Source organism: Gordonia soli NBRC 108243 (assembly GCF_000334455.1).
GTDB classification, from domain to species: Bacteria; Actinomycetota; Actinomycetes; order Mycobacteriales; family Mycobacteriaceae; genus Gordonia; species Gordonia soli.
Genome location: NZ_BANX01000011.1, coordinates 227,619 through 285,289 on the forward strand (window position 1 = coordinate 227,619; position 57,671 = coordinate 285,289).

Annotated in this window: 57 protein-coding genes (2 of these 57 cut by a window edge); 24 read left to right on the forward strand and 33 right to left on the reverse strand. The window is 68.2% G+C overall.

Annotated elements, in window-relative coordinates; genetic code table 11:
* Positions 1–160, forward strand: the end of a protein-coding gene (locus tag GS4_RS08700; RefSeq protein WP_007619639.1) for a YajQ family cyclic di-GMP-binding protein. It extends 335 nt beyond the left edge of the window; the window shows 160 of its 495 coding nt (coding positions 336–495); its start codon lies beyond the left edge, outside the window; the stop codon is at positions 158–160.
* A 65-nt stretch (positions 161–225) separates the two neighbouring features.
* Here GS4_RS08700 and htpX read toward each other — a convergent pair whose 3' ends face one another.
* Both htpX and GS4_RS08710 read right to left on the reverse strand, forming a co-directional pair.
* On the reverse strand, positions 226–1,083 hold the full coding sequence (htpX, locus tag GS4_RS08705; RefSeq protein ID WP_007619641.1) for a zinc metalloprotease HtpX: 858 nt from the start codon (positions 1,081–1,083) through the stop codon (positions 226–228).
* 160 nt (positions 1,084–1,243) lie between these two features.
* The gene (locus GS4_RS08710) at positions 1,244–2,263 is read right to left on the reverse strand and encodes a polyprenyl synthetase family protein (RefSeq protein ID WP_007619643.1); all 1,020 of its coding nucleotides are present in this window, start codon (positions 2,261–2,263) and stop codon (positions 1,244–1,246) included.
* A gap of 107 nt (positions 2,264–2,370) precedes the next feature.
* Here GS4_RS08710 and GS4_RS08715 point away from each other — a divergent pair, with 107 nt between their 5' ends.
* A complete protein-coding gene (locus GS4_RS08715; protein WP_007619644.1) occupies positions 2,371–3,861 on the forward strand; it encodes a geranylgeranyl reductase family protein in 1,491 nt (496 codons plus the stop codon).
* Between the two features lie 64 nt (positions 3,862–3,925).
* Positions 3,926–4,918 carry an oxygenase MpaB family protein gene (locus GS4_RS08720; RefSeq protein ID WP_007619646.1) on the forward strand — a complete coding sequence of 331 codons (993 nt, stop codon included), beginning with the start codon at positions 3,926–3,928 and terminating at the stop codon, positions 4,916–4,918.
* A 37-nt stretch (positions 4,919–4,955) separates the two neighbouring features.
* Here GS4_RS08720 and GS4_RS08725 read toward each other — a convergent pair whose 3' ends face one another.
* The 4 genes from GS4_RS08725 to GS4_RS08745 all read right to left on the reverse strand — a co-directional run bounded on the left by GS4_RS08725 (position 4,956) and on the right by GS4_RS08745 (position 8,565).
* Complete coding sequence (locus GS4_RS08725; RefSeq protein WP_007619648.1) at positions 4,956–5,603, reverse strand: hypothetical protein; 648 nt, start codon at positions 5,601–5,603, stop codon at positions 4,956–4,958.
* Positions 5,604–5,948: 345 nt separating this feature from the next.
* A complete protein-coding gene (locus tag GS4_RS08735) occupies positions 5,949–6,677 on the reverse strand; it encodes a demethylmenaquinone methyltransferase (RefSeq protein WP_051989684.1) in 729 nt (242 codons plus the stop codon).
* A 134-nt stretch (positions 6,678–6,811) separates the two neighbouring features.
* Positions 6,812–7,996 (reverse strand): glycosyltransferase family 4 protein, encoded by a 1,185-nt coding sequence (locus GS4_RS08740; RefSeq protein ID WP_007619652.1) that lies wholly within the window; start codon positions 7,994–7,996, stop codon positions 6,812–6,814.
* A gap of 89 nt (positions 7,997–8,085) precedes the next feature.
* The gene (locus GS4_RS08745; RefSeq protein WP_007619654.1) at positions 8,086–8,565 is read right to left on the reverse strand and encodes a DoxX family protein; all 480 of its coding nucleotides are present in this window, start codon (positions 8,563–8,565) and stop codon (positions 8,086–8,088) included.
* Positions 8,566–8,673: 108 nt separating this feature from the next.
* Here GS4_RS08745 and GS4_RS08750 point away from each other — a divergent pair, with 108 nt between their 5' ends.
* On the forward strand, positions 8,674–9,291 hold the full coding sequence (locus tag GS4_RS08750) for a Type 1 glutamine amidotransferase-like domain-containing protein (RefSeq protein ID WP_007619657.1): 618 nt from the start codon (positions 8,674–8,676) through the stop codon (positions 9,289–9,291).
* Here the strand turns inward: GS4_RS08750 and GS4_RS08755 are convergent.
* Positions 9,240–9,761: a DUF3592 domain-containing protein gene (locus tag GS4_RS08755; RefSeq protein ID WP_040509935.1), complete on the reverse strand. Its 522-nt coding sequence runs from the start codon at positions 9,759–9,761 to the stop codon at positions 9,240–9,242. The genes GS4_RS08750 and GS4_RS08755 overlap by 52 nt on opposite strands.
* Positions 9,762–9,992: 231 nt before the next feature.
* On the opposite strand from GS4_RS08755, the gene GS4_RS08760 reads away from it, so the two are divergent.
* The 3 genes from GS4_RS08760 to GS4_RS08770 are packed head-to-tail and all read left to right on the forward strand — an operon-like array spanning position 9,993 to position 12,780.
* A complete protein-coding gene (locus GS4_RS08760; protein ID WP_007619661.1) occupies positions 9,993–10,895 on the forward strand; it encodes a glutathione S-transferase C-terminal domain-containing protein in 903 nt (300 codons plus the stop codon).
* Positions 10,892–12,058 (forward strand): LLM class flavin-dependent oxidoreductase, encoded by a 1,167-nt coding sequence (locus GS4_RS08765; protein ID WP_007619662.1) that lies wholly within the window; start codon positions 10,892–10,894, stop codon positions 12,056–12,058. The genes GS4_RS08760 and GS4_RS08765 overlap by 4 nt, the downstream gene beginning before the upstream one ends.
* Entirely contained in the window at positions 12,055–12,780 is a 726-nt protein-coding gene (locus tag GS4_RS08770) for a GNAT family N-acetyltransferase (protein WP_007619664.1), read from the forward strand. The genes GS4_RS08765 and GS4_RS08770 overlap by 4 nt, the downstream gene beginning before the upstream one ends.
* A gap of 140 nt (positions 12,781–12,920) precedes the next feature.
* Here the strand turns inward: GS4_RS08770 and menD are convergent, their stop codons facing one another.
* Entirely contained in the window at positions 12,921–14,582 is a 1,662-nt protein-coding gene (gene menD, locus GS4_RS08775; protein WP_007619667.1) for a 2-succinyl-5-enolpyruvyl-6-hydroxy-3-cyclohexene-1-carboxylic-acid synthase, read from the reverse strand.
* 121 nt (positions 14,583–14,703) lie between these two features.
* Here menD and GS4_RS08780 point away from each other — a divergent pair, with 121 nt between their 5' ends.
* From GS4_RS08780 to GS4_RS08790, 3 genes are all read left to right on the forward strand, one after another.
* Entirely contained in the window at positions 14,704–15,324 is a 621-nt protein-coding gene (locus GS4_RS08780; RefSeq protein ID WP_007619669.1) for a class I SAM-dependent methyltransferase, read from the forward strand.
* 46 nt (positions 15,325–15,370) lie between these two features.
* Positions 15,371–16,450, forward strand: coding sequence for an AbrB family transcriptional regulator (locus tag GS4_RS08785; RefSeq protein WP_007619671.1), 1,080 nt, complete (start codon positions 15,371–15,373; stop codon positions 16,448–16,450).
* A 98-nt stretch (positions 16,451–16,548) separates the two neighbouring features.
* On the forward strand, positions 16,549–17,901 hold the full coding sequence (locus GS4_RS08790) for a saccharopine dehydrogenase family protein (protein WP_007619673.1): 1,353 nt from the start codon (positions 16,549–16,551) through the stop codon (positions 17,899–17,901).
* A 412-nt stretch (positions 17,902–18,313) separates the two neighbouring features.
* Here the strand turns inward: GS4_RS08790 and GS4_RS08795 are convergent, their stop codons facing one another.
* Positions 18,314–18,970, reverse strand: a complete 657-nt coding sequence (locus tag GS4_RS08795; RefSeq protein ID WP_007619679.1) for a PaaI family thioesterase — start codon at positions 18,968–18,970, stop codon at positions 18,314–18,316.
* A 98-nt stretch (positions 18,971–19,068) separates the two neighbouring features.
* On the opposite strand from GS4_RS08795, the gene GS4_RS08800 reads away from it, so the two are divergent.
* Positions 19,069–20,019: a 1,4-dihydroxy-2-naphthoyl-CoA synthase gene (locus tag GS4_RS08800; RefSeq protein ID WP_085947028.1), complete on the forward strand. Its 951-nt coding sequence runs from the start codon at positions 19,069–19,071 to the stop codon at positions 20,017–20,019.
* 358 nt (positions 20,020–20,377) lie between these two features.
* Here GS4_RS08800 and GS4_RS08805 read toward each other — a convergent pair whose 3' ends face one another.
* Both GS4_RS08805 and GS4_RS08810 read right to left on the reverse strand, forming a co-directional pair.
* Positions 20,378–20,932 (reverse strand): YdcF family protein, encoded by a 555-nt coding sequence (locus tag GS4_RS08805; RefSeq protein WP_007619683.1) that lies wholly within the window; start codon positions 20,930–20,932, stop codon positions 20,378–20,380.
* A gap of 180 nt (positions 20,933–21,112) precedes the next feature.
* Entirely contained in the window at positions 21,113–22,174 is a 1,062-nt protein-coding gene (locus GS4_RS08810; protein ID WP_040509936.1) for an LLM class F420-dependent oxidoreductase, read from the reverse strand.
* 205 nt (positions 22,175–22,379) lie between these two features.
* On the opposite strand from GS4_RS08810, the gene GS4_RS08815 reads away from it, so the two are divergent.
* The 4 genes from GS4_RS08815 (at position 22,380) to GS4_RS08830 (ending at position 24,703) form a co-directional block, all read left to right on the forward strand.
* Positions 22,380–23,603, forward strand: coding sequence for an inorganic phosphate transporter (locus GS4_RS08815; RefSeq protein WP_007619687.1), 1,224 nt, complete (start codon positions 22,380–22,382; stop codon positions 23,601–23,603).
* A gap of 26 nt (positions 23,604–23,629) precedes the next feature.
* Positions 23,630–23,914 (forward strand): hypothetical protein, encoded by a 285-nt coding sequence (locus GS4_RS08820; RefSeq protein ID WP_007619689.1) that lies wholly within the window; start codon positions 23,630–23,632, stop codon positions 23,912–23,914.
* 9 nt (positions 23,915–23,923) lie between these two features.
* The gene (locus tag GS4_RS08825; RefSeq protein WP_007619691.1) at positions 23,924–24,274 is read left to right on the forward strand and encodes a DUF3349 domain-containing protein; all 351 of its coding nucleotides are present in this window, start codon (positions 23,924–23,926) and stop codon (positions 24,272–24,274) included.
* A gap of 108 nt (positions 24,275–24,382) precedes the next feature.
* The gene (locus tag GS4_RS08830) at positions 24,383–24,703 is read left to right on the forward strand and encodes a DUF3349 domain-containing protein (RefSeq protein WP_007619693.1); all 321 of its coding nucleotides are present in this window, start codon (positions 24,383–24,385) and stop codon (positions 24,701–24,703) included.
* Positions 24,704–24,744: 41 nt separating this feature from the next.
* Here the strand turns inward: GS4_RS08830 and GS4_RS08835 are convergent, their stop codons facing one another.
* Complete coding sequence (locus GS4_RS08835) at positions 24,745–26,730, reverse strand: ABC transporter ATP-binding protein (RefSeq protein ID WP_007619695.1); 1,986 nt, start codon at positions 26,728–26,730, stop codon at positions 24,745–24,747.
* A complete protein-coding gene (locus GS4_RS08840) occupies positions 26,723–28,531 on the reverse strand; it encodes an ABC transporter ATP-binding protein (RefSeq protein WP_007619700.1) in 1,809 nt (602 codons plus the stop codon). Before GS4_RS08840 ends, GS4_RS08835 begins: the two co-directional genes overlap by 8 nt.
* A gap of 565 nt (positions 28,532–29,096) precedes the next feature.
* On the opposite strand from GS4_RS08840, the gene GS4_RS08845 reads away from it, so the two are divergent.
* The 3 genes from GS4_RS08845 (at position 29,097) to GS4_RS08855 (ending at position 32,453) form a co-directional block, all read left to right on the forward strand.
* The gene (locus GS4_RS08845) at positions 29,097–29,717 is read left to right on the forward strand and encodes a hypothetical protein (protein WP_007619701.1); all 621 of its coding nucleotides are present in this window, start codon (positions 29,097–29,099) and stop codon (positions 29,715–29,717) included.
* A 220-nt stretch (positions 29,718–29,937) separates the two neighbouring features.
* The gene (gene menE / locus GS4_RS08850; RefSeq protein ID WP_007619702.1) at positions 29,938–31,068 is read left to right on the forward strand and encodes an o-succinylbenzoate--CoA ligase; all 1,131 of its coding nucleotides are present in this window, start codon (positions 29,938–29,940) and stop codon (positions 31,066–31,068) included.
* 515 nt (positions 31,069–31,583) lie between these two features.
* Positions 31,584–32,453 (forward strand): 1,4-dihydroxy-2-naphthoate polyprenyltransferase, encoded by an 870-nt coding sequence (locus GS4_RS08855; RefSeq protein ID WP_007619703.1) that lies wholly within the window; start codon positions 31,584–31,586, stop codon positions 32,451–32,453.
* Positions 32,454–32,537: 84 nt separating this feature from the next.
* On the opposite strand, the gene GS4_RS08860 is transcribed toward GS4_RS08855, so the two are convergent.
* The 9 genes from GS4_RS08860 to GS4_RS08895 form a co-directional block, all read right to left on the reverse strand.
* Positions 32,538–33,098 carry a DUF3558 family protein gene (locus GS4_RS08860; RefSeq protein ID WP_007619704.1) on the reverse strand — a complete coding sequence of 187 codons (561 nt, stop codon included), beginning with the start codon at positions 33,096–33,098 and terminating at the stop codon, positions 32,538–32,540.
* Between the two features lie 128 nt (positions 33,099–33,226).
* Positions 33,227–33,388, reverse strand: coding sequence for a hypothetical protein (locus GS4_RS25585; protein ID WP_007619705.1), 162 nt, complete (start codon positions 33,386–33,388; stop codon positions 33,227–33,229).
* A gap of 175 nt (positions 33,389–33,563) precedes the next feature.
* The gene (locus GS4_RS24775; protein ID WP_007619706.1) at positions 33,564–34,544 is read right to left on the reverse strand and encodes a collagen-like triple helix repeat-containing protein; all 981 of its coding nucleotides are present in this window, start codon (positions 34,542–34,544) and stop codon (positions 33,564–33,566) included.
* A 1-nt stretch (position 34,545) separates the two neighbouring features.
* Positions 34,546–34,803, reverse strand: coding sequence for a hypothetical protein (locus GS4_RS08870; protein WP_007619707.1), 258 nt, complete (start codon positions 34,801–34,803; stop codon positions 34,546–34,548).
* A 267-nt stretch (positions 34,804–35,070) separates the two neighbouring features.
* Complete coding sequence (locus GS4_RS08875) at positions 35,071–36,090, reverse strand: ABC transporter substrate-binding protein (RefSeq protein ID WP_007619708.1); 1,020 nt, start codon at positions 36,088–36,090, stop codon at positions 35,071–35,073.
* 22 nt (positions 36,091–36,112) lie between these two features.
* The gene (locus GS4_RS08880) at positions 36,113–36,922 is read right to left on the reverse strand and encodes an amino acid ABC transporter ATP-binding protein (RefSeq protein WP_007619709.1); all 810 of its coding nucleotides are present in this window, start codon (positions 36,920–36,922) and stop codon (positions 36,113–36,115) included.
* Complete coding sequence (locus tag GS4_RS08885; protein WP_439644617.1) at positions 36,919–37,947, reverse strand: amino acid ABC transporter permease; 1,029 nt, start codon at positions 37,945–37,947, stop codon at positions 36,919–36,921. Before GS4_RS08885 ends, GS4_RS08880 begins: the two co-directional genes overlap by 4 nt.
* Positions 37,948–38,142: 195 nt before the next feature.
* Positions 38,143–40,722, reverse strand: coding sequence for an ABC transporter permease (locus tag GS4_RS08890; protein ID WP_007619711.1), 2,580 nt, complete (start codon positions 40,720–40,722; stop codon positions 38,143–38,145).
* A complete protein-coding gene (locus GS4_RS08895; protein WP_051989687.1) occupies positions 40,722–41,351 on the reverse strand; it encodes an ABC transporter ATP-binding protein in 630 nt (209 codons plus the stop codon). The genes GS4_RS08890 and GS4_RS08895 overlap by 1 nt, the downstream gene beginning before the upstream one ends.
* 211 nt (positions 41,352–41,562) lie before the next feature.
* Between GS4_RS08895 and GS4_RS08900 the strand changes: the two genes are divergently transcribed.
* Entirely contained in the window at positions 41,563–41,838 is a 276-nt protein-coding gene (locus tag GS4_RS08900; protein WP_007619713.1) for a hypothetical protein, read from the forward strand.
* A gap of 31 nt (positions 41,839–41,869) precedes the next feature.
* On the opposite strand, the gene cds1 is transcribed toward GS4_RS08900, so the two are convergent.
* Entirely contained in the window at positions 41,870–42,994 is a 1,125-nt protein-coding gene (cds1, locus tag GS4_RS08905; protein WP_040509943.1) for an L-cysteine desulfhydrase Cds1, read from the reverse strand.
* Positions 42,995–43,012: 18 nt separating this feature from the next.
* Entirely contained in the window at positions 43,013–43,372 is a 360-nt protein-coding gene (locus GS4_RS08910; protein ID WP_007619715.1) for a DUF4229 domain-containing protein, read from the reverse strand.
* Between the two features lie 131 nt (positions 43,373–43,503).
* Here GS4_RS08910 and GS4_RS08915 point away from each other — a divergent pair, with 131 nt between their 5' ends.
* The 3 genes from GS4_RS08915 to GS4_RS08925 all read left to right on the forward strand — a co-directional run bounded on the left by GS4_RS08915 (position 43,504) and on the right by GS4_RS08925 (position 44,861).
* On the forward strand, positions 43,504–43,725 hold the full coding sequence (locus GS4_RS08915; protein ID WP_007619716.1) for a BldC family transcriptional regulator: 222 nt from the start codon (positions 43,504–43,506) through the stop codon (positions 43,723–43,725).
* Positions 43,726–43,888: 163 nt separating this feature from the next.
* A complete protein-coding gene (locus tag GS4_RS08920) occupies positions 43,889–44,095 on the forward strand; it encodes a hypothetical protein (RefSeq protein WP_007619717.1) in 207 nt (68 codons plus the stop codon).
* Between the two features lie 319 nt (positions 44,096–44,414).
* Positions 44,415–44,861, forward strand: coding sequence for a helix-turn-helix domain-containing protein (locus tag GS4_RS08925; protein ID WP_040510042.1), 447 nt, complete (start codon positions 44,415–44,417; stop codon positions 44,859–44,861).
* Positions 44,862–44,938: 77 nt separating this feature from the next.
* Here the strand turns inward: GS4_RS08925 and ccsB are convergent, their stop codons facing one another.
* From ccsB to GS4_RS08970, 9 genes are all read right to left on the reverse strand, one after another.
* Positions 44,939–45,958: a c-type cytochrome biogenesis protein CcsB gene (gene ccsB / locus GS4_RS08930; RefSeq protein ID WP_007619721.1), complete on the reverse strand. Its 1,020-nt coding sequence runs from the start codon at positions 45,956–45,958 to the stop codon at positions 44,939–44,941.
* Between the two features lie 57 nt (positions 45,959–46,015).
* Entirely contained in the window at positions 46,016–47,731 is a 1,716-nt protein-coding gene (gene resB / locus GS4_RS08935; RefSeq protein WP_007619723.1) for a cytochrome c biogenesis protein ResB, read from the reverse strand.
* Entirely contained in the window at positions 47,728–48,540 is an 813-nt protein-coding gene (locus tag GS4_RS08940) for a cytochrome c biogenesis CcdA family protein (protein ID WP_007619725.1), read from the reverse strand. Before GS4_RS08940 ends, resB begins: the two co-directional genes overlap by 4 nt.
* Positions 48,537–49,139, reverse strand: coding sequence for a TlpA family protein disulfide reductase (locus tag GS4_RS08945; RefSeq protein WP_007619726.1), 603 nt, complete (start codon positions 49,137–49,139; stop codon positions 48,537–48,539). Before GS4_RS08945 ends, GS4_RS08940 begins: the two co-directional genes overlap by 4 nt.
* 18 nt (positions 49,140–49,157) lie before the next feature.
* Positions 49,158–49,787 carry a histidine phosphatase family protein gene (locus GS4_RS08950; protein ID WP_007619730.1) on the reverse strand — a complete coding sequence of 210 codons (630 nt, stop codon included), beginning with the start codon at positions 49,785–49,787 and terminating at the stop codon, positions 49,158–49,160.
* Positions 49,784–51,118 (reverse strand): glutamate-1-semialdehyde 2,1-aminomutase, encoded by a 1,335-nt coding sequence (gene hemL, locus GS4_RS08955; protein WP_007619732.1) that lies wholly within the window; start codon positions 51,116–51,118, stop codon positions 49,784–49,786. Before hemL ends, GS4_RS08950 begins: the two co-directional genes overlap by 4 nt.
* Positions 51,119–51,253: 135 nt before the next feature.
* Positions 51,254–51,892 (reverse strand): DUF559 domain-containing protein, encoded by a 639-nt coding sequence (locus tag GS4_RS08960; protein WP_007619733.1) that lies wholly within the window; start codon positions 51,890–51,892, stop codon positions 51,254–51,256.
* A gap of 159 nt (positions 51,893–52,051) precedes the next feature.
* Positions 52,052–52,960: an SGNH/GDSL hydrolase family protein gene (locus tag GS4_RS08965; protein WP_007619734.1), complete on the reverse strand. Its 909-nt coding sequence runs from the start codon at positions 52,958–52,960 to the stop codon at positions 52,052–52,054.
* Between the two features lie 14 nt (positions 52,961–52,974).
* Positions 52,975–54,492 (reverse strand): PucR family transcriptional regulator, encoded by a 1,518-nt coding sequence (locus GS4_RS08970; RefSeq protein ID WP_007619735.1) that lies wholly within the window; start codon positions 54,490–54,492, stop codon positions 52,975–52,977.
* Positions 54,493–54,692: 200 nt separating this feature from the next.
* Here GS4_RS08970 and GS4_RS08975 point away from each other — a divergent pair, with 200 nt between their 5' ends.
* Together GS4_RS08975 and GS4_RS08980 are read left to right on the forward strand one after the other, a co-directional pair.
* Positions 54,693–56,087 (forward strand): gamma-aminobutyraldehyde dehydrogenase, encoded by a 1,395-nt coding sequence (locus GS4_RS08975; protein WP_007619736.1) that lies wholly within the window; start codon positions 54,693–54,695, stop codon positions 56,085–56,087.
* 4 nt (positions 56,088–56,091) lie between these two features.
* Positions 56,092–57,671: the 5' portion of a primary-amine oxidase gene (locus GS4_RS08980; protein WP_007619737.1), read on the forward strand. It continues 523 nt past the right edge of the window; only the first 1,580 of its 2,103 coding nucleotides appear in the window; it begins with the start codon at positions 56,092–56,094; its stop codon lies off the right edge, out of view.

Below are 57,671 nucleotides of genomic sequence, written 5' to 3' on the forward strand. Positions count from 1 at the left end.
GAAGATCCGTGACGAAGGCCCCAAGGGCATCAAGGCGCAGATCCAGGGCGACGAACTCCGCGTCACCAGCAAGTCGCGCGACGACCTCCAGACGGTCATCCTGCTGCTGAAGAACGCCACCGATCTCGACATCGCGCTGCAGTTCGTCAACTACCGCTGAGCGGACTGGTTGCGCCGGGGCCGCTCTCGCTCATGCGTCCGCGGGAAGGTCCTTTCCCCGGCCGGCTAGTGCCCGCGGCGGGCCATCTCCTGCAGACGTGCGATGCGGTCCGCGGTCGGCGGGTGGGTCGAGAACATCTTGCCGATGCGCTCACCGGCCCGGAACGGGCTCTCGATCATCAGATGCGACTGGGCCGCGATGTCGGGCTGCGGGGGCAGCGGGGCGGCCGCCACACCACCGGAGATCTTTGCGAGCGCCGAGGCCAGGGCGAGCGGATCACCGGTCAGCTCGGCACCCGACTGATCGGCCTGGTACTCCCGTGAGCGCGACACCGCCATCTTGACCAGCGTCGCCGCGATCGGCCCCAGGAGTGCGATCAGGATGAGCGCGAACGGATTCGGCGAGTTCTCCCGACTTCCGAAGGCGCCGAAGAACATCGCGAAGTTCGCCAAGCCGGAGATGATCGCGGCCATCGCGCCGGCGATCGAGCTGATCAGGATGTCGCGGTTGTACACATGCGACAGCTCGTGCCCGAGAACGGCGCGCAACTCACGTTCGTCCAGCAGCTGCAGGATTCCTGCGGTGCAGCAGACCGCGGCGTTCTTGGGATTGCGACCGGTCGCGAACGCGTTGGGCGACTCGGTAGGGCTGATGTACAGCGCGGGCATCGGCTGCCGCGCGGTGGTCGCCAGCTCGCGCACGATGCGGTACAGCACCGGGGCCTCGACCTCGGTCACCGGCTGCGCGTGCATCGCCCGCAGCGACATCTTGGCGGAGTTGAAATAGACGTAGGCGTTCACGGCGATCGCCACCAGCACCGACCCCGCCAGGATCACCGGGCTGCGGAACGCCGCACCGATGCCGACGATGATCGCCGACATCAAACCCAGCAGAGCAGCGGTCTTGAGACCGTTCACGTGCACCAATCCTCGTGTCCGTCGTGCATTGTCCGATGTGGTCGGGTCGGCGGCGACGCACGACCTCCACATGATGCAAACGACGGCACCGGCAAAAGAGTTTCCGAAGCGGACCGCAGTTCGACGCTCGCGACCCCGGCGACCGCCGCCACCATGGCGACGGCGGCTACCCGGTGCGGTCGATCGTGTAGTCGACGAGCGACGAGAGCGCGGTGTGCGCCGGCCCCTCGGGCAGTTGCGCCAACTCGGCCGCAGCCGCATCGGCGTACCCCCGCAGACGATCGTGCGCGGCCGTCATCCCGGCCGACCCGTTGAGCACCTCGATGGCCTCGGCGACCACGGCGTCGTCGGTGACCGGGATGGCGAGCCCGGTGTCGGGGTCGATGAGCAGGGTTCGCAGCCGGTCGGCGGTCTCGTCGCCCGCGGCGAGCGCGTACAGCACCGGCAGCGTGTGCACACCCTCCCGGAGGTCGGTGCCCGGTGTCTTGCCGGAATCGCCGGTGGCCGAAGAGATGTCGATGATGTCGTCGGACACCTGGAAGGCCGTGCCGATGATGTCACCGAGTCGGGAGAGTCGCTCGACGTCGTCGGCCTCGGCGCCCGATGCCATCGCGCCGAAGCGTCCGGCAGCGGCGATCAGCGAGCCGGTCTTCTCCCACACCACCTTGAGGTAGTGGTCCACCGGATCGGTTCCCGGTGCGGCGCCGACGGTCTCCCGCATCTGGCCGGTTACCAGCTCGGCGAAGGTCTCGGCGATGATCCGCACGGCCTCGGGGCCCAGTGTCGACACGAGTCGTGAGGCGCGGGCGAACAGGAAGTCACCGGACAGGATGGCGACGCTGTTGCTCCAGCGGGCGTTGGCGCTCGACGCCCCCCGACGCAGCGGAGCCTCGTCCATCACGTCGTCGTGGTACAGCGTCGCGAGGTGGATCATCTCCACGACCGTGGCCGAGGTGATGACATCGGAATCGTTCGGGCGGGGGCCGAACTGCGCTGCCAGGATCGCGAACATCGGGCGAAAGCGCTTGCCGCCGGCCTTGGCCAGGTGGGTGGCCGCCTCGGTCATGATGTCGTCGCCCGAGGAGAGCTCGGCCAACAACAGGTCCTCGACCGCGGCCAACTGCGTGCGCACCTCATCGGCGAACTCGTCGGAGGCCAGGTCCAGCCCGGCGAATGTCGACTTCACGCGCTCTGCCGCCCCATCTCGTCCTACCTCGGCCGCGGCGACCTCTCGACGATCGCCGCCTCTGCCTGCTGAGCGTAACCGTAGGCACCGCCCGACATACTGGTCGGGTGAGCGGCGTCTCCCCAGTCCCCGATCCGGCCCGCGGGCCCGACGACGATGGCACCCCGGACCATGGCACTTCCGACCGTGACACCTCGGCTGATGTCACCCAGACCGAGGGCACCAACTTTGATGACATCCGGGCCGATGAGACCGGGGCCGATGACGCCTCGGGCACCGGGCGCTCGGTTCAGGGCACCGCCAGGACTGCAGCTGGTCCCGTCGCATCCGACTCGGCCGGTGCGAACTCGCCCGTCCCGCTCCGGGCCGACGTACTCGTCGTGGGCGCCGGCCCGGGCGGTGCTGCCGCCGCCGCCCATGCGGTGGCGGCCGGACGCGACGTCGTCCTCCTGGACGCGGCTACCTTTCCACGCGACAAGACCTGCGGCGACGGCCTGACACCGCGCGCGGTCGCCGAGTTGAGCACCCTCGGTATGGCCGACCACCTAGCCGACCGTCCGCGCATCGACGGTCTGGCACTCCATGGTTGGGGCGCCCGTCAGGAGATCCGGTGGCCCTCGTCGGGCCGGTTCCCCGACCACGGCAGCGCAGTCGCCCGGACGGAATTCGACGACGCGGTGCGCGACTTCGCGGTTCGACGCGGTGCGCATATGGTGCAGGGCGCGAAGGCGGTCGATGTCGAGATGTCGGGCGATCGGATCGCGTCGGTGATCGTCGAGCACGACGGTCGCAGGCATCCGATCGCGGTGGATCAGGTGATCGTCGCGGATGGCGTGCGCTCACCGCTCGGCAAGCGACTCGGGCGCGAATGGCATCGCGACACCGCGTACGGCGTGGCGGCGCGCGCCTACGTCCGCTCCGGCCGCGCCGACGACCACTGGATGGGCTCGCATCTCGAACTCCGGGGTCCCGACGGCGACCTCCTGCCCGGTTACGGTTGGGTGTTCCCGCTGGGCGCGGCGGGCGGCCACCAGCTCAACGTCGGCGTCGGTGCGCTCGCCACCTCCCGCCGACCCGCCCAGATGGCATTGCGGCCGATACTCGAGCACTACACCGAATCGGTGCGTGCGGAGTGGGCGATCGACGGTCCGCCGACGTCGATCACATCGGCCCTGTTGCCGATGGGCGGTGCCGTCACCGGTGTCGCGGGGCGCAACTGGATGCTGATCGGCGACGCCGCCGCATGTGTGAACCCGCTGAACGGCGAAGGCATCGACTACGCGCTGGAGACCGGCCGGCTGGCCGCGGAGCTGCTGGGCGAGCGACACGGCGACCACACCCACATCTGGCGCGACCTGCTCGTCGACCACTACGGCCTGGCGTTTTCCGCCGCCCGACGACTGGCAGGGGTCTTGACCGTCCCGTCCGCGGTCCCCCTGCTCGGCCGACCGGGCATCCGCTCGGGCCGGCTGATGTCGCTGGTGGTGCGCGTGATGGGCAACCTCGTCACCCCCGAGGACTCCGACCTCGTCGCGCGAGCATGGCGCACAGCCGGGCGGGTCTCCACCCAGGTCGACCATCGCCCACCGTTCCGCTGACGCATATTTGATAAAATCTGCCCGACGGGGTGGCGTGGACCACACCCGGGATCGGGAGGAGACCATGTCCGTCGTCACCACCGCCGCGGATCGAGCACGCCGCGCGCTCTCCGGCCGCATCGCAGAGCGGCACCGTCTCGGCAGTGAGATCGCCGATCTCGACCCTGCCGAGTCGCAGCAGATCGCCCAACTCCTCGGGACCCGCGAGTTTCCCTGGGGGATCACGCAGGCGCTGAGTTTTGCACTGTTCCGCACTTACGCGGTGCCGTCGATCGGCGACCTGCTGTATCGCACCGGCCAATTCACCGAGCAGACCCAGAAGCGCTACGACGACACCGTGCTGCTGCTCGACGCGCCGGTCGAGCACGGCTTCGAGAGTCCGCTCGGGCGGGCCGGCGTCCGGCGTATCAACCAGATGCACGCGATGTACGACATCTCCAACGACGACATGCTCTACGTGCTCGCGACCTTCGTGGTGTGCCCGGTCCGATGGGTGAACAGCTACGAGTGGCGCCGGCTGACCGACCACGAGGTCCGAGGGCTGACCGACTACTACCGCCGGCTGGGTAAGCACATGGCCATCAAGGGGATTCCGGAGACCTACGCGGAGTTCGAGCGGCTCATGGACGACTACGAGGACCAGCACTTCGCGTTCAGCGAGGACTCGCGCGCCGTCGCCGACGCAACCCTCGACCTGCTCGGCACCTTCATGCCGTACCGTCTGCTCCCCCGTGCCGTGGTTCGACGCATGTCGTTCGCGCTCATGGACGATCGCCTGCTCTGGGCATTCCACTACCCTCGCCCGACAGCCGTCGAGCGAGTGCTGGTCCGCGGCGGTCTACGCCTCCGCGGACTGGCCATCCGACTCTTCGCCCCTCCGCGCACCGAGCCCCTGTTCGGTCGGCAGACCCCACAGGTCCGCTGCTACCCGAACGGTTACGAGATCTCCGAGCTCGGGACCTTCGCCCCGGGATGTCCGGTGCTGCACAACGGAACCCGTCGGACATCCACACCCGGCGTCGACCCCACCTGGACGGAGGTCCGCGCCGCGCGCTGAGACACAGACCACCGGGTCATCCACGGCGTCGCGGCGGTCAGGACGCCGATCGCGTCGGCCGCGTGTCGGCTGTTGCCGCGGTCGAGACCGCCCACATCATCAACCCGAGTCCTAGGACGACGCCGTGGGCGATTCGGACGGGGCCCGGCGCGAAGAACTGCGGGAGGAAGAGCACCAACATCGCAGAGGTGATCCCGACGCCCCATCGCTCCAGGCGAGCTCCGGTCCGGTGGTCGAGAACGAGCCGTACCGCCGCCCACCCCAGGAGGATCCAGCCGACGGCGAACACGACGAGGGGCGTCGGCGCGAACCGGAAGTCGTCGGCGATGTCCACCGCCGACGGGGTGCCGCCGGCCTCCACCCACTTTCCCATCGCATTCAACCCGAAGGCCTCTGCGCCGTAGTACGGCAGCAACGCACTCGCCGACAGCCAGGCCAATAGCTCGGTGGTCCGTCTGCCCGCACCACCGCCGCCGTCTCGGGGCGTCCAGGCATCGCCGCGGAGCACCAGCGCGATGGTGACGAACCCGACCATCGCGGCCAGGTGCGCGACCACCCAGGTCACGGAGGCGAAGTGCTCCGCCCCGGCGAGACCGGTCTCCGGACCGAAGCCGCGGAGCAGCGGGTAGAGGACGAAGCCCGCCGCGGCGAGGACCAACAGCGCGGATCGGATCGGAGAGCGCATGACGACCACCGTTTCATCAGTGAGCAGTGCTCTCTAATTATGAGAGCACTGCTCACTTTCCGTCAAGGGCTGCCCTCGACCGTGCGCTCGAAATCGTTCATCGTGCGCTCCAAACCGTCGACCGTGCGCTCGAAACTGTTGATCGTGCGTACAGCGATCCGCGCGCACGGTCGACGAGTTCGCGCGCACGGTCGACGGATCCGCGCGCACGGTCGACGAGTTCGAGCGCACGGTCGACGGATCCGCGCGCACGGTCGACGAGTTCGCGCGCACGGTCGACGGATCCGCGCACGGTCGACGAACTCGAGCGCACGATCGACGCCGGCGCGACCCCCGCGCCGGGGGTCAGCGGATCGCGGAATGGATGGCGGCGATGCCGCCGGTGAGGTTGCGCCAGGAGATCTCGGTGAAACCGGCCTCACGCAGTAGTCGGGCGAGCCCATCCTGATCGGGCCACGCCCTGATGGACTCGGCCAGGTAGACGTAGGCGGCCGGATTGCTCGACACCCGCCGGGCCACTGCGGGCAGCGCCTTCATCAGGTACTCGAGGTAGACCGTGCGGAACGGCCCGAAGGTCGGTGACGAGAACTCGCAGATAGCCAGTTGCCCACCGGGTTTGAGGACTCGGCGGAGTTCTGCGAGCGCGGTCGGGACATCGTTGACGTTACGCAGACCGAAGGAGATGGTCGCGGCATCGAAGGACGAGTCGGCGAACGGCAGGGCGAGCGCATCGGCGGCAACCTTGGGCACCGGGCGACGCGCACCCGCCTTGAGCATCCCCAGCGAGAAGTCGGCGGCCACGCAGTGTGCGCCGGACCCGGCGAGTTCGACGGTCGACACCGCGGTGCCGGCGGCGAGATCGAGGACGACGTCGTCGGGGCGGAGCGCGAGGGTGCGACGGGTGGTCGTGCGCCAGCCGCGATCACGCCCGAAGGACAGCACGGTGTTGGTGATGTCGTAGCGCTTGGCCACCCCGTCGAACATGGTGGCGACCTCGGCCGGGTCCTTGTCCAGGCCGGCCCGGTCCAATCCGGCCTGTTGCGACCAATGCTCACCCGACGTCTCCGCTGCCATGCCGATCACGCTACCGGCCGACCACGGCGAGGTGATGGTCGGAGCATCGACCGTCGGCACCCTCGACGGTGCGACGAACTGCGGTCGGACCGGTGGCGGCCCGAGCCTTCCCGGTGGCGTGTGGGCGCCGATACTCAACCGGCGAGGGACTGCACCCCGTCGAGCGGTTCCACCACCGCGCGGTAGTGGTCGACCAACTGCTCGCACACCACCGGCCACGTCCGTGACCGCACGGCGCCGAGGGCGGCACGGCCGAACTCGGCCCGCACGGCGGCCGGACGGAGGCCGTCGACCGCACCCGGCAGGAGCTCGGCGAACGACGCGGGCGGCAGCAGGTAGCCGGTCCGGCAGTGCGCGACCAGATCGCGCGGCCCGCCGGCGTCCGGGCCGATCACCGGGAGTCCGCTGGCCATCGCCTCCTGGATCGCCTGACAGAAGGTCTCGTGCTCCCCCGCGTGGGCGAACACGTCGAGACTGGCATACGCCCGCGCCAGTTCCGCACCGCGCAGTTCGCCGGTGAACACCGCGGTCGGCATCAGCGCCGACAATCGGGCGCGCTCGGGGCCGTCACCGACGATGACCACCTGGACCGTCGGGTCCGATGCCAACACTGCCAGTCGCTCGACGTGCTTTTCCGGGGCGAGCCGTCCGACGAACCCGACGATCAGCCGCTCCTCACCCACACCGGCCGGGCCTCCGGGTACGGCGCTCGGGCCGCCGAGCCACTGCGCACGGAGCGTCCCGTCACGGTGGGCGGGATCGAACAATTCCAGGTCGACCCCACGTCCCCAGCGATACAGACGTGGGATACCGTGCGATGCAAGCGCTTCCAGAGTCGCGGTCGACGGCGCCAGGGTGCGTGTGCAGGCCTCGTGCAACCGGCGCGTGTAGCGCCAGGCGAGTCGACTCGTGACCGCGAGACCATAGCTGTCGGCGAAACCGGCCACGTCGGTCTGAAAGACGGCGACCGTCGGGACACCCAGTCGACCCGCGGCGTGCGCGGCAGCCGCGCCGATCACGAACGGCGACGCGAGGTGCACCACGTCGGGTTCGAAGTCGCGCAGCGCTCGATACAAGAGCGGCGTGGGCACCCCGACCGGGAGGGACGAGACTCCTGGCACCATGACCGACGGCACCAGGTGGACCGGGGTGCGCCGACCCACCATCCGGGGAGCCTGCTCGTGGCCACGAGGGGTGTCCGGCGCGATGACCACCACCTCGTGGCCGGTGCGCTCCAGATGGTCGACGACGCGGAGGACGGAGTTGACGACCCCGTTCATCTGCGGGAGAAAACTCTCGGCGGCGATTGCGACGCGCATGCCGTCATTGTCCGACAACCACCTTTCGCAGGCGCCGGCGCGACGTGTACGCCCGCCGAACCCGCGGTGAACACTCACCGCACACCTGCTCAGACGCCCGCGGACGACCTCGTCGCGGCTGCTCCAGTCGTCTCGCCGGTCGTGCCCGATCGCTCGGGCGCAGTGCTCGCGGCGTCCGACTCCCGGCGCCACAGCGAGGTCAGCGTCAACCGGCCCGGGCCGATGAACACAATCAGGAAGAGCGCCCAGCAGAACAGCGCGGCGGTCTCACCGTTGTTCTCGATCGGCAGCAGAGCATCGGGTTGATGACTCCAGAAGTACGCGACGGCAAGGGTTCCGGAGGCGAGGAACGCGGCGGCGCGAGTGCCGACTCCCACGACGAGAAGTGCGCCACAGACGAATTCGATGATGCCCGCCCACCAAGCGGGCCAGGCTCCCAGTTCGACCGGATCGCCACCTCCCGGCCAGCCGGTCAGCTTCGCCGAGCCATGGCAGAACAGCAGAAACCCGATGACGATGCGAAACACGCCGAGGACATAGGACGACGACCGATCAACGTAGGTGAGCATTACCTGATCTTGCCGAGAGACGGACGAGTCGGCTACTGCGCGACCTCGACTGTGAGCGTCCCCATACGCGCCGATGATTGTGTGAGGCACCATGAACAAGTGACCGAGATGTTGCTGGCCAGTCGATGGCTCTCCGCCGTACCGGATTTCGTGAACCCACTCGTCGAGCGATCTGCGAGATCGATTCGCATCGGGTTCATCGGCGCGGCGTCGGAGATCTACCCACAGCCGGGGTGGCTGGGCGTCGATCGAGAGGCTCTGCGTGACTTCGGTTTCGAGGTGATCGACATCGATCTCGGACGCTCGACCCCGGAATCCCTCGACACCGCTCTCGATGCCGTCGACGCCGTCTTCGTGGCCGGCGGCAACACCTTTCATCTGCTGCACGTCCTGCGTCGCACGGGGACCGACGCCGTGCTCACCCGGCGGGTCCGGGATGGACTCCCCTACATCGGCGAGAGTGCCGGGTCGGTGGTCGTCGGTCCCGACCTCACGCCGATCGCCGGCATGGACGATCCGGGTGAGACGGAGCCGTTGGACTCCTGGGCGGCGTTGGGATTGGTCGACATCGTGGTCATCCCGCACGCGGACGGCATCGTGATGGGCACCGCGGTGATCGACGAGACCCGACGCAACCACGGCGACGACGACCGTCTCGTCTACATCGACGACGATCAGGCGGTGCGTGTGTCCGACAGTTCCTGGTCGGTGGTGTCGTCCGGCTGATCCGGATCGGGGTCGGAGTCGGTGGAGCCGCCTGACGCACCGCCACCACGACGTACCAGCCGGCGGTTGATCTCGGCCAGCGCAACCATCAGGACACCCACGACGACCCAACCGAGAGCCGCCACCGAGAGCGCCGGGATCACGGCCAGGCTCGCGTTCCGTCCGGCGGGACGCGCGAGATCCGGGTTGGAGGTCGAGTAGTCGACGCTGATGCGCTGTCCCTGGGACAGCTCCGTCGGATACAGGAGACCGAGGCGCGGGCTGTAGAACTGCCCGTCCGGCGTCTGGAAGTTCACCGCCGCGTGCAGCCGGTCGGCGGACACGACCTCCGCCATGGTCGTGGCCTTGTCCGCGTCGATCTGACGATCGTTGTGGAAGCTACCGGCGACCAGCATCACGGCCATCACGCTCACCACCACGCCGACACCCAGCAGCACGATCTGCACGCGCCGCAGGATGGTCGGGTTCATGGCAGCCAGGATAACCGGCGTCACTCGGCAGCCGATCGACCGACTTCGGGTCTCGATGATCGGAATGCAGCCCTGTCACGGCATTTCCCCAGGACAGCGTCGAACGCGAGGAACATCGCCCGCTCACGCGATCGTTGCCCGAAGAGGTGAGCGGGCCGACCACGCGAGAGGCCCCGCCGCCGCGAAGACCCACGCACATCATCTCCGACCTGCTGACCAGGGGGACCACCGATGACCACGTTCGCAAGCCCGGTCGACACCGACACCTACGGCGAGTACGCGATCACCCGACGGCCCGACGACGACCGTCCGCTGTATCGCTTCACCGGGCGGATCTCCGACGACGACTCGACGCCGTACCCGGCCGAAGCCGGTCGCTACCACGTCTATGCCGGACTGTTCTGCCCGTGGGCGCAGCGGGTGACGCTGACGGTCGAGCTGGCCGGACTGCGCGACTCCGTGTCGGTGAGTTACGTCGACAACGCGCGCGACGGGCGCGGGTGGGCGTTCCGCGAGGCCATCGGGCCCGATCCGGTGAACGACTTCGCCCTGCTCCGTGACGCCTACGAGGCGACCGAGCCGGGCTTCGACGGGCACATCTCGGTGCCCACGCTGTGGGACCGGACCAGTGGTCGGGTCATCAGCAACGACTTCGCGACGATCGACCGCGACCTCGCATCGCGGACCGCGGGCATCGCAGGCCCCGACCGCATCGAGCTCTACCCCGCCGAGAAGCGTGCGGAGATCGACCGCCTCGAGGAGTGGCTCCGGCCGACGGTGAACAGCACCGTCGGTTCGGCGACCGGTTCGGGCCCGGACGCCGCGCAAGCGTCGGCGACCCTGCAGACCGCACTCGCCGCACTCGACGAACGCCTCACCGGGAGCCGCTTCCTCATCGACGACCAGGTCACGCTCGCCGATGTCCGGCTCTGGGTGTCGCTGGTCCGCTACGACGCCGCCGCCGCACGCTCCGGTGCACCACGGCTCGCCGAGCATCCGCACGTCTGGCGGTACGCACGGGAGCTGTACGCGCTGCCCGCATTCGCCGGGACCACCGATTTCCCATCCTTCGGCGGCACCGACGCCGTCGCCGAGGACTGGCGATCGGGAGCAGAACACGGAGTCCCCGCGTGACCGACCCGGCGTCGCTCTCGGTCCTCGACCTCCTGCCCCGATCGTCGGGGGCGGATGCCCAGGCTGCCCTGCACAACGCGGTCGATCTCGCACAGTCGGCGGAACGCTTCGGGTATCGGCGCTACTGGTTCGCCGAACACCACCTCAATCCGGGCGTGCTGGGTTCGTCACCGGCGGTGGAGATCGCGCTCGTCGCGGCGGCGACCCGGACCATCCGACTCGGTTCGGCCGGAGTGCAATTCGGCCACCGGACCCCGTTGGCGACGGTCGAGGAGTTCGGTCTGATCGACGCGCTGCACCCGGGTCGGCTCGACCTCGGGATCGGACGTTCACCTTCACGCCCGAAACCGGCACCGGCCGGCGAGGCACCGGGTGAGACCGGGCAGGACTACCTGTCCCGACGCGGCGGCGGCGACCACGACGAGGACTCGCACACCGACAACGGGCTGTTGCTGCCCCGACGCTTCGACATCGCATCGTCGGTCTCGAAGAGCAAGTTCGTCCGGTTGCTCGATGCCCTGCAGCAGCCGGGCGCCTACGCCCCGGACTACGACGACCAGATCGCCGAGGTGCTCGCACTGCTCCGGGGGACGGCCGTCGGGTCCGATGGCACGCCGCTGCACGCATCTCCCGGCGAGGGCGCCGACGTCGAGGTCTGGATCCTGGGAGCCTCGGGTGGCGAGAGCGCCACCGTCGCGGGACGTCGGGGCCTGCCGTTCATCGCCGGCTACCACCACAGCCCCAGCACGGTGATCGATGCCGTCGACGCGTATCGGGCGGCCTTCGAGCCGTCGGCCCACCTACCCGAACCGTATGTCGCGGTGTCGGTGGACGCGGTGATCGGCGACACCGACGACCACGCGACCGAGTTGGCGTCCGGCTACCCTGCCTGGGTGCGCAGCATCCGACGGGGCGAGGGGGCCATCGCCTATCCGACGCCCGCAGAGGCAGCGGCACTCGACTGGACCGACGACGACCGCGACCTGGTCCGTGATCGGGTGCTCACCCAGTTCGTCGGATCGCCGGCGACCGTCGCCGACCGGCTCGAGCAGTTGCGCGACGCCACCGGCGCCCGCGAGATCGTGATCACGACCATCACCCACGACCACGCCGACCGGGTGCGTTCGTATGAGTTGATCGCCGCGGAGTGGGCCCGCCGATGACCGTCCCGACGCAGCCGACCGTCCCGACGGGGCCGCAGACGCACATCCTCGACAATCCCGCGTGGGCGAGTCTGTCCGGGGTCCAGGCCGACCTCGGCGAGACAACCTCGCGGGCCGGTCGATACCTGCCGACGGTGTCGCCGTTCGGTGCGGTGAGTGATCCCACCGATCCACTCGCCTGGGCCGATCTCGCCGGGCTGATCGCGCCCGGCGGGGGCGTCGCGATGACCGCCGAGCCCGACGACATCCCGTCCGACTGGGAGGACCGCGATCCGACTCCTGGTGTCCAGCTGGTCCCGACCGACGCGCTGGTGACCGGCCCGTTCGCGGGTGCGGTGGAACTGGGCGCCGACGATGCGTCCGAGATGGTCGACCTGGTCACCCGCACTCGGCCGGGACCCTTCTTCTCCGAGACCCATCGGATGGGTCGCTACCTCGGGATCCGCTCGGAGGCAGGAGCACTCGTCGCGATGGCCGGAGAGCGGCTGCATCCGCCCGGCTGGACCGAGATCAGCGCGGTCTGCACCGACCCCGGATACCGCGGTCGGGGCTACGCACGTGCCCTCGTCGGTGCCGTCGCGCACGAGATCTTCGCGCGTGGTGAATCCCCGTTCATGCATGCCGCGGCATCGAACACGTCGGCGATCGAGCTCTATCTACGGATGGGTTTCGTCATCCGTCGGACGGTGGACTTCCACTACCTGAGGCCGATCCGGGGGTAGGGCTCCTCAGCCCTGGCCCCGGCCCTGGTCGTGTCTCCGACCAATATCTGCCACCCAGCGCCGAGCCACGTGGATATCGCACGCGCCACCCCGCAGGACGGCAGATCGTGGTCAGTCCGGGCGCGGTCCCGCCCGGATGATCACCCCAACCGGGCCGCGATCCGTGCGTGCACCGACCGGAGATCCTCGCGGTCGGTGGCCACCTCGACGATCTCGATCCCACCCTCGGGTGCGGGTTCGGCCAGCACCGCCGACAACTCGTCGATGCGGACCCGGCGGTGCGGCAACCGGAATCCGGCTGCGAGAGAAGCGAGGTCGGTGCGATGCGGGGTACCGAAGATGCGTTCGTACGCTCCCGAGTAGGCGTCGGTGCCGAATCGCGGGTCGCCCTGCTCCAGCAGACCGAAGATGCCACCGCCGTCGTCGTTGGCCACCACGATCCGCAGCGACCGGGGCCGCGGCTCCGACGGTCCGATCATGAGCCCGGTCGCATCGTGCAGAAAGGTCAGATCGCCCATCAGCGCGATGGTGTGCGCGTCGGAACCGCTCCGATCGAGGGCCATCGCGGCGCCGATCGCGGTGGAATTGGTGCCGTCGATGCCGGCGACGCCGCGGTTGGACAGTACGCGCACGCCCTCGGGTACCCGGCCGGCCAGCGCGACATCGCGGATGGGATTGCTGGCACCGACGACGAGTTGATCCCCGGGACGCATCGCGGCGCTCACCACACGTGCGACGTGCAATCCGGTGGTCACACCGTCGACATCGAGTTCGGCATCGACGGCGCCCAGTACGCGCTGCTGGACGTCGGCGCATTCCTTGAGCCAGTCCTCGCGCGGTTCACCCGACACCTCGACCCGGGTACCGGTGGCGTAGACGTTGCCCGACACATCGGGCCAGCGTGGGCCCGTCGTCAGCGCGTAGACGCGGACGTCGGGGTCGGCGAGCAACCGCGCGACACCGCGATGCAGCGTCGGACGACCGCAGATCACCGCCTGCTGCGGCCGTAACGATGCCAGCGCGAGCGGATGCAGCGGCGTCTGCGCGAAGGGAGCAGTCGGTTCGGCGACGGTCGGGATGCCGGCGAGGGCCGGATGGGGTCCTGCGCCGTGGCCGGAGACGACCACGGTGTCCCGTCCGAGGTCGATGGGCAGCGGGACGTCGAGCTTCCCGACCGGGGCGTGGGTCCAGGGCCGACCGTCCTCACGACCGTCGAACACGCCGAGGTCGTCGTCGGGACCGACCGACACATCCGGGACGAGCGGCTCACGAAGCGGGATGTCGAACTGCACCGGACCGGCGTTGCCCGACCGCGCGCCCCGCGCTGCCGCCAGCACTCGACCGACCGCCGACCGCCACTGGCTGTTGGTGTCGAGATCCTGCTCGGCCAGTCCGAGACTGATGGCCGCGCGGACCTGGGTGCCGAAGATGCCGAACTGCTCGATGGTCTGGTTGGCGCCCGATCCGAGCAGTTCGTACGGCCGGTTCGCACTGACGACCACCAACGGCACCCGTGCATAGTTGGCCTCGAACACTGCGGGCCCCATGTTGGCCACCGCGGTACCGCTGGTCATCACGATGGGAACCGGCTGCCCCGACGACACTGCCAGACCCAAGGCCAGGAATCCGGCGGACCGCTCGTCGACGCGCACATGCAGCCGCAGGTCACCACGGACATCGGCAGCGTGCAGCGCGAACGCGAGCGGCGCGTTGCGCGAGCCCGGGCAGAGCACCGCCTCGGTGACGCCGCCGCGGACCATCTCGTCGACGATCACCCGCGCCTGGAGGGTCGAGGGGTTCATGGACCCCAGCCTAGGCCGCCCCTGGTCACTCCCCGCCGCACGTGGCACCGTCGGAGTCGTCGGATGACGGAGCTCACAGACCCGGTCAGCAGTGGTCACCCAGCCGACACGAGGAGGCGTCATGGGCCTGTACGAACGTCACGTGTTGCCGCGGGTGATCGACCTGACCTGCGGATCGCACCTCGTCCAGCCGCTGCGCACGCGGGTGTGCGCCGGGTTGTCCGGCGATGTGGTCGAGATCGGGTTCGGGTCCGGCCTCAACGTCGCCGAGTACCCGTCGACCGTCCGGCACGTCGCCGCCGTCGATCCGTCGGACGGCGGGTGGGGGCTCGCCGAGGACCGGGTCGCGACGTCACCCGTACCCATCGAACGCGCCGGGCTCGACGGCGAGCGACTCCCCTTCGCCGACGGCACCTTCGACGCCGCGCTCTCGACGTTCACGCTGTGCACCGTCCCCGACGCCCGAGCCGCGCTGTCGGAGATCCGTCGGGTGCTGCGTCCGGGCGGCACGCTGCACTTCCTCGAGCACGGCCGCGCGCCCGACGAATCGGTCCGCCGGTGGCAACACCGGTTGGAACCGATCCAGCGTCGCGTCGCAGGCGGATGCCACCTCACCCGCGACATCGTCGGACTGGTCACCGACGCGGAACTGACCGTCGGCGACGTGGATCGCTTCTATCAGTCGGGCACGCCGAAGTTCTTCGGCGCGATCAGTCTCGGTGTCGCCGTCGCCACATCCTGACGCCCCTGACACACCGTGCCGACCACGCACCCATACCCTCGGCTGAGTGCTCCGTTGGATCGTGCTGGCCGTGCTCACCGCAGCGGCCACAGCTCTGCTCGAGCTGATCGACGTCGATGCCGCGGCACTCTTCGCCGCCCTCGTCGTCGCCGCCGTCCTGGCGATCTCCGGCCGTGCCCCCACCCGACGCGCAGTCGCCGACGATCCCGACGCGACCGTCATCCCCCGCCCCATCATGCTGGGCGCACAGGGTGTCCTCGGCGTCTCGATCGGCACGATGGCCCAGCCGGAGACGCTCTCGGGCCTGGGCTCGTCGTGGTTCCCCGTGCTGGTCATCGGCGTGGGCACCCTCGCGCTGTCCATCGCCGGCGGCGCACTCCTCGGGGCACATCGACTCGTCGACCCGCTCACCGGCTCGCTCGCGCTGGTCGCAGGCGGCGCGTCGGGATTGGTCGCACTCACCCGCGAACTCGGTGGCGACGAGCGCATGGTCGCGGTGATCCAGTACCTGCGGGTGGCGCTGGTGACGGTGACCATCCCGGTGATCGCGTCGCTGGTGTTCGGCACGTCGGCCGCAGCTGTCGAGGTCGCCGCACCGTCGGCGACCGCGCAGGCGTGGGGCCTGCTGCTGGTCGTCGTGTGTGTCGGCGTCGGCGTACCGCTCGCCCGACTGCTGCACGTCCCGGCTGCCGGGCTGCTCGGACCGCTCGCACTCGCGACCGTCGCCGAGTTGACCGGGGTGGCGGGCGATGCCGAGGTGTCGACGATCCTGCTGACGGCCGGCTACGCGATCATCGGATGGCAGGCCGGCCTCGGGTTCACGATGGACCGTCTCCGCACCGTCGGGCGGGTGCTGCCCGCCGCTTTCGTGCTCATCATCGCCATCGGTGTGGGCAGCGCACTCCTCGGCGTGCTGCTGTCGTGGTGGACCGGAGAGTCGCTGCTCGACGGCTACCTGGCGACGACTCCCGGCGGCATCTATGCGGTGCTCGCCGCGGCGACCGCGGCCGGCGGGAACGTCGCATTCGTGGTCGCCGCACAGATATTGCGGGTGCTCCTGATGTTGTTCATCGCACCGTTCGCCGCCCGCCTCGCGGCCCGATGGCTGAATCGAACGCCGGACTGAACCGGCTGTCGGCGATCGCTCCGCGTCGTCGGGGTGTGCGACCGGGGCCGACGAGCAGGCCTTGCGGGCCGGCCCCGGCACTCGCCTATTGTCGGGGTATGAGTGCGGACCATGACGCCATCAGCAACAGCGACTCGACCAGCACCGACGCCCCGGCGGCCACCGACCCGGCAGCGACCGACCCGGCTCCCGCGTCCTCCGGCCCCGACCGAGAGTTCGATGTCGTCGTCTTCGGCGCCACCGGCTTCGTCGGCGAGCTGACCGCGAAGTACCTCGCCGACCACGGCCCCACCGACGCACGCATCGCCCTGGCCGGACGCAGCGAGGGCAAGCTCTCCGACGTCCGTCGGCGCCTGGGTCCCCGCGCGGCCGACTGGCCGCTCATCATCGCCGACGCATCGTCGCCCGCCTCGCTCGATGCGCTGGTCGCACGGACCCGCGTCGTGTGCACGACAGTCGGTCCGTACCTCAAGTACGGCGAGGCCCTCGTGGTCGCAGCCGCCAGCGCAGGCACCGACTACGTCGACCTCACCGGTGAGGTGCCGTTCGTGCACTACTCGATCAACAAGGCCCACGAGACCGCCGAGGCCACCGGCGCGCGGATCGTGCACTCGTGCGGATTCGACTCCGTCCCCTCCGATCTCGGCGCCTGGACGCTGTATCGCGCCATCTCCGATGACGGCGCGGGCGAGCTGACGGACACCACGCTCATCGTCCGGGCCATGCGCGGCGGGATCTCCGGCGGCACCATCGACTCGATGCGGGTGATCGCCGACGAGGCCAAGGACTCGCAGAAGCGTCGACTCATGCTCAACCCGCAGGCGCTGTCGGGCAGCCCGGCCGAGACGCCGCGAGCCAAGGTGTCGTCGGAGCCGAGCGACATCGCGATCGTCGGCGCCAAGAGCGTCGACCCGTCCCTGAGCGGGACGCTGGCACCGTTCTTCATGGCCGCGCACAACACCCGCATCGTCCGTCGGTCGAATGCCCTGCTGCACAACGCCTACGGCAAGGACTTCCACTACGCGGAGACGATGAACGTCGGCAGCATCCCCGGCATCTCCACCCTCACGGCAGGCCTCGTCGGGGTCGGCACCGGCGCCTTCCTCGGCGCGATGAGCTTCGGCCCGGTGCGCAAACTGCTCGATCGCGTACTGCCCAAGCCGGGCGACGGCCCGAGCGAGAAGGCCAGGGAGAACGGCTTCTTCGTCACCGAGACCTACACGACTACCACCACCGGCAAGCGATACCGGTCGCGCATCAAGGCCAAGGGCGATCCCGGCTACAAGGCCACCGCCGTGATGCTCGCCGAGTCGGCGTTGGGCCTGGCGCTGGATCGTGACCGGCTGCCCGACCATCACGGTGTGCTGACGCCCGCGGTCGCCCTCGGCGACGTCCTCGTCGACCGGCTGCGCACCGCAGGCTTCGAGATCGAGGCCGGTCCGCTGGGCTGACTGTCGGGGTCGCCGGGTCGCCGGGTCGCCGGGTCGCCGGGTCGCCGGGTCGCCGGGACAAATGGCACCTCAGCGAGCCGCAGTGTGCACATTCCCGAGCAGCCGCCGCTCAGGTGTCAGAAATCCGAAAACCCGCGGTCACCCGCTCTCGGCCCTCAGATCTCGGCTCTCAGATCTCGGCTCGCAGCTTTCGCACAAATGACACGTGAGCGCGCCACACCGTGCACATTCCCGAGCAGCCGCCGCTCAGGTGTCAGAAATCCGAAAACCCGCGGTCACCCGCTCCGCTCGGCTCTCAGATCTCGGCTCTCGGCTCTCGCACAAACGACGCGTGAGCGCGCCACACCGTACGCATTCCCGAGCAGCCGCCGCTCACGTGTCAGAAATCCGAGCAGGAGCCCCGCCGCCGACCCTAGGGCTGACCGGGCTTGAGTCGGATGAACAGCGCGTCGAGGTCGGCGCACAGGCGATCGCCTTCGTGCAGCGTCCCCTTCACGTAGACCTTGCGCCCGTCCAGGTTCTCGACCCAGGTGCGAATGGTCAGCGGGGTGCGCAGCGGCGTGATCGATCGGTAGTTGACGGTCAGGTACGCGGTTCGCGAGACACCCTGGATCTTGAGCGCCGATGCCATGCCACCGAGGTCGTCGAAGGCCACCGCCACCTGACCGCCGTGGGCGGCGTCGTTGCCCCCGAGGTGATACGGACGGAACGTGATCTGCGCGGTGACCCCGTCCGGACCGGCGTCGGTCACGTCATACGGCGGCACGGTGATGTTGCCGCGCGCCGGCAGGTCGATGCGGGTACCCGCCGGGGTGTGCCACTCATCGATCTGGACGTCGGCGAGCTTGCCGTTGATCGACTTCAGGTCGGCGATGAGTTCGTCGGTGAGCTCGCCGGTCGGGCATGCGTACCGGACCCGATCCATGAGCAGCCGGACCTGTTCGTTGAACTCGCCATACCGCGGGCCGCCGCGCTCGGTGGTGACGTCGAACCGGGCGCGGAAACCGCCCTCGTGTGGCGATCCGTCCTGATCGGTCGGATTCCACTGGTCGTCGAGGGCGTCGTTCATCCGTTCACCGTATCCAGCCCCGGAGTCGCCCCGACCATCGGCTCGCCGCGCAAGGCCGGACGTCGGTGCCGGTCACGGGCGTCACTACGCTGACGAGCATGAGTCCCGATGCTGCCGCCGCCGATCCCAGCAACCCCTTCGACCCGCAGCAGTGGGCCGCGGTTCCCGGCTTCGACGACCTCACCGACATCACCTATCACCGGCATGTGGGCGAGGGCCGCGAGAACGGGATCGTCCGGATCGCGTTCGACCGACCGGAGATCCGCAACGCATTCCGTCCGCATTCGGTCGACGAGCTGTACCGGGCGCTGGACCACGCCCGTCGCAGTCCGGACGTCGGGACGGTGCTGCTGACGGGCAACGGACCGAGCCCGAAGGACGGCGGCTGGGCATTCTGCAGTGGCGGCGATCAACGTATCCGCGGACGATCGGGATATCAGTACGCGGGCGGCGAGACCGCCGACACCGTCGACGACGCTCGGGTGAAGGCCGAGGGTGGGCGGCTCCACATCCTCGAGGTGCAGCGACTGATCCGGACGATGCCCAAGGTGGTGATCGCCGTCGTCAACGGTTGGGCGGCCGGGGGCGGGCACTCACTGCATGTCGTCTGCGACCTCACCTTGGCGTCGGCCGAGCACGCGCGGTTCAAGCAGACCGATGCCGACGTCGGGTCGTTCGATGCCGGCTACGGCAGCGCCTATCTCGCCAAGCAGGTCGGACAGAAGTTTGCGCGGGAGATCTTCTTCCTCGGCGAGGCCTACGACGCGGAGACGATGCATCGGATGGGCGCGGTCAACCGGGTGGTGCCGCACGCCGAGTTGGAGGCGACCGCCATCGAGTGGGGCCGCAGGATCAACGGCAAGTCGCCGACCGCGCAGCGGATGCTCAAGTTCGCGTTCAACCTGACCGACGACGGCCTGATGGGCCAGCAGGTGTTCGCCGGCGAGGCCACCCGTCTGGCCTACATGACGGATGAGGCCGTCGAGGGGCGGGACTCGTTCCTGGAGAAGCGCTCTCCGGATTGGGACCAGTTCCCGTACTACTACTGAGGCACGCGGTGACCGGGTGCCTGCCCGTGCCCTACCGCTTTCGTACGCTCGCTGTCCACAAACTGCCGTCCAGCGGGCCGGCGCGTGCAATATCCACACGACACCCCGCTCCGCAGCAGATTGTGGTCACACCCGCGGCCGGGCTGCCCCAGCCGGTCGACCGACTCGGCACCTCACCCCTCCACGCCCGCTCACTGTCCAAAACCTGCCGCCCACCGACCAGCCGCGTGCAATATCCACACGACACCCCGCTCCGCAGCAGATTCTGGCCACACCCGCGCCCGGGCCACACCCGCGCCCGGCCCACGCCCCGAGGATCACGCGCGCGCGACAACCCGAGCCCGCACCCGACAACCCCTTACCGGCACCCGACGATCTCGGACTTGATGTACCCGGCGATCTGATACGCGTAGACGAATCCCCACTGCGCGGCGGAGAACCGGTAGTCGCGGGGTGTGTCGACAGCGGTGACCTCTCCGCCGAAGCACTGTCCGAAGATGTGCCGGACCCGCGGCAGGTGGTAGCGCCAGCTGATCGCGATCACGTGCTTCCATCCACGCTCGGATGCCAGACGTTCCACATATCCCGCCTCGCCACGGGTCGTCGACGGATCCGGCTCGAAGCAGATCACCTCGACACCGGGAATCCGTGCACGGCAGTACTGCTCGGTGACATCGTCGCCGCGACCGTAGGGATCGGAGATCAGCACCGTCGATGCCAGACCGCGCCGCGCGAGGTCGAGCCCGTATTGTTCCCGACCGTCGTGCTCACCACCGAGCACCACGATCGCGTCGGCCGGACGCAGTCGATCGGCCGACGCATCGGCGAACACGGCCCCACCGACCAGACCGTAGGTCACCGCGGCGATGGCGACGACGAGCACCGCCACCAGCCCGATGAGTCGCCCACGCACCCCGCCGAGCTTACCGGGGAGCGCACGACCACCGTCGCAACGAGGCGATCGGCGACCTCCGACCCGACTGCGCGACAGCCGATCCCGCCGATGCCCGAGTATCTCGACACCCGCAACCCGGCCGCACGGGCGGACCGCAGCGGAGGGGTCAGCAGGGTCCGGGTCAGCAGGGTCGGACGGTCAGCCCAGGATCTCGCGCAGCTGGCCCATGTCCTCCACCCGATCCGCGTGAGTCGGGGCGGCGGGAGATGCCAGCAGGACTCCGACACCGGACGAGCGGAAGGCCTCCACCCGTTCGGCCACCAGCGACCGCGGGCCGATCAGCGACATCGCCTTCACCAGGTCGTCGGGCACCGCCGCGGCCGCCTCGACCTTCTTGCCGTCGAGGTAGAGATCCTGGATCAGCTTCGCCTCGTCGGCGTATCCGTACCGGACGGCCAGCGCGTTGTAGAAGTTCTTGCCACGCGCACCCATGCCGCCGATGTAGAGGGCGGCGTGGTGACGGACCACCTGCAGCGCGTTCTCGATCTCGGTCTCGTCCTCGGAGATCAGCGCCGACGCCTGCACCACGATCTTCAGATCGGGCAGCGACGGATCGCGCTTGGCCTTGCCCGCGGCAAGCGGCTCACCGAAGGCGGCCTCGACGTATTCGGGGTGGTAGAGGAACGGCTGGAACTCCTCGAACAGCTCGGCGGCGAGTTCGGTGTTCTTTGGTCCGATGGCGGCGAGCAGCATCGGAATCCGGTCGCGGACCGGATGATTGATGATCTTGAGCGGCTTGCCGAGCCCGGTCCCGCCATCTTCTTTGGTCAGCGGGAGTGTGTAGTGCTTACCGCGGTAGTCGGTCTTCTCCCGACGCCAGATCTTGCGGCAGATCTCGGCGTGCTCACGCGCCCGCCCCAGCGGATAGTCGTACTTGACCCCGTGGAACCCTTCGATCACCTGCGGCCCCGACGCCCCGATGCCGAGCACCGCGCGTCCGCCGCTGATGTAGTCCAGGCCGGCTGCGGTCATGGCGAGGTTCGACGGCGTCCGCGAGTACATCGGCAGGATCGCGGTCTGCAATTCCATGGTCTTCGTGCGCGCCGCGATGTAGCCCAGCTGGCTCACCGCGTCGAAACTGTATGCCTCCGGGACGGCGACGCGACCCACGCCCGCCGACTCGAAATCTGCGAGATTGTCGATGGTCTCGCGGAAGTCACCCGCGTAGTTGATCGGCATGCCCAGCGTCATCGATGTCATACCGACGGATTCTCGCACAGGGGTCCCAGCGCGACCGAGCCCTCGTTCGGACGGACAAATCGGACATCATCGTTGTACCGTGCAAAGTGGCTGGATGAACAATGGGTGAACAGTGCATGTTGCGCCAGAAACATGCTGCTCACCGGGTCATTTTACTATCTCTTTCCTTTTCCCGGTTTGCGAGGACACGACCGATGATTACGGCATGAGCGCAGAGATGCTGATCCTGGTGCTGTTGGTGATCACAGCACTGGGGTTCGATTTCACCAACGGTTTCCACGACACCGGAAACGCGATGGCCACGTCCATCGCCACGCGGGCCCTCAAGCCCAAGACCGCGGTCACCCTCGCGGCCCTCCTCAACCTCGTCGGCGCCTTTCTCTCGGTCGAGGTCGCGGCGACCATCACCAAGGACGTCCTCAAGGTGCAGGACAAGGGCGGTGAGCTGGTCACCGGCATCACGCCGACCACCGGCCTCATCATCATCTTCGCCGGCCTCATCGGCGGCATCCTGTGGAATCTGCTGACCTGGCTGTTCGGTCTGCCCTCCAGCTCGTCGCACGCGCTCTTCGGCGGCTTGATCGGCTCGGGCATGGCGGCACTCGGCACGTCCGGCGTCAACTGGGACGGCATCGTCAACAAGATCATCATCCCGGGCGTGATGGCCCCGGTCATCGCCTGCGTCGTCGCCGCCTGCGGCACGTTCCTCGTCTACGCGATCACCAAGACGATCGTGCAGGCCAAGAAGGAGCAGGGCTTCCGATGGGGGCAGGTCGCCACCGCCTCGCTGGTCGCGCTCGCCCATGGCACCGGCGACGCGCAGAAGACCATGGGCGTCATCGCGCTCGCGCTGATCACCACCGGCCACCTCGCCGCCGACTCCGTCAAGGAGGGACTCCCCCTCTGGGTCATCGTGAGCTGCGCCCTCGCCATCGCGCTCGGCACCTACATCGGCGGATGGCGCGTCATCCGCACCCTGGGCAAGGGCCTGGTCGAGATCGAGTCGCCGCAGGGCATGGCCGCCGAGGCGTCCTCGGCCGCCATCATCCTGACCTCCAGCGCATCGGGTATGGCCCTCTCCACCACCCACGTCGCCACCGGCTCGATCCTCGGGTCCGGCGTCGGCAAGAAGGGTGCCAAGGTCCGCTGGGCCGTCGCCGGCCGGATGGCCGTCGCCTGGATCATCACGCTGCCGTCCGCGGGCCTCGTCGGCGCGTTCACCTTCTGGATCGCCAACACCATCGGCGGTGCCGCCGGCGCCATCGTCATCTTCCTGATCCTGGTCGCGCTCTCCGGACTCATGTATTGGAAGGCGCAGCAGCAGAAGGTCGATTCCAACAACGTCAACGACGAATGGGACGACAGCACCAACAGCGTCATCCCGGCCGACGAGCGGGACGAGGCCAAGGCCCCGACCCCGACCGCCTGATCAGACGATCCCAAAGGAACACACTCATGCATGAACTCGAGGCCATCGGCCGGGTCCTCCTGGTCGGCCTGATCTTCGGCGCCGGACTCCCCGCCCTCTTCGCGGTGGGACTGCGCACCTACGCCCTCGGGCAGGGCGACGCCGACGCCGACGGCACCACGCACGCACAGAATCCCGCCCTCAAGGCCGCCGGCTGGGTGCTCTTCTTCCTGATCGCCGCGATCATCGTGGTCGCGGTCCTCTGGATCGCCCGGGCGAGCATCAACTACCACCTGCACATCAACCTGTTCCCGTTCGCGCCGACGAAATGAGTTGAGCCAGTGACCGACAATGCCAACGCCAACGCCAATGCGACCGCCCCGGACCGGAGCAAGTTCGAGTCGATCCTGGACTGGTTGCGCGCCGGCTACCCGGAGGGTGTCCCGCCCACCGACTACTTCCCGCTGCTCGCCCTCCTCGCCCGCACGCTCGACGAGCGTCAGATCACCGATGCGATCCTGACGATGTTCCGCGAGCACGGCACCGAGGAGCCGATCACCGAGGAGAAGATCCAGCAGGCGATCGCCGCGGTGATCAACGACCAGCCCAATCCCGAAGAGGTGAACCAGGTCGCCTCGCGGCTGGCCGCCGTCGGATGGCCGCTGGCGTCGACCGAGCCGGTCTCCTCCTGATCAACCGCTCCATCCATCTCGACCCAGTGGCGCCGGCAACGGCGCCACTGGCATTTCACCGCACATACAATCGGCGTCCTACGCCGAGCGACGCCGAAGGGGGCTCACGTGGACCGACCGCAATTCCTCCGACGGATCGTCGACTGGCTCCGCGCGGGCTACCCGAACGGGGTACCGCAGGACGACTTCATCCCCCTCGTCGCCCTCCTCCGTCGGCAACTGAGCGACGACGAGGTGCAATCGGTCTCGGCCGAGCTCATCGAAGAATCCGATCCCCCACCGGAGCCCATCTCCCGGATCGACGCGGGCGTGAAGATCACCAAGGTCACCGACGAACTCCCGTCCGACGCCGACATCGCCCGGATCCGTGCCCATCTCGAGTCGGTCGGGTGGCCGTTCGACGACGGCGATGGGCCGTCGGCGGACTGAGGGATCGAGCGGACTGCGCGGACCGGGCGGACCGTGACGGATCAGCCGGTCGGTCCGGATGCCGCCCCTGATCCCGACGCCGATCCGACGGCCGCCCCGTCCGTCACCACATCCGCGCGGCATCGCCGGGCATAGAGACCGTCCGCGGCGAGCAGGTCGGCGTGCGTCCCGACCTCGACCACCTGTCCGTCCTCGAGCACCACGATCTGATCGGCTCGCGCAGCAGTCGCCAACCGATGTGTGATCAGCAACGTGGTGGTCCGACTCCGGAGTCGGTGCAGCGCCTGCTGGATGAGCAACTCGGTGCGCGGGTCCGCGGCGCTCGTGGCCTCGTCCAGGATCAGGATCGACGGTTCCGCAGCCATGGCCCGGGTCACCGTGATGAGCTGCCGCTCACCGGCGCTGAGGTTGTCGGCATCGTGGCCGACCGCGGTGTCGAGTCCGTCCGGTAGCGCGGCGATGATCTGTCCGACGTGGCCGTCGACGAGCGCCCGCTCGAGCCGGGCGTCGGCCCCGGTGACATCCGCTGCGGGCTCGGCGGCATCCGGCGGTGCACCGTAGGCGATGTTCTCGCGCACGGTCCCGGTGAACAACCACGGCTCCTGGGTCACCACGGCCATCGCCGACCGGGTGGCGTCCCGGCCGAGGGTCCGGATGTCGGTGCCGTCGATGCGGATCCGACCGCCGTCGGTCGGGTAGAACGCCTGCAGCAACCGGGTCAGAGTGGTCTTGCCCGACCCCGTCGAGCCGACGATCGCAGTCGTACTGCCCGACCCGATCGTGAAGCTGACGCCACGCAGCACCGGCGTCTCGGGGTCGTAGGCGAAATCTACCGCATCGAAATCGATCTCGGGCGGCCGGTGATGGCGCCCGGTCTGCACGCCGCCGACGGCACCGTCGATCGCCATGGCCTGGATGTCCGCGGCCTCTGGCCTGTCGCCACCGTTCATCGACGTGCCGTGGTCGTCGTCCTCCGGGGTCTCGAGGACCTCCCGCACCTTGCCCGCCGACACCGACCCCGACTGGATGCGGGGGTAGAACGCGGCGAGCTCGCGCATGCCGCTGCTCAACTGCTGCGACAGCAGGATGACCGCCTGTGCCGCACCCAGACTCAGGTCACCGTGGATCACCTGGATGCCGCCGACGACGGCGAGGGTCACGAAGACCGCGGAGTTGACGGCAGTCACCAGCGGCGCCAGTGTCCCCGACGCCCACTGCGCCGAGCGGACCGAACCGAAGAGCCGATCGTTCAACTCGTCGAAACGACGCCCGGTGATCGACTCCGCACCGTACGCCGACACCATCCGGCGCGCGCTGAGTTCTTCTTCGATGTGCCCGGTGAGCACGGCGGTGGTCGTCCACTGCGTCACCAGGTGGGGGCGCGCGCGGCGCGCGACCAGCACCGCGAGCACCGCCGACACCGGTGCGGCGATCAGCGCGATTGCGGCAAGCAGGGGCGAGACCACGAACAGGAGCACCGTCACCACCACGACGGTCAGGACACTCGTCGGCGCGCTCACCAGAATCGGTCCGACCACGGTGGTGGCATTGTCGGTGTGCGCGGTGATCTTGCTCATCAACTCACCGCGCGAACCGGATTCGAGCACGCGCAGTGGTAACCGGTGGATCTTCGCCTCGACCCGGGCCCGGAGCCCGTACACGGCGCGGGCGATGGCCGAGGTCAGCAACAGACCTTGACTGAGGTTGCAGACGAAGATCGCGACGAACAGTGTCGCCTGCACCCCGACCAGCGTCCACAACCGTGACCACGGCATCGGTTCCGGTCCCGAGGCCCCGTCGACGATCACGTTGGTGATCGCGCCGTAGATCAGCGGGGTGACGATCGAGCCGCAGACGCCCAGCGTGGCCAACGCGGTGACGGTGAATCGTCGGCGACGCGGCAGGGCGATCTGACGGAGCAACCAGACCAGCGAGCCCTCCCGCGACGGTGCCGTCTCGCGTGGCTTCGCGGCAGCTGCACTCTGGTGTGTCGGGGTGGCCGGCCGGCTCGTCGTCGACTCAGGCACTGAGCACCGCCTGGGCCGAGGCCAGCTCCCGATAGATCGCCGACTGGGCCAACAGGGTCGCGTCGTCTCCGATGTCGGTGATGCGGCCGCCGTCGATGACGGCAATGGTCTCGGCATGCCGTACCGACGAGACCCGTTGTGCGGCTACCACGATCGTGGCATCGGGATGCGCATGTGCCAGGCGCGCGATGATGGTGCGCTCGGTGTCGACGTCGAGGGCGCTGAACGGGTCGTCGAGTACATAGAGCGCCGGTGCGCGGACCACCGCCCGTGCGAGAGCAAGTCGTTGTCGTTGTCCGCCGGAGAAGTTGCGCCCCTCCTGCGCCACCTTCGCCGACAGACCGTCGGATCGTGCGCGGACGAAATCGGCTGCCGCGGCGACCTCCAGGGCCGCCCAGAGCTCGTCGTCGGTGGCGTCCTCGCGACCGATGCGGAGGTTGTCGGCGATCGTGCCGGAGATCAGGGCGGTGCCCTGCGAGACGAACGCGGTCTGCGCCCGGAGCATCGCGGGTTCGATCCGCGCGAGGTCGACGTCGTCGCGCAGCACCGAACCCGACGTCGGGTCGGCGAGCCGGACGAGGGTCGACAACAGCGTCGACTTCCCGCTGCCGGTACCCCCGATGATCCCCGTCGTGGTCCCGCGCCGACACACCAGCGAGACGTCGGCGATCGCCGACACCGCTGCACCCGGATGACGGAAGGTGACGGCATCGAAGGTGATCGACGGCGGGGCGGGGCTGATGGACGAGACGGCCGTCGCGGGATTCGTCGACGGCGGCACCTCGGTGTCGAGGACCTCGGTGACCCGGGCCGCACTGGCCACCGCGCGGGGCAGTACAGCAGCCAGGATCGACAGCACCGACACCGCGACCAGGATGTGCAACAGGTACCCGATGGTCGCCACGATCTGACCCACCTGCAGCATCCCGGCGTCGACGAACAGTGCGCCGACTCCGGCGACGACCACGGTCGCGAGGTTGGCGATCACCGTGACCAGCGGCATCATCGCCGTCTGCAGACGACCGGCCCGCAACGACAACCCGGCGAGTTCGGTGTTCACCGAGTCGAAGCGGGCCATCTCGGCACCCTCTTGCCGAAAGGTCCGGATGATGGCCGTGCCGGTGATCTGCTCACGCACGGTCTCGTTCACGGCATCCAGACAGCGCTGGATGCGGCTCGAGATTGGCAGCAGCCGTCGGACCAGCAGCGTCACCACGACCACCAGGAGGATCCCGGCCGCCGCGATCGCCGGCGCGAGCCGCCAGCCCTGCGACAGCGACAGGATGATCGCACCGACCAGCATCAACGGCGCGGTGACGACGACGGTGAGGAATGTGAACGAGAACGACTGGATGTTGATCACGTCGCCGGTCGACCTGGTCAGCAGGCTCGGTACCCCGAATCGGGCGGTCTCCGCGTCGCCGAAGGTCGCGATGTGCCCGTGCACTCGGGCACGGAGGTCCCGCGCGGTGGACGACGAGATGTGAGAGGCGAGGTATGTCGCCCCGAGCGACACCAGCAGGTTGCCGACCGCGACGGCCACCATGATCACAGCGAGACGCTCGATGGTGTCGATGTCGCGGCGCAGGATGCCGTCGTCGATGATCGTCGCGTTCAGTGTCGGCTGCGCGAGCGTGGTGCCGACCGCCGCCATCTGACACAGCGCGAAGGCGACTGCGAACCACTTGTGCCTGGTGATCGTCGCCCGGAGGAGTCGACCGAGTGCGCGTAGGTCCACACCGAATGAGTTCGTGGTGGCGGTGGGGACGTTCGAGGCTGCCGGTGCTCGGCGCTCACTCATTCGCCGGAATCGCTGCCGTTGTCGAAGTCGAGTGCTTTCTCATCGGCCATGATCTCGGAGTCTAGGACGATACAAATCACCCCGCCACCACGATGGTGACGGGGTGATTCGGATAGAGCGCTGAAAGCGACTCAGGCGGGCGGGTTGGTTCCGCCGGTGCTGCCGGAGTTGTCACCCTCGGCCGAACCCGACTCGATCAGGTTGCTGATGACTTCGCCGATGACGCCTTCGAGATCCAAGCTGTCGGACATGGATAGCTCCATTCGTTGAGGGGTTGAGTTCACACATGTAGCTCATCACTGCAGTGAGTGGATCAACTACCAACCGGAAGTCTACATACCTGAGACCCTTTTGTTGTAATTAATTTCGCCGGGGGCATTAATGGGCGGCTAAATCTTGGCCACTACCAGGCAAATCGCCCCACAAATTCGAGCATGTATGAACCACATCAACGATGGTAAGTCCCATCAATGTCATTCAAGCACGTGTGGTATGAATGCCAGGTGTCGATAACTCCTGCTCAGAGGCACTATTGGTACGACCGTGTGGGACAGGTGTCCCAGTAGTGAACACGACAGAAATAGTACCCACTGCACGTGATCTGACCAGCGACGATCGCGAAGAATCGGTTTCGCTACTGAGTCAGACGATCGCCGAAGTGCCCTTTTATCAATGGTTACTCGGCGGTAAGGAAAACACCGAGGCGATCGCCTGGTATGCGGACACGATGTTCTCCGCGCATATACCCGGCGGAGCCAGGGGAGTGTTCGACGAGGCCGGACATTTGTACGGATTGGTTCTCTGGACCACATCGGACCGTCCGGCGACACCATTGAACGAGGACGGTCGCAATGCCGCCGCCACGATGATCGCATCGATTCCCGGTTTTCCGCAGCGATATCACGAGATGCGGGAGTCCGAACGCGTTTGGACACCTCCGGAACGTTGCTTTGCGGTTGCATTCACGGCCGTCGATCCCCATGGTCGTCGAAAGGGTTTGTTGAGCGGACTGATCGATCCATTGGTCGCCGAGGCCGATGCCGATGGATCGGCGGTATTGGCCCGGACCAGCGATCCAGAGCTCGCGCAGACGTACCTCCGGCGGTGGAATGCGCCGACACGCGCCGAATTCACACTCACGGACGGTCCGACCATATGGATCGTGCAACGGGATGCACCTGTCTGAGGGGATTTCGACGCTCGACCGAGCATCGGCCGGCCGGACAACCCGATTCGACGCGGAGGCGGCGACCTAGACTCGAACGGTCGGTTCTCGCCCCGCTGATCGATCGACGCACGCCGGACAAGACGCTCCCCCGCCCCATCCACGCACTACCCCATCCACGCACTACCGAGGTACCGCTCTGAAGACGCTTCACACGCTGCCGCTCCCCGCCGACCCGCGCGTGCTCGAACAGCGCGGCCGACTACGGCGCATTCTCGACGGCGAGTCGGCAGTCCTGCCGGTGGAGGACGCCCGGCAGACGGTGTCGACGACCGAAGCCGAGCGAGCACTGGGGGTCGGCGAGCCGATCGATGACGACATCAGCCTGGTCATCGCGACATCGGGCACCACAGGCGTCCCCAAGGGGGCACAGCACACCCCGACCTCACTCGCGGCCTCCGCGCGCGCCACCGCCCGACACCTGGGCGGTGAGGGTTCGTGGCTGCTCGCGCTGGCACCACACCACATCGCCGGGCTGCAGGTCCTGCTGCGCGCGACCGCTGCGGGAACCGACGTCGAGGTACTCGATCTGCGTGACGGGTTCGACCCCGAGGCGCTGGTCGCCGCTGCCGACCGGCTGTCGGGCACCCGGCGGTACACCTCGCTGGTCCCGACCCAGCTGGTCAAGGTGCTCGAGTCGCCTGCGGCCATCCGTTCCGTGGCCGGATTCGACGCGGTGCTGATCGGTGGCGCCGCGACGCCGCGGTTGCTGCAGGAGCGCGCCCTCGACGCCGGGCTGCCGATCGTGCGCACCTACGGCATGAGTGAAACGGCCGGCGGATGTGTCTATGACGGCGTCCCACTCGACGGTGTCTCGGTTCGGATCGCGAACCCGACGCCCGACGGCGTCGGCCGGGTCCTTCTGGGTGGCCCCATGGTGGCCCGCGGATATCGCAATCGTCCCGATCACGAGGCCTTCGCCGACCTGGGTTGGTTTCGCACCGACGACCTGGGCCGACTCGACGCCGATGGAAAACTGGTCATCATCGGACGCGCCGACGAGGCGATCACCACCGGCGGCCTCACGGTGGTGCCCCAGGTCGTCGAGGCCGTGCTGCTCGACGATCCGTCGGTCGTCGATTGCGCCGTCGTCGGCCTCCCCGACGCGCGTCTGGGCGAACAGGTCGTCGCTGCGGTGATCCCGGCCGTCGACACCGCGGTGGACACCGCCCGGCTGCGTGGCCTGGTGATCGAGCGCCTCGACCGCTACGCCGCCCCGCGTCAGATCATCGAGGTGTCCGAGCTCCCGCGACGGGGCCCGGGGAAGGTCGATCGCCGCGAATTACGGCGGCTGCTCACGATTGAGCACTGAATTCCTATATACCACTGAACAGCAATGAACCGCCCCGCCGAGGGACGGCGGAGCGGTTCATCGAAGCGCTACTTATCAGTTAGCGCCGGAGCTACCCGAGTCGGCCGAACCGGAATCTCCACCCAGCCCCAGTAGGTCGCCGAGAGCGCCACCGATGGTGCCGAGGGTATCGCCGAGGTCAATCGAGTCTGCCATGAGATTACTCCAATGCAGTTGGGGGACTTGTGCATTCGTAGTCGCCACCTGAGGTTGATGACCACTGTTATCGAGTCTACATACGAGATATCGGATTGCGACCCCTTTGTTTGATCTCGCAGGCCGAATTCGGCTTCCTGACACCTCTAAAAGATGTCGAGTCCTCCGGTTTTCCGACATCGGATCGATTTCGAAGTTTTTTCCATCGAAATGCGAATTGACCGATTTGGGCGTGATATATGCGAGCGGGCATACCCGATGCGTACATGCGCGGGAGACCATTGATCGTCGGTCGGGGCCCGCGTGCAAGGATTCTGAACGTGGCTACCGCACAGCAGTGGATCTCCGGCGCACGTCCGCGCACGTTGCCCAACGCCGTCGCACCGGTGATCGCCGGGCTGGGTGCCGCGCTCCGACTCGGTGACATCGAGTGGTGGAAGGCCGTGCTGGCCCTGGCGGTCTCCGTCTGCTTCATCATCGGCGTGAACTTCGCCAACGACTACTCCGACGGCGTGCGCGGCACCGACGACGAGCGGGTCGGCCCGATGCGACTGGTCGGCTCCGGCGCCGCGACCCCCTCGGCCGTCAGGACGGCCGCGCTGGGATTTCTGGCACTCGGCGCCGTCTGCGGGTTGATCCTGGCGGTGAGCACCGCGTGGTGGCTGATCGTGGTCGGGGCCGTGTGCATCGCCGGTGCCTGGTTCTACACCGGCGGCAGGAACCCTTATGGCTACCTCGGCTTCGGCGAGATAGCCGTCTTCGTCTTCTTCGGTCTGGTGGCCGTGCTGGGCACCCAGTTCGTGCTCGCCGAGCGCGTCGACCTGGTCGGCCTCGCAGCCGCGGTCGCCGTCGGCAGCTTCTCCACGGGCGTGCTGACAGTCAACAACCTGCGCGACATCCCCACCGACGCCGAGGTCGGCAAGCGGACGCTGGCGGTACGCCTCGGCGACCGCCGGACGCGCATCTTCTTCGTGACACTGCTGGTGTTGCCGCTCGTCGTATCGATCGTGCTGGTGGCGGCGACCCCATGGGTGCTTCTCGGACTGCTCGCCGCTCCCCTGGTCGTGATCGCCGTGCGCCCGGTCCTCGCCGGCGCGACCGGCCCAGGACTGATCCCGTCCCTCGGCGGTACCGGCCTGGCGATGCTGGCCTGGGCGGTGCTGACTGCAGGGGCACTCGCCCTGGGCTGATCGATCGTGGTCCCGCCAGCAGTGTGAGCAGCAGGCCGCGACAACCATCGTCTCGGCCGCCCGCTCACGCCGTGCCGGCCACCATCACCAGCCCAGCGCCCGCACGACCTTGTCGGTCTGCGGCACCGCCGCCTCGCAGAGGTTGACGTCGTCGGGTCCGCCGTCGAGCTTCACGCTCACCAGGTAACCGGGAGGTGTCCGCGGGGTCTGGACCAGCGCCGAACACCTGAGTTTCCCGTCCGCATCGAACTGCTGATGTCCGACCCCACGACCCACCGGGTACTCCCGGACAGTTGTCACCTTGAGGATCGTGGCCACGTCGTACGGCTCGAACACACCGATCCGGAGCCATCCATAATCGTTCTGCACGGGCCACTTGCAGCCCGGCAACCCGAGATCGTGGGTCGGTTCCGGGCCATCCGTGACCTTCTCCACGGTCAGCGGCGCGATGTCCTGCTCGGACAAGACGTCGCAGATCTGCTCGGCGGTCATCGACGTCGGGCTGGACACGGTCTCGTCGCCCGTCTGATCGGCGGCCGGCCGGGACGTGGACGGCACGAGGTCTGCATCGGTCGTGCAGCCGCTCGCCGCGAACGCAGCGGCCACCACAGCGAGCGCCATCCGGCGCGCCCGTCGAGAAGCCATCGTGGTGTCCTCCGATTTCGCTGTGATCCGCCGTTCGGTCCCGGCAGCAGTGTGAGCAGCAGGCCGCGACAACCATCGTCTCGGCCGCCCACTCACGCCGTGTCGGCGACCGTCACCAGCCCATACCGCTACAACAGCACCACCAGCAGCACGACGATCACCACCCACGCCGGCACCGACAACGCCAGCGTGATGAGCAGACCGCGCATGAAGCGTTCACCACGATGATCGTCGTCGTGGTCGTGATAGGCGCGATCATCGTGGTCGCGCTCCTGTCGTGACGGAAACATGACACCCCCCGGCTCCCCCGGCGCAGAGTCCCCACTGCCGCGCCACCTGACCATCAGCCAACCATGGCGGCTGCCGCCGCGGTCCCGCGCACCCCGTGAGATCGGCCACGGGACACCGATGAGCGCAGCAGATCCCGCGCCACCGGCGGTGGCGCGGGATCTGCTCGTCGTAGGGTCAGGCCTTTGTGTCGAGCGGCGGCAGGCTCGCGGTGACCGCGGCCTTGAGGTCGTCCACGGTGGTCACCGACTCGATGAGTGCGCGCGAGGCCGCGTCACCGGACTCGATGATGCCCAGCAGCAGGTATTCCGGCCGCAGCCGATCCTCGTGCCCGCGGGCGATCTCCACCGCCGCACCGAAGGCGGCCTTGACGTCGCGGCTGAAACGCGGCCGGTTGCCCCGTCCGCGCGGGCCACGACGGCCGCGGCCGGGTTCCCAGGGGCCGTCGAACGGGCCTCCCCAGGGACGTCCTGGCATCTCTGCGTCCGGTCCGGCTCCCTCGGGTCGCGGGAAGGGACCACCCCAATCGCCCGGCTCACGGCCACCGAAGGCACCGCGTGCCCCGAAGGCTCCGTTGGCACCGAACGGACCGTCGGGCCCGAAGGGACCTTCCGGACCGAACGGGCCACGTGGACCGAAGGGTCCCTCGGCTCCGAACGGGCCGTACGCACCCTCGCCGCGGCCCCGGTGGGGGCCGTGACCGTGGCCGTGCCGGTGCCCCCGTCCGCGTCCGCGGCCCCGATCGCCGCGCGGGTCCCCGCCTCGGAAACGACCGCGGTCTCCACCGCGATCGGCCCACCCGTCGGAGAGGTCCTCGCCGAACTTGCTCCGGACCGCCTCGCGAACCGCATCGAGGTCGATGCCGATGCTGCGCAGCGCCTCCCGGTCCTCGTCGTAGCGGTCGCGAGCGGTCGCCTCGTCGGCGCCGTCGCCACCCTGCTCCTCGGTGTCCTGCTCATGGAAGGTGCGCACGGCGTCGCGTGCATCCGCCAGATTCAGGCCCTGCGAGCCGAGCACGCCGAACAGCGGGCTGCGGGCATTGCAGAGCATGCCGAGGATCAGGTGATCGGTGCCGAGTTGTCGGTGTCCGAGGTCGGCGGCCTCGTTGGTGGCGAAGACGAGCAGCATGCGGTCTTCGCGATCGAATCGATCGAACATCTCAGTTCTCCTCTCGGCCCGCAGGGCGGGCCTCACGTTGCGAGTGCTTCTGGTGCACGGCCTGGCGGCTGATCTGCAGGACATCTGCGACCGCCTGCCAGCTCCATCCGTTGGTGCGCGCGTTGGCCACGTGTACGTCTTCGAGCCGGTCGGCCAGGGTGCGCAGGGCGCGCACCGCGGCGAGACCTCGTGCTGGGTCGTCACTGGCTGCGGACCCCGCAAGGTCCTTCGCGTGTTCCGATGTCTGGTCGTCGTGCATGGATGTCAGGTTATGTTGACATCCACAGCTTGTCAACAATTCTTGACAGACTGGTCCATCGGTCCTGCCGACTGGTTCGAGATCTGCACGAGAGCGGCCCGCCGACGGCACCACGTCGGCGGCCCCTCGAGGCGTGCCGATCTCGCGCGGGAAGCAGACGTGTGAAATGGCGAATTGATGCCGCGACGACGAAACGCAGCGGTCGACCGTCACGGCCCGACGCGCTGCGCTCGCTCGGTGTGGAGATCGGTCACCCGATCCGATCGATCAAGAACTGGTCCGCGGCAGTCCTTGCGGATTCAGCTCGGAGGTCTTCACGGCTTCGTTCTGGAGATTCCACCGCTGGAGGACCTTCTGGTACTCACCCGACTGGATCACCTTGTTGATGGCTGCCCGCACAGGGTTGATCAGCGGGTTGCCCTTCTTGGTGGTGGCCGCGATGAGACCGGTGAGGTCCTCGCCCGCACCCGACACCTCGCCGACCAACTTGGTCTCCTGCGGGGTGCCGCGGACCTGTGCGTCGTGGAAGGCGTTGATCGGGTTCGGGCCGAAGTAGCCGTCGATCTGCCGCGATGCGAGTGCCGACCAGGTGCCGGTGATGTCCTGGTAGTTCTTGATCGTGATGGACGGCTTACCCTCAGCCTTCAGTCTGTCGGCGTAGCCCACCAGGATCTTCTCCTGGTTGGTACCGGAGCTGACCGCGATGGTCTTGCCGCTCAAGTCCTCGTAGCCGCCGAACTTCAGTGTCGAGTCGGCAGGCACGATCACCGAAAGCACGTCGGTGCGGTAGGTCGCGAAGTCGTAGATGTCTTTGCGATCTTCGGTGACGGTGATGTTGGAGAAGCCGACATCACTGCTTCCACTGTCGATCCCGAGGAACAGTCCCTCCCAGGACGCCCGCTTGAACTCCGGCTTCAGTCCCAGGACCCCCGCGACGAGCGTGGCGATGTCGACCTCGTCACCGATCCACACCCGATCGTCGTCGGTCGCAGGAAAAGTGAAGGGCGGGTTGCCCGCTCCGGATCCCTGACCGATCAGCAGCGTTCCACGGTCGCGGATGGCCTGAGGGACAGTGGCGGCGATCGCCTCGTCTTTAGCCGGCACGATCCGCTGTTGGTCGGCGGTGAGGTTGAGCTTCTCCCCCTGCACGTTGGTGACCTCTTGAGTCGTCTCGTCGACGTCGGTGGAGCAGGCCGTGCCCACGAGCGCGATGCTGAGGGCGGCCACAGCGGCGGCCGTGCCGAATCGCCACCGTCGGCCGCGACCATGGGTACCGATTGATTTCATGACTCCTGCTTTCCGCGTCGGATCAACGCACCAACGCCAGGAACTCTTGTGTCCTGGCGTGCGTGGGATGGTCGAGAACCTGTGTGGCCGGTCCGCTTTCGACGATCTTCCCGTGGTCCATGAAGATGACCGTGTCGGCGACGCGCCGTGCGAAGGCGATCTCGTGGGTGACGATGACCAGCGTCGTCCCCCCTCTGGCGAGATCGATGATGACGCTGAGCACTTCGTCGACGAGCTCGGGATCCAGTGCGGACGTCGGCTCGTCGAACAGGATCAGTTCCGGCTCGAGGGCGAGAGCACGGGCGATCGCGACGCGTTGCTGCTCACCGCCCGAGAGTTGACGCGGATAGGCATCGAGCCGGTGCGACAACCCGACTCGCGTCAACAGCTCGGTCGCCGTCCGCGTCGACTCCGCCCTGTCCCGGCCCAACGCCGACACCGGCGCCTCGGCCACGTTCTCGACCGCGGTCAGGTGCGGGAACAGGTTGAAGGACTGGAAGACGAAGCCGATGCGGGTGCGCTGTCGCAAAACTTCGCGCTCGGACAACTGGCGGAGCGCCCGCGGCCCGACGCGGTATCCGATGACGTCACCGTCGAGCACCACGAACCCGTGGGTCGGGGCTTGCAGATGATTGATGGTGCGCAGCAACGTGGACTTGCCCGACCCCGACGGGCCGATGATCGCGACGGTCTCACCGCGTCGCACCGTCAAGCTGACACCGTCCAGGACCGTGCTCGCCCCATAGGATTTCACGACGTTGCGCACGTCGAGCAGGACATCGCCGGCGTCCGCTCGGTCGGTCTGCACGGGGTCTCCCGGTACCGCGCTCATCGGGACTCCTCCACCGGGCCCCGGCGCGGTGATCTGACTCCGTGTCGCAACAGGTGCCGTTGCGACCGTCGGTCGCCGGCGATGGCTCGGGTGTCGGCCACCCAAGTGAGGAACTTCTGGCGCGGCGTCGGCGGCAGCTCGCGATGCGCTCCCTTGGCGAAGTACCGCTCGACGTAGAACTGGACCGCCGACAGCAGACCGGTGAGGATCACATACCAGACGACGGCCACCACCAGCAGCGGGATTATCCGGCCGTTGCGGCCGTAGATCACCTGGACTTGGTAGAACAGGTCCGGCAGCGCCAGGATGAACACCACCGATGTGCCCTTGAGCAGACCGATGATCTCGTTGGTCGCCGGCGGCACGATGGTCCGCATCGCCTGCGGGAAGATGATCCGGGTGAACTGTCGGCGCTGCGGGATACCCAGCGCCGCAGCAGCTTCACGCTGCCCCTCGTCCACCGAGAGCAACCCCGCGCGAATGATCTCGGCGTTGTAGGCGGCCTGGTGAATGGACAATCCGATCACAGCGGCAGACATCGGACCGATCAGGTCGTTGGTCGCAATCTCACCGAAGACCGGACCGAACGGGACACCGAATCCGAGGTGGGTGTAGAGCGCCCCGAGGAAGCCCCACAGCAGCACCTGGACGATCAGCGGAATCGATCGGAACAGCCAGATGAAGCCCCAGCTGATGCTGCGCAGCAACGGGTTCGGTGACTGCCGCATCACCGCGAGGATCACTGCGCCGACGAAGCCGAGGACCGCGGCGTACGCGGTGAGTTGGACGGTGACCCACAAGGCCTTGAGCACGGTGGTACTGAAGAAGAAACGGGCGAAGGTCGGCCAGTCGTAGCGCGGGTTGGTCAGCGCGCCGACGACGAACTGCGCGACGAGGACCACCACGACCGCCACACCCAGCCAACGGCCGTAATGCGGTGCACGAACGATCGGCAAATCCTCCAGCGGCGCTGCCGCCGGCGTCGTCACACCCGCGTGATCGGTGTGCGAGATGACTCCGGTGATGGTTCGGCTCCTGCCCGTGCGCGTCGGCGATGACGGTCATCGCGGAAGAGATACTGGGCAGGGAACTTATTGAGTTGCGTGCACATCGACAACGCATCGACTCACCGGGAGCAGAAATGACCCAGCCGACTTGTGATCTGCGACCCGACCTGTCAACGCGGGAGGGTCAGCAATTCGTCGGCGTCCCGACGGCGATCAGTCGGCGAGGATCGACTCGCTGATGTTCATCCGCGATGCGCGGGCGGCCGGAACCGACGAGCCGACGAGGCAGAGTGCGAACGCCACGGAGACGAACAGGAGAGTGGACAGCTGCGGCGAGTACTGCACCTGGATGGAGGTCGTCGCGGTGAGGATCGCGTCGCTGAGGAGATGCAGCGCGCTGCCCAGGACGAGTCCGATGACCGAGCCGACAACCGCGACCGCCGCCGCCTCGGCGAGGACCATGCGGGAGATGAACCGCCGTGAGGCACCCATCGCGCGCAGGACGCCGAGTTCTCGCCGCCGTTCGATCACCGAGAGCAGCAAGGTGTTCAGCAGAGCGACGGCTGCGGCGGCCGCCACGATCCACTGGATCGCGATGGTGAACGCGCCGGACTGCTCGGCGGTCGCCTGGGTCGCCTCGAGCGCCTCGCCCCCGGAGTAGACGCGCACCGGTCGTTCGCCGACGGACGGGTGACGGGCGGCCGCGGCGGCCAGCTCCGCACGGACCTGTTCCGGGTCGGCGCCCGGGTCGAGCATGACCTGGAGGTAGGTGGCCCCCGGTCGCTCGAACCAGTCGGCGAGCAGGGTGTTCGCGATCGCGCCGGTGCCGGAGTCGATGGACACGTAATCGACGGTGTCTCGGACGACCAACGAGCGATAGCCCGTCGGCGTGGCCAGCCGCAGGGTGTCGCCGACGCCGACGCCCAGGGTTCGCGACAAGACGTTGGACAGGATGATCCCGTTGCCCGCGAGGGTGTCTCGGATGGCCGAGTCGGAGGCTTTGCGCATGAACGGGGCCCGCGAGCTCGGGGTCAAGCCCTGCAACAGGACTCGCGACTCCCCGACGTTCACACTCGCCCACTGCGCGCCGACGACTTCGGCCACCCCGGGGACGCGGGCGATCTCGGGTTCGAGCGACGGGTCCAGCGTCGGTCCGAGCGGGATGTCGTTGGGTTTGGTCGATGCGACATAGAAGTCGGGGTCGCCGAGACCGTCGAGCGACGACGAGATGGAGCCGACGAGGTTCGCGAGCGCCCCGGACGTACCGATGCCGACGGCAACCGCGACCGCGACCGTCATCATCGTCGCCCAGGCTCGCCGCGGCGAGCGCTCGGTGTTGACCGCGGCGAGCTGCCCCGGGCCCCCGAAACGCCGGCTCACCGCCACCACCGTCCGGACCAACGGAGTCGACAACGCGAAGCAGATCAGTAGTCCGCCGATCGCGTACACCGCTCCGGCCACGATCGCCGGACGGCCCGGCACGGTGTCGACGATGACCCACGAAGCGATCACGACCAGGACTCCGACGATGCCCGCACCCCATGTCACCGCTCGGCGTCGAGGCGCGCTGTCGGCGACGTCGCCAGACACCATCGCCTCGACGGGCGACACCGCGAACACCGACCGCGCTGCCAACGATGTGGCTGCGACACAGGCGAGTACACACGCGATGACACCGACGATCGGCGCGTAGATCGGAAGGTGGTACGAGATGATGGCGGCCTGGTCGCCCGAAGCTGCCGGCAGTCGACCGATCGCCCAGCGGCCCGCCAGGATGCCGACCGGGATGCCGATCAACCCACCGACGAACCCGAATATCGCCGCCTCACCGATGAGATCGCCGACCAGATGTCCACGGCGCGCGCCGAGAGCGCGGACCATCGCCAGCGACTTACGTCGTGAGGCGACGGCCATGTTCATGGTGTTGAAGACCAGGAAGCCTGCGATCACCAGGGAGATCAGCGAGACCAGCAGCGTGGCATCGCGGACGACGCTACCGGCGACCTCGGTCTGCTTCACCCGGAACGCCGGGTCGACGACCACCGCACGCCCGTCGACGACCTCACCGACGCGTTCGCGCAGCGCCGGGATGTCGACACCGGGCGCCGCGACGACCAGGATCGAACTGAGCTTGCCGTCGAGGTCGGTGAGTCGTTGCGCCAGGCCGAGATAGGCGAACACGAAGTTACCGCGATTGAGCACCGCACCCTGGTCGCCGCCGACGACCCGCAGCACCCGGACGTCGACACCGTTGATGCGAACGCGTTGACCCTCGCGCAATCCGGTCGCGGAACCGACGATGACACCGTCGTCGAGATCGGTTTGCGAAATCCCCTGTGCGGAACCTCCTTCGGCACCGTCACCGCTGGAAACCGCGTCCCGCAGTCGATCCGAGAGTGCGGTCACGCGGTAGTCGGATCCGAGCAGGACCGTCTGACGGTCGCCGATCTCGATCGAGTCGCGGATGATCGGGACCACCGACCGCGCCTGCGGGACCTCGCGGCGGATCTCCCCCGCGATCGCGTCGTCGACGCCGGAGTCGGCGATGGCGGCGACCTCGACCTGAGCCGTCCCGGTGATCGCGGCGTTGAACTGACGTACCGACTCGGTCAGCGAACCGTAGGTCCCTAACACCGCGATCAGCAGAGCGGACGAGACGATCACCACGGCGAGTGAGGTGACCACCCGTAGTCGATGGGTGCGGATCTCGCGCAGGTTCAGGACACGGATGCGCGTCGCGCCCGCACCCAGGGAACGCACCACCGACATCGGTCCGCGGCGGCCGGCGGCCATCAGGCCACCTTGCCGTCGCGGACCGTGATCGTCGTGTCCGCGACCGCCGCCGCGTTCGGGTCGTGGGTCACCATCACCACCAGCCGGTTCGGCTCGTCGTGGGCGACCTCGGCCAGCAGCTCGAGCACCGCTGCGCCGGTGGCGGAATCGAGGTTGCCGGTGGGCTCGTCGGCGAGCAGGATCGTCGGGTTCATGATCAGCGACCGCGCGATGGCGACCCGCTGCATCTGACCGCCGGAGAGTTCCGAGGGGCGGTGGTCCACCCGAGCGCCCAGTCCGACGCGCTCGAGGAGTTCGACCGCTCGGGGGCGGGCCTTGCGTAACGACTGGTTGTCCAGCAGCCGCGGGAGGGCGACGTTCTCCCACGCCGACATCGTGGGCACCAGGTTGAAGAACTGGAAGACGAATCCGACGCGGTGGCGGCGGAACTCGGAGGCCTGCTCGTCGCTCAGCGACCCGAGATCGACGCCGTCGACGGTGATGGTGCCTGACGTCGGGGCATCGAGCGCCCCGAGGACGTGCAGCAAAGTGCTCTTGCCCGCACCGGACGGACCGACCACCGAGGCGAACTGACCACCGTCGAGGCGCAGGTCCAGGCCGTCGAGCGCGCGGACGAGCTGGTCTCCCATGTGATACTCGCGAACGAGTCCGACGGCCTCGACCAGCGGTGCGTCCGCAACGTTCCCCACGAGCGGATCGTAGCCGAGGTCGGCACCGCCGAAGCCGGTCGGCTGCTGCCGGGATGGTCCCCGTGGCGGGCTGGGACGGGCGTATCTCCCTCGGCGGGTGCTGCGGATGGCTGATCTCACAATCCCGGTCGGGAGTCGGCATACTGGCCGGATGTGGTCGGTCGCCGTCTTCCACGCCCTGGTGGTGATGAACCTGCTGTTCGTCACCGGGGCGTGGTGCCTGGCGCGGCCGAGCGTCCCCGCGGCCGCCGTTCTGGTCGCGGTGAGTGTGCTCTGGCTGTTTGCCAACGGGCCGATCGAAGGCGGCATCCTCTACAGCTTCTCTGTGGAGCACGGCCTCACCGAGTCCGACGTGTTGTCGGTGATCGGATTCGTCCTGGCCGCCGTCAGCGTCTGGCGGGTACGACGCAGCCCCTGGTACCGGTAGCCGGGCGGAGTCGCGTTCGGCAGGCGACTCGTCACTCGTTCCAGCGGCCCGACGCGAAGAAGTCGGCGAGCACTTCGGTGGGGCGGCTCAGATCGAATCCCTGCGCGGCGATCCAGCCGTCGTCGAAGTAGGTGGGGCCGTAACGATCCCCGGAGTCACACAGCAATGTCACCACGCTGCCGGCGCGACCGTCGGCGACCATCTCCGCCACGATCCGCAGCGCACCCCACATGTTGGTGCCGGTGGAACCGCCCACGCGACGGCCGAGGTGCTCGCTGACCACCCTGGTCGTCGCGATCGACGCCTCGTCGGGTACGCCGATCATCCGGTCGATCACCTGCGACACGAACGACGGCTCCACCCGCGGCCGACCGATTCCCTCGATGCGCGAACCGATCTCGGAGGTGAGACCACCGTCGGCCGACTCGTAGGCGGGCAAGAAGACCGAGTTCTCCGGGTCGACAACGGCCAGCCAGGTCGGATGTCGGCGATACCGCAGGTACCGCCCCAGCGTCGCAGACGTCCCGCCGGTCCCGGCCCCGACCACGATCCAGGTCGGGATCGGATGGTCCTCGTCGGCGAGTTGCGCGAAGATCGACTCCGCGATGTTGTTGTTGCCCCGCCAGTCCGTGGCGCGCTCGGCCATCGTGAACTGGTCGATGAAGTGTCCGTCGAGTTCGGCTTCGAGCCGGAGCGCCTCTGCGTAGACCTCGCCGGGGTGGTCGACGTAATGGCATCGTCCGCCGTGGCGCTCGATGAGCGCGGTCTTGGCAGGCGACGTCGTCGAGGTCATCACCGCGATGAACGGCACGCCGATCAGCCGCGCGAAGTAGGCCTCGCTGACGGCGGTCGATCCCGACGACGCCTCGATCACGGTGGTGTCGCGGGTGATCCATCCGTTGCAGAGTGCGTACAGGAACAGCGACCTGGCGAGCCGATGCTTCAGCGAGCCGGTGGGATGGGTGCTCTCGTCCTTGAGGTAGAGCTCCACCCCGGTCTCGGTGCCGTCGGCGGCATGCCACCGCGACCACGGCGGCAGGTCGACCCGGAGCAGGTGGGTGTCGGCACTGCGACGCGCGTCGGCGTCGATGAGGCGCACCGCGTTCTCCGACCAGCTCCGGTCGGCGCGATGGTCGATGTCGCGGGTCGGTCGCACAGCGGCTCGCCGTCGGTCTCAGTCGGCCTGGCCGCGCAACCGCGCCTGCAGGTCGTCGTGTTTGCGCCGACGTTCGGCGTCGATTGCCGCGATCTGCTCGTTGACCCGTAGTCGGAGTCTCTTGAAGGCGACCATGCCGAGCGGCAGGGCGATGAGCACGCCGAAGACCGCGGCCACGAGCAGCGGGACGTCGACCCCGACGAGCTGGCCCACGCCGAAGATGATCGCCGCGATCACGATCACCAGACCGATCCGCGCGAGCGTGTACAGCGCCACCGAGAGCGCGAGCGATCCGCCGGACACCGAACCGGGTGCCGCGACCTGCTGGTCAGACGAGGAATCCTGCTTGTCGTTCACACCCGCAAGGGTACGTCCCATGGTCCTCGGGACCGGCCCCCACCAGCCTTTGCCTGCTCTTTACCATCCACTGACCGTTCGAGTACCTGGGCGTTTTGCGTGTATTGATGGGACATCTGATCCAGCCTGTAATCCGGAGGTTAGGGGAGCACGTGACCACTTTCGTTTCACCGTCCACCGCAGGGGTCATCACCCCTGGACTCGCGAGCCAGCACACGTTGACGCCCGGCCAGGTCGCCGCGATGTTCAACGTGAACCCGAAGACCGTGGCCCGGTGGGCCAGTTCGGGCCTGCTCGGCTCGATCCGCACCCCGGGTGGCCATCGCCGATTCCGCGAGGCGGACGTCGTCGAGCTGCTCAACCGCCGCGCCTGATCGCACCGCCACGACGCGTTGCCGGGGTCGTCGGTCGACGTGACCGATCCGCCACCCGGCGCGCGCATCGACGGTCGATGGCGATCTGTCCGGGACGTCGTCGGGATCGTCGGTTGTCGCCTCACCGGGTGACCTCACGTACCCTGGTGGACGGGAGGTTGCCGTGACATTTCTGTTCGCCGTGATCGGCATCGTCGCAATCGGATTCCTGCTGTGGCGCGCATTCGGGCCACAACTGGGTGGTGGCGACGAGGTCGACACACCGCCGCGTGCGCGCGGTCCACTCGGTCCGGACGACGATCCCGACTTCATCATCGATCTCGATCGTCGGACACGAGGACCCAACGGGTCCGACTCCGACGACAACTGAATACGACGCGGACGCGCCCGGTGCCCCAACCGGAGACGTCCGCTGTCGGGTCTTCGCGCCCACCGGTTCACCGCTGATCCCCCTCGGCCGTGCTGCTTCGTAGCAGCGCGGCCGTTCGGCGCTGACGGCCCGGTCGTGCGGCCCCGGGATCGCTCGGCGAGTGCGATTCCGGTACCGTCATCGCCGCTCGGAGCTCACACAAGCGATTGTTGCCAAACGGTGAGGTATGTTTTAGTTTCAGCTATCGGCTGATTATGAAAGGCGCACCGAGATCAATCACTCAAACGGAGGATTTCCAGCGGTGACGTCGGGGGACGGCATGACGGTTACAAGCGGGGATCTCAGTTTCGCAGAGAAATTGGGGCATCTCTTCGATCACGCTCGCGATGAGAACGGTGTCCGTTACACCGGAAAGAAGATCGCCGAGAAGGCGAATTCGCTGGGGTACACGCTGAGCGATGCCTATATCTCGCAGCTCCGCACCGGAAAGGCCCGCACACCGTCGTTCCGGACGGTCGAGGCGATTGCCCGCGCCTTCGAGGTCAGCGTCACGTACTTTCTCGCGAACCCGGACGAGGACCTCGACCGCGCGCAGCAGCAGCAGGATTACGTCGAGATGCTGGCGACCACCGGCACCCATCTGTCCGGTGTGCGTCTCGAGGCGTTGTGCCCGGACACCATCGACGTCGTGATCGACCTGCTCAAGCTGGTGAAGGCACAAGCCGTGGCGACCAAGACACCACAGGCACAGCAGGACGTGTCCTGATCGCCCCCTGAGTCCGTTCTGATGGCCCTACGGAGCCCGCTACCTACTCCCGGGTAACCACCGCGGCCGTAGACGTCTCAGAGGCCCGCGTAGGAGTGCAGGCCGGACACCACCAGGTTGATGATGAAGAGGTTGAACAGCATCGCCACGAATCCGGCGACGTTCACCCACGCGGCCGCGGTGTTGCGCCAGCCGGCCGTCGCGCGGGCGTGCAGGTAGGCGGCGTAGATCACCCACGCGATGAACGAGACGGTCTCCTTGGGGTCCCAACCCCAGAACCGTCCCCATGCGGCCTCGGCCCAGATGGCGCCGCAGATCACGCCGAGTCCGAAGAGCGGGAAGCCGAAGACGACGCACTTGTAGGCGAGCCGGTCGAGGGTCGCGGCATCGGGGATGTGGTCGACCACGCGGCGCAGTGCACCGGCGAAGCCGCCCGTGCCGGTCTGCTCCTCGTCCGCGGGTCGCGCCCACCGCAGCTTGGCCAGGTAGAGCATGCTCGCCACGCCGGAGACCAGGAGCACGCCGGACGACACCGAGATGATCGACACGTGGATGGCCAGCCAGTACGACTTCAGTGCCGGGACGACGGGTGCCGCCTGCGTGTACAGCCAACGACCGGCGATGAACATCAGCAGGGTCACCGGGATCAGGACGAACGAGAGCAGCGGCCGGTGCTCGGGTTTGCGCAGCACGATCAGGCCGGCGATGACGCCTGCCGCGCAGGTCATGGAGATGAACTCGTACATGTTGCCCCACGGCGCGCGGTCGGTCGCGATACCGCGCAGCACGATCGAGGCGATGTGGGCGACGAGACCGACGACGACCACCGGATAGGCCATGTTGCCCAGACGCTCACCGAAGGTCCGGCGGGTCGGTCCGGCGATCTTGCCCGGCGCCCGATCGGCGGCCACCGGCGCCGATCCCCCACCGGCGGCGACCAATTGCGCCGACTCGGCCAGCTTGCGGCTGCGTGCACCCGCGAGTGCGGCGAGGAACAGCACCATCGCCAACACGTAGACCGTGATGGTGGTGCCGAACAGCAGATCGGAATAGCGCGCCAACGTCTCGTCGATCGGCGCGGTGCCGTTCTGGTTCATCGAACCCGTCCTCCCAGGTGTGTCGTGTCGGCTCACCCGACGACGTCGGGTGACCGACTACAGCCGACGTCTCCGTCGACCGATCCCGGACCGCTTCGAGGTGTCGTCGGGATCGAGGAGGGCGGCCGCCTGCTCCTCGAAACCCTCGCCCCAACCGGCCTGGTCGGTGCGGGCCAGGCCCGCGATCTCTACTACAGTACGTCGTTCACCGTCGATCTCGACAGGTACCAATCGCGCCCAGATCCGACGTCGGCGCACCAGCAACGAGACGAGCAGTCCGGCCAGCATCAGTATCGCGAAGATCAGCACCCACGTCTGCGCCGGGTCGTGGGAGACCTGCATCGACACCCAGCGCTGGTAGCCGTCGAACTGCACCACCGTGCCGTCGGCGATGCGATGCGACTGCCCGACGGCGAGGTTCACCTGCGCCTGCCGCTTGAGTCGTCCCTGGTCGATGAGGCTCTGGTCGAGCTGGTAGGCATTCTGCGGTCGGCCGGTGTCCAGGCCGGTGTCGCCCTGGTAGATGCGGATCGCGACGTAGGGGTCGGTCGGTTCCGGCGACGACGACGTCAACAGCGTTCCGTGGAATGCGGCGGTCGGGGCGAAGAGCCCTTCCAGCGCGATCTGGTGGTTCCGTCGTTCGTCCTCGTTGGGGTACAGCCCACCGGGGGTGTCGAAGCGCGCCGCACCCGACGACAACATGGTCTGCAACTCGTCCGGGATGAACAGGACGGTCTGCGTACGCTTCTCCCCGTTCGGGAAGGTGACGGTGAACTTGGGTGCGAACCCGTTGCCCAACACGTAGACCCGGTCCCCGGCGATGCGCAGCGGCTCGTTCACACGGACGCGGCTGGTGTCCCAGTTCGCCGGGTTCCCGGGCCGCTCGCCCTCGGCGTAGCGCACATCGGCCTCGTACATGTCCGGCTGACCGGTCGGCAGGAACTTCGCGCTGAAGTCGTCGATGCGGACGCAGAAGGGGTTGAGGTCGGTGCCGTCGACCAGACTTCCCGCGCGGAAGGAGTCGTACACCGCGGTCGAGGAGTTGCACAGCCCCTGCTCGCCGTCGGCGACCAGGCTGCGGGTGCCCTCGTAGCCGTAGAGCTTGCCGAGCGCGATGGCCACCAGCAGACCGAGCAAGGCGAAGTGGAAGACCAGGTTGCCGAACTCCCGGAGGTAACCCTTCTCCGCCGACACCTCGACGACGCCGTCGGGATGGGCCTTCGTGGCCGCACGGTCGGTGGTGATCCGGCGCCAGCCCTTGAGGTTGGTACTGATCCGGGTGGCGACCTCGTCGGGGTCGCCGGCGACGGTGTGTTCGACGTGTCGCGGCAGGCGCGAGAGATTGCGTGGCGCGGGAACCGGCTTGGCACGCAGGCTCTTCGCGTGCTCGATCATCCGCGGGGTCAGACAGCCGACCAGCGAGATGAACAGCAGTACGTAGATGGCGGTGAACCAGGCGCTGGCGAACACGTCGAAGAGCTGGAGTCGATCCATCCACTCGCCGAGGGCGCCGCGGTTGGCGATGTACTCGGCGGTCTTCTGTTCGTTGAGCGGACGCTGCGGTAGCAGCGCGCCGGGGATCGCCGCGAGGGCGAGCAGGAACAGCAAGACCAGCGCGGTCCGCATCGAGGTGAGTGAGCGCCACAGGTTGCGGGCCGGCCACCACAGCCGGCGCACGGCCCAGTGCGGGCGACCGCGTCCGACCGACGCGGTCGTCGACCCGGCGTCGGATCCCCCGGCGGACTCGGCGCCGGACACGTCACTGCGCGTCATACCGGCAGCTCCGTGTCGGTGATGAAGGCGTCGCGCACCCACACGATGAACTGATCCCACAATCCGGTGACCAGCGCGATGCCGACCGCGATCAACAGCACGCCGCCGACGACCTGGATGAGTCGGGCGTGGTCGCGCAACCATCCGAGGCTGCGCAGCGCCCAGGCCGACGAGAAGGCGAGGATGACGAACGGGATGCCCAGGCCGGCGCAGTAGGCGACGATCAGCGCGACACCCTTTGCCGCGGTCGCCCCCTCGGTGCCGCTGGCGGTCGCGATCACCGCGGCCAGCGTCGGCCCCAGGCAGGGTGTCCAGCCGAGCGCGAACACGGCCCCGAGCAGCGGCGCCCCGATGATGTTGGAGAGTCGGCGCGGGGTGAAGCGCACCTCGCGCTGCAGTGCCGGCACCAGGCCGATGAAGACCAGGCCCATCAGGATCGTGACCACTCCGCCGACGCGCTGCAGGATCTCCCGATTGACCACGAACGTGCTGGTGATCCCGAGGACCGTCGCGGTGGCCGCCACGAACACGACCGTGAAACCGGCGACGAACAGCCCCGCCGCCAGTGCGACCCGGGCCCGGCCGCCGCGGACCTTCTCGCCGACGCTGACCGCGGGCGCCTCGGCACCGACCAGACCGGCCAGATACGAGAGGTAACCCGGCACCAGCGGGACCACGCACGGCGAGGCGAAGGAGACGAGGCCGGCGACCACACAGGCCAGGAGCGCCAGCAGGAGCGGACCGGTCGCCACGGTGTCGGCGAACGTCTCGCCCACCGCGGCCTGGGGTGTCAGGAGGATGGCCGTCACGATCGCTGAGCCGTCGGCTCGGCGGCGACCTTCTCGACGGTCGCGCGCAGCTCGTCGGCGGTGATCGCCTTGAGGAACACCGCTGCCGGGCGATGCTCGCGATCGAGGACCACGGTCGTCGGGACCACGGCGGTCGGGGTGGTCAGCGCGGAGAGCGTCAGTCCGTCGAAGTCGTAGATCGACGGGAACGAGACCTTGCGGTCGGCGATGAAGTCCTTGGCCGAGTCGCGATCGTCGCGGAGGTTGATGCCGACGAACTGGACGCCGGAGGCCTTGGTCTGTTCGTAGACCTGCTCGAGGTCGTCTGCCTCACCGCGACAGGGGCCGCACCAGGAGCCCCAGACGTTGATGACGACCACCTTGCCTGCGTACTGGTCGAGCCCGACGTTCGCGTCGGTGACCACATCCGGCCCGCTGACGTCGGCGATCTTCTTCCGCGAGGCCGGCGGATCGTAGGTGATGACGGTCTTGCCGCCGGGTGAGACGAACTGGAAGGTGTTGCCCTGGGCCACCGCATCGTCACCCGTGCCGCACCCCGTGACCACCACCACCAGGGCGGCCAGGAGCACCGCGAGAACCGAGAACCGACGTGACCGCACCTGCTACCTACTCGCCCCTCACGCCCCGGTGACCAGCGGGTCCGAGGCCCCGGCCGGCTCCGAGTAGATGATGTCGACGAGCGCGTCACCCTCGTAGATGAGGCTGGTCAGCGAGGCCAGCGAGCACTGCCGCCGACGCGGGTCGTGCCAGAGGCGCTTGCCCTCGAGGAAGCGGCGGAGCGTGTAGACCGGCAGCTGGTGGCTGACGCAGACGGCCTCGTGCCCCTTGGCGGCGTCGCGGGCGGTGTTCGCCGCGGCGAGCATCCGGTGGGCCAGCTGGATGTACGGCTCACCCCAGGACGGCGTGAACGGATCACGCATCTTGGTCCAGTGGCGGGGCTTGGAGAGGGCGCCGTCGCCGACCGAGACCTTCAATCCCTCGAAGACGTTGTCGGCCTCGATGAGCTCGTCGTTGGTCTGGATCGACAGGCCGTGAGCGGCCGCGATCGGGGTCGCGGTCTCTTGCGCGCGCTGCAGCGGCGATGCGAAGACGGCGACGATGTCGTGGTCGGCGAGGGTGCGGGCGACCCGCTGTGCCTGCCCGCGTCCGGTGTCGGACAGTCGGAATCCGGGCAGTCGGCCGTAGAGGATGCCGTCGGGGTTGAACACCTCGCCGTGGCGCATCATGTGCACGATCGTGTTGGTCATCGGACCGTCTCCCCCGGCTGGGTGGCTGCGGCCGCCGCGGCTGCGGCGGACGGTAGGGCTTCGGAGATCACACCGAATGCATCGTCGTCGAGCGCCGCGGAGACGAACCACGCCTCGAAGGCGCTCGGCGGGGCGTACACGCCGGCGTCGAGCAGGGCATGGAAGAACGGTGCGAAACGCCATGTCTGCGTTGCCTTCACACCTGTGTAGTCGACGATCGGCTCGGTGTTGTCGGTGAAGAAGACGCTCAGAAGGTTGCCCGCGAACTGGACGCGGTGGGCGACCCCGGCGGCGGTCAGCGCGTCGGTGACGAGTCCGCCCAGACGCTCGGCGTTGGCGTCGAGTGCGGCGTAGACGGCTGCGTCGGCGTTGCGCAGCGTCGCGAGTCCGGCGGCGACCGCGACGGGGTTCCCCGACAAGGTGCCTGCCTGGTAGACGGGTCCGGTCGGCGCGAGACGCTCCATGATGTCGGCGCGGCCACCGAATGCGGCGGCGGGCAGTCCACCGCTCATCACCTTGCCGAAGGTGTACAGGTCTCCGCCCACACCTTCGATGCCGTACCAACCGGCAGGCGAGACCCGGAACCCGGTCATGACCTCGTCGATGATCAGCAACGCACCGTGTTTCGCGGTGAGTGCGCGCAGGTGGGCATTGAATCCGTCGATCGGCGCGACGGCGCCCATGTTGCCGGCGGCCGCCTCGGTGATGACCGCGGCGATCTCGTCGCCGAACTCGTCGAAAGCCGCGGTGACCGCAGCAGGATCGTTGTAGGGCAGGACGACGGTGTCGTGCGCCGACGCGCCGGTCACGCCGGGTGAGGTGGGCAGTCCAAGCGTCGCGACCCCCGAACCGGCGTCGGCCAGCAGGGCGTCGACATGGCCGTGATAGCAGCCGGCGAACTTGATGATCTTCGAGCGACCGGTGTACCCCCGGGCGAGCCGGATCGCCGACATCGTCGCCTCGGTGCCCGAGTTGACCAGGCGGACGCGCTCGACCGGGTCGACCCGGTCGATGATCTCTTCGGCGAGTTCGATCTCGGCCTCGGTCGGTGCACCGAAGGAGAGCCCGCCGGTGGCAGCGGTCTGCACGGCCTCGACGACTGCCGGATGAGCGTGCCCGAGGATCATCGGCCCCCACGAGCTGACCAGGTCGACGTAGGAGTTGCCGTCGGCGTCGGTGAGTCGGCAGCCCGCGGCGCTGGTGATGAACCGGGGGTTGCCACCGACCGCCGAAAATGCCCTGACCGGCGAGTTCACGCCGCCGGGGATGGCGCGTCCGGCCCGCGCGAAGAGTTCGGCGGACCTGTCGGTGACGGCTGCGGATCGGGTCACGGCCTCCAGTGTTCCAAACGTCGGCGAGTGCGCCCAAATCTGTGGCGAATGTCTACGACCGTTTGTAGGAGTTGGGTGTGGTGCTGAGCACGGCGTCAGCGGCAGTCGGCGACGATGATTGTCGCGGCCTCGCGCTCACACCGCATCCATGACGCCGTCCGCCCGCATCTTGAGGTGGTCACGACGGCGGACCACCGCCAGCACCGAGTGCCGCGCCGCGGGCCATTCCCCGACCACCCGCTGATAGCTGAAGCGCAGTGTCAGGTATCCGAGCTGAGCGGCGGCCTCGTCGCGCCGACGATCACGCTCGCGCTGCTGCGGCGACCGATCGTGGTGTTCGTAACTGTCGATCTCGATGATCAGACGGTCGCCGACGAGCATGTCGACCCGACCGACCCCGGGGATGACCACCTGCGCGCGCACTCGGATGCCCATCGTCTGCAACCGGAATCGCACCATCGACTCGGTCCCCGATTCCGCCGCCGGGTCGCACCGTGCGAGCAATCTACGAATGCGCCGAGGGGCCGTCGCGATCGCGTCGGACAGTGCGATCTCGTCGAGCAGCCCGAGGTGCAGGATCGAGTCGCAGACGACCACGATGCCCTCGTCCAGGCATTTGAGCGCGTGCCGGAGAACCGTCGCGACATCGTCGACCGCAGTGCTCTCGGGTTCTGGCGGGGACCAGTCGGCGGACGTCCGCCGTCGTGAGTCCGGCCGCACGGAGCTGCGGAACAGAGGCGATGCCGAACGGATCCGGATGTCGGTGAGGTCCATCCGATCAGCCTCGTTCGGGCGGCGCCTGCTCGACAGGCGTTGGACCCGATCTGTGGAGAACTCCAAGCCTGTGGAAAACGGTCGTGGCCGCGGCGTTGGCGCGTGCCCACGACAATTGTTGTCGCCGAGGCTCTCTCATACCGCGGCCAACACCGTCACTCACCCGAGCACTGCCCGGACCTGGTCGGCGATCGCGCGCTGGCCGGCCGCATTCGGGTGGACCGGCACGGTGGTGCGGGCGCCGACCTGCGGCTCCACCCATCGGTCGGCCTCTCCCGAACAGGCGTCGTGTCCCTCGGACACCCGGGACATGTCGACGAAGGTGGTGCCGGTCTCCCGGGCGGCGTCGGCGATGGTCGCGTTGAGCGTCGACTGCAGGTCGCGCAGGTACGGGACGTCGCCGGCGGCGACACGCATGGTCGGATAGCAACCGCCGCTCGGTGGCAGCAGCCACGGATACCCGACCACGATCACCCGAGCCTGCGGGGCACGCTCGTGGACGGCTCGCAGTGCCGCTGTCACGTCGGGTCCGGTGCGTCCGGTGACGATGTCGGTGAAGCGGGAACCGTTGGCCGCCTGGCACGGCGAACCGGTGGGGTCGGCAGCCGCGACGTCGGAGCAGGCGCGGATCGCACCCGCGTAGACGTCGGAATCGTTGCCGCCGATCATCAGCGTGACCAGCCGGGTGTCGGCCTTCACCGCATCGAGTTGTGGTGCGACACCGTAGAACTGGGATCGGGTGAAGTCGGTGGTGTCGGCACCGCCGCAGCTGACGTCGACCACCGGTCGCCCCAGGCCCTCGGCGAGGACGTGGGCGAAGTTGCGTTGCGAACGGAGACAGAACACGGGTGAGTCGTCGACTGTCGGCGTCACCCCGGTCCCGGCGCTGAAACTGTCTCCGAGGTTCACGTAGCCCCCCTCCGGTGCGACCGCGGAGGCGCTCGTCGACGGTCCGGTACGAGACGGAGACGACCCGGTCGGGCCCGGAGCCGGCGAGCCCGACGAACATCCGGCAACCACGAGCACCGCGCCCGCCGACACCGCGACAAGCACCCGTCGCCATCGCACTGGCAACGTCGGTCTCACGACGCGACGCCCAGCAGCAGGAGCAGCAGCTCGGCACGGGTACGGGCGTCGGTGAGGTCGATCTGCAGCATGTCCTCGATCCGTTCGATCCGGTGTCGCATGGTGTGTCGATGCACCCCGGCCGCGGTGGCGGCCTCACCCCAGTTGCCGTTGGCCTCGAGGTAGACCAGCAGCGTGTCACGCAGACGACTACCGGTGGCACGGTCGTGATCGAGGACCGGTGCGAGCCGTTGGGGGTACGCATCCGAGAGTGCCCGACGAACCGATTCGATGCTCAACAACGACCGACTCCCCTCGAGGTCGACCAGTTGTCCGACGGTCGCCGACCGGCAGGCGAGGCGCGCCTGCCGCATCGACTGCGCGACGTCGGCGAGATCGACCACCGGTCCGACGCCGCCGGCGGCCGAGTGGTGCGCAGTGAGCATGGTCAGCAGACCGGTGACGAACTCGATCGTGTCGTCGCCGCGCAACATCGCGACGACGTCGCTTCCGTTGCGGTGCACGAACACCGCTCGCCAGCGATGCTCCAACGCGTCGACCAGTCGCCGACTGCCGCGTTGCGCCGACTCGTCGTCGGCGAAACCGAACACCGCGACTCGCACCCGTCCGGCGGGGTCGGCCCCGCGCGAGATCAGTCGCGCGAGCGTCGGCGCGTGCGCCCAGTCCCCCGACAGCCGATCGTCGAGGGCGACGGCCAGCGCGTCCGAGTGCAGGTCTGCGGTGTCCCGATGCACTGCTTGTGGTTTCGCGTGCTCGATGGACAGCAGCGACGTGGCGTGGCCGACGAGCATGCGTGCGACGTCGTCCAGCGCCTCCCGACCGATGATGCCCAGATGTCCGAAGGTCGCGCCGCCGGCGGCAACCCGGGTGACCGTCAGCGCCGACGTCCCGGTCACCCAGGCCGCTCCTGCCGACGCCGGGTCGCGTCGGACCAGCGCGCGGATCTGCTCGAGGTCGGCCTCACCGAGATCTCGGGGAGCAGCCGCCACGACGTTCAACCCGCCGTCGAGCAACACGGCCGACCGACCGACGGAGTCGGCCAACTCTCGGACGACCGCCGCCGATCCCCCCGCCGCGGCGGCGCGGGTCATCCGCGGTTGCGCCCGCGTCGCGGCGACCAGGCGCGTGGACCGGGCCGCACTGATCTGCTCGAGCACCGCTCGCGCGATCGCCGAGAACGGCACCGGGACCGGCACCTCGACGATGGGCAGTGCGAGGCGATCGGCTTCCTCGACGAGCTCGACCGGCACCTCGTCGAACCCGAAGCCCACACCGAATCCGACCGCGGCGACCCCGACCCCGTGCAGTCTCGCCAGGTAGGCGATCCGTTCGGACGGGCTCGCGGGAAGTCGCAGTCCGGTGGTCAGCAACACCTCGCCTCCCGACAACCACTCGTGCGCGTTGACCAGTTCGGAGGAGACCGCGCAATCAAGGGTCCGATCGAGTCCCTCGGCCCCGCCGCGCAGGGTGAGTTGTAGCCGACGTTGCGCGAGCAACCACCGCACCGTCGTCATCGCAGCAAGATCATGGCAGCAGTGCGCCGCGAAGCGGACCTCTTCGCCGCACTCGTGCGAATGGACATGATGTCGATGATAGTCAGCGTGCCTGTACATCGTGTCAGGTTTGGTCGTCCGCTCCAGAGGCGAAGACTGGAAGCGAACCGACGTGCGCGGCTCGCCGGTGCTCCTGCCCGTCCGACGTGAGGATCGCGACCATGTCCGTGCTGCAGAACTTCATCAACGGGGAGTTCGTCTCCTCCACCGCGACCGAGACGCTGGACATCGTCAACCCGATCGACGAGTCGGTGGTGGCGGTGTCCCCGATCTCCTCGGCCGCCGACGTCGACACCGCGATGCGCGCTGCCGCTGATGCGTTCCCCGGCTGGAAACGGACCACCCCGAGCGAGCGTCAGAAGGCCCTCCTCCGATTCGCCGATGCCCTGGAGGCCAACTCCGACGAGCTCGTCGACGCGCAACACCGCAACACCGGACAGCCGAAGCAGCAGATCGCCGACGAGGAGGTCACCGTCGGCGCCGACCAGATCCGTTTCTTCGCCGGGGCCGCGCGCACCCTCGAGGGCAAGTCGGCCGGCGAGTACATGGCGGGATTCACCTCGTATGTCCGCCGCGAGCCGGTCGGCGTGATCGGTCAGGTGACACCGTGGAACTACCCGCTGATGATGGCGCTGTGGAAGATCGGCCCGGCCATCGCCGCCGGTAACACCGTGGTGCTCAAACCGTCGGACACCACACCGGAGTCGACGTTGGCGCTGGCACGGATCAGCGCCGACATCTTGCCGCCGGGAGTGTTCAACGTGGTGCTCGGCAACGCCGACACCGGCGCCGCGGTGATCGGTCACCCGACGCCTGCGATGGTGTCGATCACCGGCTCGGTGCGCGCGGGTATCGCGGTAGCCGAGTCGGCAGCCCAGAATCTCAAGGACGCCCACCTCGAGTTGGGCGGCAAGGCGCCGGCGGTCGTGTTCGCCGATGCCGATCTCGCCAAGACGATCGAACCGCTGGCCGCCGCGGCGTTCTTCAACGCCGGCCAGGACTGCACCGCCGTCACCCGCGTCCTGGTGCACGAGTCGATCCACGACGAGGTGGTCGGGTTGCTCGTGGAGCAGGCCCGCACGGCAGAGGTCCCACCGCTCAACAACGTCAACCACTTCGGCAAGGTGACGTCGATCCTCGACAACATCCCGTCCCATGCGACGGTCGCCACCGGTGGAGGTCGCAAGGGCGACAAGGGTTTCTTCGTCGAGCCGACGATCATCACCGGCGTCCGACAGGAGGACAAACTGGTGCAGGAGGAGACCTTCGGTCCGGTCATCACGGTCCAGCCGTTCGCCGACGAGGCGGAAGCCATCCGCCTCGCCAACGACGTCGCCTACGGTCTCGCGTCGAGTGTGTGGACCACCGATCACGCGACCGCGACCCGACTCTCGGCCGAACTCGACTTCGGCTGCGTGTGGATCAACTGTCACATCCCTCTGGTCGCCGAGATGCCACACGGCGGATTCAAGAACTCCGGGCACGGCAAGGATCTGTCGCTCTACGGGCTCGAGGACTACACCCGGATCAAGCACGTCATGAGCAGCACGGACTGAGTCGATGACCACCACTGCATCCACACCCGCAGGTGCCGACCCGATCGGCTCCGCCCATCCGCTCGACCCGCTGTCCGCCGACGAGATCCGGACGGTCTCGTCGGTCCTCCGTCGGGACCGTGGGGTCGGTGACGGCTGGCGCTTCGCATCCATCGAGATGGCCGAACCGTCGAAGGCCGCACTCGCTCGACACGCGTCGGGCGGCGACGCGCCTGAGCGGCGGGCGCTGGTCACCCTGCTCGACTCCACGCGCAACGAGACCCACAAGGCGACAGTGTCGCTGACCCTGGACGCGGTCGAGACCTTCGAGCACATCCCGCACGTCCAGCCGAATTTCACCGTCGACGAGTTCGAGGAGTGTGACCGCGTCCTGCGCGCACACCCCGACGTGATCGCCGCGTTGGCCCGACGCGGGATCACCGACCTGGATCTCGTGTTCATGGACACCTGGACCTACGGCGGACCGGTGATCCCCGACGAATACCGCGGACGACGGATCGGGTGGTCGGACACCTGGATGCGAAAAGCCCCCGGCGCCAATCCCTATGCCACCCCGGTCGCGGGCCTGCACTGTGTGATCGACGTCAACTCGATGGAGCTCCTCCGCATCGAAGACGCCGCCGGGAGCGGAGCGAGCGGGGCAGATGTCACCGCCGCCGGGAGCGGAGCGAGCGGGGCAGATGTCACCGCCGCCGGGAGCGGAGCGTTCGATCAACCTGAGGTGATGGGCGAGTACGTCCCTCGGCACATCCCACAGCGCATCCGCGACACCTTCACCCGCGAGCCGCTCAAACCCCTCGAGATCACCCAGCCGGAGGGTCCATCGTTCACCCTCGAGGGAAACCTCTTGCGCTGGCAGAACTGGTCGCTGCGAGTCGGTTTCAATCACCGCGAGGGCATGACCCTGCACACCGTCACCTACGAGGACGGCGGCCGTACACGCTCCGTCGCGCACCGACTCTCCTTCGCCGAGATGGTGGTCCCCTACCGCGACCACTGCGAGGACCATTACCGGCGAACCGCTTTCGACATCGGCGAGTGGGGTCTCGGGTTCATGACCACCTCCCTGGAGTTGGGTTGCGACTGCCTCGGCGAGATCCGCTACCTCGACGCCGTCTTGCATCACAGCAACGGTGAGCCGTACACGATCACCAACGCGATCTGCGTCCACGAGGAGGACAACGCAGTCCTGTGGAAGCATGTCGACCACGACGCCGGCGCCGAGGTGCGTCGGATGCGGCGGCTCACCGTGAGCTTCCATGTGACCGTGGCCAATTACGAGTATCTGGTCTACTGGCGCTTCCACCAGGACGGCAGCATCGAGTGCGAGGTCCGGGCAACCGGGATCATGGTGACCACACCGTTGCCGCCGGGGGTGGCCTCGAATCCGCACGGCACCATCGTCGACGAACGGACGTATGCGCCGTTCCATCAGCACTTCCTGGTGGCCCGGCTCGATCTCGACGTCGACGGCACCGATAACACCGTCGTCGTATCGGAGACGGTCGTCGAGCCGATGGGACCCGACAATCCGTACGGGTTGTCGCTGGTGCAGCGCAACACTCCGCTGCGCACCGAGTCCGA

Coding starts and splice junctions, on each gene's coding strand:
- GS4_RS08720 (WP_007619646.1), top strand. CDS start 3,926: ATGTCCGTCGTCACCACCGCCGCGGATCGAGCACGCCGCGCGCTCTCC.
- GS4_RS08725 (WP_007619648.1), bottom strand. CDS start 5,603: ATGCGCTCTCCGATCCGATCCGCGCTGTTGGTCCTCGCCGCGGCGGGC.
- GS4_RS08735 (WP_051989684.1), bottom strand. CDS start 6,677: ATGGCAGCGGAGACGTCGGGTGAGCATTGGTCGCAACAGGCCGGATTG.
- GS4_RS08740 (WP_007619652.1), bottom strand. CDS start 7,996: ATGCGCGTCGCAATCGCCGCCGAGAGTTTTCTCCCGCAGATGAACGGG.
- GS4_RS08745 (WP_007619654.1), bottom strand. CDS start 8,565: ATGCTCACCTACGTTGATCGGTCGTCGTCCTATGTCCTCGGCGTGTTT.
- GS4_RS08750 (WP_007619657.1), top strand. CDS start 8,674: ATGTTGCTGGCCAGTCGATGGCTCTCCGCCGTACCGGATTTCGTGAAC.
- GS4_RS08755 (WP_040509935.1), bottom strand. CDS start 9,761: ATGAACCCGACCATCCTGCGGCGCGTGCAGATCGTGCTGCTGGGTGTC.
- GS4_RS08760 (WP_007619661.1), top strand. CDS start 9,993: ATGACCACGTTCGCAAGCCCGGTCGACACCGACACCTACGGCGAGTAC.
- GS4_RS08770 (WP_007619664.1), top strand. CDS start 12,055: ATGACCGTCCCGACGCAGCCGACCGTCCCGACGGGGCCGCAGACGCAC.
- menD (WP_007619667.1), bottom strand. CDS start 14,582: ATGAACCCCTCGACCCTCCAGGCGCGGGTGATCGTCGACGAGATGGTC.
- GS4_RS08780 (WP_007619669.1), top strand. CDS start 14,704: ATGGGCCTGTACGAACGTCACGTGTTGCCGCGGGTGATCGACCTGACC.
- GS4_RS08790 (WP_007619673.1), top strand. CDS start 16,549: ATGAGTGCGGACCATGACGCCATCAGCAACAGCGACTCGACCAGCACC.
- GS4_RS08795 (WP_007619679.1), bottom strand. CDS start 18,970: ATGAACGACGCCCTCGACGACCAGTGGAATCCGACCGATCAGGACGGA.
- GS4_RS08800 (WP_085947028.1), top strand. CDS start 19,069: ATGAGTCCCGATGCTGCCGCCGCCGATCCCAGCAACCCCTTCGACCCG.
- GS4_RS08810 (WP_040509936.1), bottom strand. CDS start 22,174: ATGACATCGATGACGCTGGGCATGCCGATCAACTACGCGGGTGACTTC.
- GS4_RS08815 (WP_007619687.1), top strand. CDS start 22,380: ATGAGCGCAGAGATGCTGATCCTGGTGCTGTTGGTGATCACAGCACTG.
- GS4_RS08820 (WP_007619689.1), top strand. CDS start 23,630: ATGCATGAACTCGAGGCCATCGGCCGGGTCCTCCTGGTCGGCCTGATC.
- GS4_RS08840 (WP_007619700.1), bottom strand. CDS start 28,531: ATGAGTGAGCGCCGAGCACCGGCAGCCTCGAACGTCCCCACCGCCACC.
- GS4_RS08860 (WP_007619704.1), bottom strand. CDS start 33,098: ATGGCTTCTCGACGGGCGCGCCGGATGGCGCTCGCTGTGGTGGCCGCT.
- GS4_RS25585 (WP_007619705.1), bottom strand. CDS start 33,388: ATGTTTCCGTCACGACAGGAGCGCGACCACGATGATCGCGCCTATCAC.
- GS4_RS24775 (WP_007619706.1), bottom strand. CDS start 34,544: ATGTTCGATCGATTCGATCGCGAAGACCGCATGCTGCTCGTCTTCGCC.
- GS4_RS08870 (WP_007619707.1), bottom strand. CDS start 34,803: ATGCACGACGACCAGACATCGGAACACGCGAAGGACCTTGCGGGGTCC.
- GS4_RS08875 (WP_007619708.1), bottom strand. CDS start 36,090: ATGAAATCAATCGGTACCCATGGTCGCGGCCGACGGTGGCGATTCGGC.
- GS4_RS08880 (WP_007619709.1), bottom strand. CDS start 36,922: ATGAGCGCGGTACCGGGAGACCCCGTGCAGACCGACCGAGCGGACGCC.
- GS4_RS08890 (WP_007619711.1), bottom strand. CDS start 40,722: ATGGCCGCCGGCCGCCGCGGACCGATGTCGGTGGTGCGTTCCCTGGGT.
- GS4_RS08895 (WP_051989687.1), bottom strand. CDS start 41,351: ATGGGAGACCAGCTCGTCCGCGCGCTCGACGGCCTGGACCTGCGCCTC.
- GS4_RS08900 (WP_007619713.1), top strand. CDS start 41,563: ATGTGGTCGGTCGCCGTCTTCCACGCCCTGGTGGTGATGAACCTGCTG.
- GS4_RS08910 (WP_007619715.1), bottom strand. CDS start 43,372: ATGGGACGTACCCTTGCGGGTGTGAACGACAAGCAGGATTCCTCGTCT.
- GS4_RS08925 (WP_040510042.1), top strand. CDS start 44,415: ATGACGGTTACAAGCGGGGATCTCAGTTTCGCAGAGAAATTGGGGCAT.
- ccsB (WP_007619721.1), bottom strand. CDS start 45,958: ATGAACCAGAACGGCACCGCGCCGATCGACGAGACGTTGGCGCGCTAT.
- resB (WP_007619723.1), bottom strand. CDS start 47,731: ATGACGCGCAGTGACGTGTCCGGCGCCGAGTCCGCCGGGGGATCCGAC.
- GS4_RS08950 (WP_007619730.1), bottom strand. CDS start 49,787: ATGACCAACACGATCGTGCACATGATGCGCCACGGCGAGGTGTTCAAC.
- GS4_RS08960 (WP_007619733.1), bottom strand. CDS start 51,892: ATGGACCTCACCGACATCCGGATCCGTTCGGCATCGCCTCTGTTCCGC.
- GS4_RS08970 (WP_007619735.1), bottom strand. CDS start 54,492: ATGACGACGGTGCGGTGGTTGCTCGCGCAACGTCGGCTACAACTCACC.
- GS4_RS08975 (WP_007619736.1), top strand. CDS start 54,693: ATGTCCGTGCTGCAGAACTTCATCAACGGGGAGTTCGTCTCCTCCACC.